Source organism: Loktanella sp. DJP18 (genome assembly GCF_049310965.1).
Classification (GTDB): domain Bacteria; phylum Pseudomonadota; class Alphaproteobacteria; order Rhodobacterales; family Rhodobacteraceae; genus Loktanella.
Map to the genome: position 1 here is coordinate 56,286 of NZ_JBMERN010000002.1, position 56,458 is coordinate 112,743.

Genomic DNA, 56,458 nt, shown 5'->3' on the forward strand with positions numbered 1-56,458 from the left:
CTTTATGAACGGCTTCAGCGCAAGGGGCATGACCGGCAGGACGTCCACCGCCTTGCGGCGCGCGACCGCCACGTCTTTGCCGCGCTGATGCTGGCGCATGGCCACGCGGACGGCATGGTGACAGGGGCGACGCGCAAATCGGCGCATGTGCTGGAACTGATCAACCACGTCTTCGATGCTGGCCCGCACGACGGGGCCGTGGGTGTTACCGCCGTTCTGAACCGGGGCCGCATCGTGCTGATCGCCGATACGCTGGTGCATGAATGGCCCGATCAGAACGATCTGGCCGATATTGCCGAACGTGGTGCCGCCGTCGCCCGCGATCTGGGACTCGAACCGCGCGTTGCCTTCCTGTCCTTTTCCACATTCGGCTATCCGGTGTCAGAGCGGGCCGAGAAGATGCACGTGGCGCCGACCGTCCTCGACGCACGCGGCGTCGATTTCGAATACGAAGGCGAGATGACCGTGGACGTCGCCCTCAACCCCGCCGCGCAGGCGCATTATCCGTTCAGCCGTCTGACCGGACCGGCGAACGTGCTGGTCGTGCCCGCACGCCATTCGGCCAGCATCAGCGTCAAGCTGTTGCAGGAAATGGCCGGTGCCACGGTGATCGGGCCGATCCTGACCGGCATCGACAAGCCGATCCAGATCTGTTCGACCGTCAGCACGGTGAACGACATCCTCAACATGGCGGTCATCGCCGCCTGCAAGGTCGGATAAGATGGCAATCTGGAACCTCGGATCGATCAACGCCGATTTCGTCTATGCGGTGCCACATATTCCCGGCCCGGGCGAAACCCTTTCATCGACAAAACGAGAGATCTTTCTGGGCGGCAAGGGGACCAACATGTCCGTCGCGGCCGCCCGCGCCGCAGCGACCGTGCATCACATCGGTGCCGTGGGTGATGACGGCGAATGGGCTGTGGACCGGCTGATGGAATACGGCGTCGACACGCGCTTCATCGCGCGGGTGGACGAGGATACGGCGCAAGCCGTCATTACCGTGGATCCGCAGGGCGAGAACATGATCATCCTCTTTCCCGGTGCGAACAACGCGATCCCGCAGGCCATCCTGCAAGAGGCGATGGCTGAGGCGCAGACCGGAGACTGGCTGCTGATCCAGAACGAGACGAACCTGCAACGCACCGCCGCGACGCTAGGCAAGAAGATGGGGCTGAAAGTGGCCTATGCCGCGGCCCCCTTTGATGCCAACCGGGTGCAGGCCGTGCTGCCCCACCTCGATCTGCTGTTCCTGAACGCGGTCGAGGCGGATCAGCTTGAAAAGGCGACGGGCCAGCGGCCCGAGGCGCTGGGCGTACAAGACGTGATCGTGACGCTGGGTGGCGATGGGGCCGACTGGTTCGGCCCCGAAGGCCGCCGCCACTTCGACGCGATCCCGGTGACGCCTGTGGACACGACGGGTGCTGGCGATACCTTTACCGGCTACGTCCTGGCAGGCCTCGACCGGGGGCATCCGATGGCACAGGCGATCAATCTGGCAATGCGGGCCGCGGCACTGATGGTCACGCGCCACGGCACCGCCGATGTGATCCCCGACCTGAAGGATCTGAAAGATTTCAGACCCTGAGCCGGATCATTTCAGGAAAGGCGCGTTCGCACCCCAGATCTGCTGGACCCGTGCATCACGACCGCACCCCTCGCGGTAGAAGTCGTAGGCTTCGCTTTGCCGCTTTGGTCCGCCGCGCGTCAGGATCAACTTGTCACCCTTGTAGTAATCCTGATGATAGGCCTCTGCGGTATAAAAGTCGCTGGCCTGCACGATGGGCGTGACAAGCTGGCGGCCCAGTTCCTGCTGTGCGTCCGCCTTGGCCGCCGTCGCCGCATCGGCCTGCGCCTGCGTGGCCACGAAGATCGCGGTGCGGTAGCTGTCGCCCCTGTCGCAGAACTGGCCATTCGGATCGGTCGGATCGATGCTGCGGAAAAACAGGTCCATCACCTCGCGGTAGCTGATGACATTATTGTCGAAGGGGATCATCACCGCCTCATAGTGGCCGGTATTCCCGCGCGTGACCTGATTGTAGGTCGGATTCGCCGTGGTGCCGCCGGTATAGCCGGATATCACATCGCCCACGCCCTCGACGCCTTCAAAGTCGGCCTCTACACACCAGAAGCAGCCTCCCGCGACGATGGCGGTTTCCTGTGCCGCCTGTGCGCCCAGTGGCGTCAAAGCGAAGATGGTGCCAGCGGCCATGCCCAGGGTGTTGACCCTGAGGCCTTGAAAAACATTCTTCATGTCGGTTCCTCCTGTTGTGGCCAACCTGCATCCCCTAAGATTGGCGAAGCAAGCAATCCGCCACCCAGGTCACGCGGGTTTGACTAGCGCGATTGATCTGCAACAGGAAACGCCATGCCCGCCGACGTTACGACCCACCAAGCCGCCGAAGATGCCCGCAACGACGCGATCCTGATCTGGGTCGACGGCACTTTGAAGCCCAAGGCAGAGGCAACGGTCAGTGTCTATGACAGCGGTTTCCTGCTGGGCGATGGTGTATGGGAGGGGTTGCGTCTGTATGACGGCCACTGGGCTTTTCTTGACGACCACATGGACCGCCTGTTCGAGGCTGCGAAGGCGATCGACCTCGACATCGGGCTTGACCGCGCCGGGGTGATCGCCGCGCTGCGTGCAACGCAGCAAGCGAACGGCATGACCACCGACGCCCATGCGCGGCTGATGGTGACGCGCGGTGTCAAGGTGCGCCCGTTCCAGCACCCCTCGCTGTCGCAGTCCGGGCCGACGATGGTCATCATCATGGAACATTCAACGCCCTCGATCCCGCGCCCGATCACGCTGGCGACCGTTCCGCACCTGCGCGGCCTGCCGATGACACAGGACCCGAAGCTGAACTCTCATTCCAAGCTGAACTGCATCCTGGCCTGCATCGCCGCGCAAAAGGCCGGCGCGGACGAGGCGTTGATGCTGGACGTGCATGGCTTCGTGAACACGACCAACGCCTGCAACTTCTTCATCGTGCGCAAGGGCGCTGTCTGGACCAGCACGGGTGACTACTGCATGAACGGGATCACGCGGCAGAAGGTGATCGACCTGTGCCGGGCAAACGACATTCCGGTTCACGAACGCAATTTCTCGCTCGTCGATACCTACGGCGCGGATGAGGCGTTCCTGACCGGCACCTTCGGTGCACAGACTCCGGTCGGTCACATCGACGGTCGCCAGATCGGCGACGGCCAGTTGGGCCCCGTCACCACGCGCATCCGTGGCCTTTACAAAGACCTGATCGCGACCCGTCCATGAGGATTGCAATGTGGTCAGGGCCGCGGAACCTGTCGACCGCGATGATGTATGCCTTTGGCGCACGCCCGGATTGCGCGGTCTGGGATGAACCGTTCTACGCCCCCTATCTGGCGCAGACCGGGATTGACCACCCGATGCGCGACGCGATCCTTGCCGCGCATGACGCGGACGCGGCCCGCGTCGCCGCCCGCTGCTCCGGCCCGATCCCGGACGGAAAGCCGCATTTCTACATGAAGCATATGCCGCATCAGATGGTGGTGGGGTTCCCGCTGGACTGGGCCGCGGATTGCGTGAACGTCCACCTGATCCGCCATCCCGCCCGCGTCGTCGCCAGCTACGGAGCCAAGCGGAACAGCGCCACGGACACCGATATCGGCTTTGCCGCGCAATCCGCGCTTTACGATCTGATCGGCGGCCTTGTCATCGACAGTGCGGACATCCGCGCCGATCCCGCCGGGATGTTGCGAACTCTGTGTCACGCCATCGGCCTGCCTTTCGACCCCGCCATGTTGTCCTGGCCAAAAGGTGGTCACCCGCAAGATGGCGTCTGGGCCACGCACTGGTATGGCGCAATCCACGCCAGCACCGGGTTTGCCGGACCCGAGGGGCCGTTGCCGGTTCTGCCGGGTGAGGCTGCCGCCCTCGTCAAACGGGCAATGCCGCATTACGATCACCTGTCTGAACAGGCGCTGAAAAAAGATATGACCGCCTGAAACTCTGTGCCGGACTGAACCGTGCCTGTCCCGAACGCAGCTTGAAATTATTCGGGCTGCAGTCTTGTTATGCGTCACCCCGTCATTGGATGAAGCGTAACAATCGGCTGTTAACGAGTATCCTGTTATGCCCCGCCCGCATCATTAATGCAGGCGGGGTTGTTCGTCACTTCATGCGGCGCGCGCGCGAGGCGAGCAATTTAAGCCGCAGCGCGTTCAACTGGATGAAGCCCTGCGCGTCGGTCTGATCGTAGGCACCGGCGTCATCCTCGAATGTGACATGCGCCTCGGAATACAGGCTCTTGTCCGACCAGCGCGCGACGGTGCGGGCGGACCCCTTGTAAAGCTTCACCCGCACGGTGCCGCTGACGTGTTCCTGGCTCTTGTCGATCAGGGCCTGCAGCATTTCGCGCTCTGGCGAGAACCAGAAGCCGTTGTAGATCAGCTCGGCGTAACGCGGCATGATGCTGTCCTTCAGGTGGCCAGATCCGCTGTCGAGCGTGATCTGCTCGATCCCGCGATGCGCCTCCAGCAGGATCGTGCCGCCCGGTGTTTCGTAGATGCCGCGCGATTTCATGCCGACAAATCGGTTTTCCACCAGATCGAGCCGCCCGACGCCGTGCTTGCCACCCAGTTCGTTCAGGTGCGTCAGGATCGTCGCGGGCGACATCGTCTCGCCATTGATCGCTGTCGCGTCACCACGCTCGAAGGTGATCTCGACCATCTCGGCGGTGTCGGGGGCGTCTTCCGGGGCGACCGTGCGCTGATAGACGTAATCGGGCGCTTCCTGCGACGGGTCTTCCAGCACCTTGCCTTCGGATGACGTGTGCAGCAGGTTCGCGTCCACGCTGAACGGTGCCTCGCCGCGCTTGTCCTTGGCGACAGGAATCTGGTTCTTTTCCGCGAATTCAAGCAGCTTCGTCCGGCTGGTCAGGTCCCATTCACGCCAGGGCGCGATCACCTTGATGTCGGGGTTCAGCGCGTAGGCCGCCAGTTCGAACCGCACCTGATCGTTGCCCTTGCCGGTGGCACCGTGGGCGACCGCATCGGCCCCGACTTCGGCCGCGATCTCGACCAGCCGCTTGGAAATCAGCGGCCGCGCGATCGAGGTGCCCAGCAGATAGAGCCCTTCGTAAAGCGCATTGGCGCGGAACATCGGGAACACGAAGTCGCGCACGAATTCCTCGCGCACGTCCTCGACGTAGATCGCGGATGCCCCCATCATCTCGGCCTTCTTGCGGGCGGGCTCCAGTTCCTCGCCCTGACCCAGATCGGCGGTAAAGGTCACGACCTCGCAACCGTATTCCGTCTGCAGCCATTTCAGGATGATCGAGGTGTCCAGACCGCCCGAATAGGCGAGGACGACTTTCTTGGGGGCGGTCATGGATGCTGGCCTTTGTGTCAATGTGCGTTGATCCCGCGCGATACTGGTTTTCCGCAAAGGGGGCAAGGATTTGCCTGCGGCCTGACCCGCAGGACCGTTTATATCGTGCCACGGATCCGAACGGTGCCGTCATGCGCCAAATTCATTAGGACTCTGTCAAGACTTTCATTGAATCCATTTGGAAAATCGGCCGATGTTTCGCATGCGAAACATTAGGTTTCTGATATGTACTTCGCCAGAAAGGCCGCATCGCCGTCGTTCGCCAGCGCATCGCGCGCCACGGTGGGGTCAAGCCATAGCGCCCTGTGGTGCGGCTCGCTCGGCGGGCCAAGACGGCGGACGGGGTGCGCGACATAGACATGGCACAGCTTTTCGGCGTGACGCTTGTATTCCGGCATCCAGGTGAACCGGCGGAAGGCACCCAGACGCCGGGGGCGACTAATGGACCAACCGGTTTCCTCAAACACTTCGCGGTGCAGCGCGCGCAGCGGATGTTCGCCCAGATCAATGCCGCCGCCGGGCAGCTGCAATTCATGATGCGGCTCGCCTTGCCAAGTCATCAGCATGGCGCCGTCGCGCGGCAGGATGGCATAGACCCCCACCCGCAAGCCGTAGCGCTGCCCATTTTGCGGCACCTCGCCATACCGTCTGATCATGGCTCTCCCCTTGGACCCGTGCTTGCGGTGCCTATATGGTGGCGGTATGCCAAATCCGACCCTGTAAGGAAAGCCCATGACCCTTGGCTCTCGTATCGCCTGGGACGACACTGTCCTGCCGTTCCAGCTTGACGCCTCCGACATCCGGGGCCGCGTTGCCCGTCTTGATGGCGTGCTGGAGGATGTGCTGAAGCAGCACGACTATCCGGCAGCCGTCGAAGGACTGGTAGCCGAGATGTGCCTGCTGACCGCGCTGATCGGCCAGACCATGAAGCTGCGCTGGAAGCTGTCCTTGCAGGTGCGCGGATCGGGTGGTGCCGTGCGTCTGCTGGCGACGGATTACTATGGCCCGACCGAAGACGGCCAGCCCGCCCGGATCAGGGCCTATGCGTCCTACGACAAGGATGCACTGGACAGCGGCGCTCCGGCATTCGACCAGATCGGCAAGGGTTACTTCGCGATCCTGATCGACCAGGGCGAGGGCACGCAACCCTATCAGGGCATCACGCCTTTGGCCGGTGGATCGCTGTCGTCCTGCGCCGAGACCTATTTTGCCCAGTCCGAACAGATCCCGACCCGCTTTGCCCTGACCCACGGTCGCAGCACGCTGGCCGGCGAAGGCGAGCACTGGCGCGCCGGTGGCGTGATGTTGCAACACATGCCCAAGGCGTCGCCGCTGATGAACGACGCCGGCGGGTCCGGCGAAGGCGGTCTGCTGGCTGCCGAGGATATCCTCGATGAGGATGAGGGCGAAAACTGGCGCCGCGCGAACATGTTGCTGGATACCGTCGACGCGCTGGAACTGATCGGCCCGACCGTTCAGCCGACGGACCTGCTCGTGCGTCTGTTTCACGAAGAAGAGCCGCGCGTCTACGATCCGCAGCCTGTCACCTTCGGCTGCACCTGTTCTGCCGACAAGGTCAGGCAAAGCCTGTCGATCTATTCGGCCAAGGACATCGGCCACATGACCACGGACGAAGGCATCGTCACCGCCGACTGCCAGTTCTGCGGCGCGCATTACGAATTCCAGCCCGAAACCCTTGGGTTCGAGGCTGAGTCTTCCGATGGCGACGCCTGATCTGGAGGCCAGACTGAAAGAGGCGCTGACCCGGCCGGGTCGGCCCTCGACCGACTTCGATCTGAACCCCGGCGTGTCCGGGCCTGAGGGGCGCATCCTGCGTCCCGCTGGCGTTCTGATCGCCATCTGCCCCAGAACCGAGACTGTTTTCCTGACGCAAAGGTCGGCCGCGTTGAAACATCACCCGGGGCAGGTCGCCTTTCCGGGTGGCAAGCAGGATGCCGGCGATCCGACCCCGGCGGCCGCTGCCCTGCGCGAGGCGGAGGAGGAAATCGGCCTGCCGCGCGAGCAGGTCGCGGTCATCGGTCAGATACCAGAGCATGAGACAGTGACGGGGTTTCTGATGACGCCCGTTCTAGGACTGATTCAGGGAAACTTCACGCCGCGGGCCGAGGCCGGCGAAGTGGCAGAGGTCTTTCAGGTTCCTTTTGCGCATGTGACGAACCCTGCCAGTTTTGTCGTCCAGTCCCGCCGGTGGCAGGGGCGGCAACGGCATTACTACACCATTCCCTTTGGACCGTATTATATCTGGGGCGCGACGGGCCGCATCCTGCGCGCCCTTGCGGATCGGATGCACCCATGAAGATTGCGCCCGACTGGCTGAACGATCCTGCCGCGCAGAAGGTCTGCGCGATGCTGACCAGTGCGGGCCATCAGGCCTGGTTCGTGGGCGGTTGCGTCCGCAATGCGCTGATCGGCGCGCCCGCCAGCGATCTTGACCTGACAACGGATGCGCGGCCGCAAACCGTCTCTGACCTTGGGAAAGCCGCGGGTTTCAAGGTCGTGCCCACGGGAATAGATCACGGCACCGTCACCGTGGTCGTCGATGGAGCGCCGTTCGAGGTCACGACCTTTCGCCGCGACGTGGACACCGACGGACGTCACGCCACCGTGGCCTTTGCCGACACCCCAGAGGAAGATGCGCGGCGGCGCGACTTCACGATGAACGCGCTTTATGCGGCCCCCGACGGCACCCTGCTCGATCCGCTGGGCGGTATCCCCGACGCGCTGGCCGGGCATATCCGGTTCATCGGAGATGCCGGCCAGCGCATCCGTGAGGACTATCTGCGCATCCTGCGATTCTTCCGCTTCTTTGCCTGGTATGGCGATCCGGCACTTGGCATCGATGCCGATGGGCTTGCAGCCTGTGCGGACCATGTCGACGGGATTGACGCTTTGTCGGCCGAACGCATCGGGCAAGAGATGCGCAAGTTGCTGTCGGCACCCGATCCTGCGCGCGCAATTGCCAGCATGGCGGCGAGCGGAGCGCTGCTGCGCGTATTGCCGGGGGCCGGTCCCGACGCACTGACAGTATTGATCCATATTGAGGAAGAAGCCAGATCAGAGCCTGATTTTATCCGTCGTCTGGCAGCCCTGGGCGGCGATCTGGCGCGGTTGCGGCTGACAAATGCAGAAATGTCCCGCCACGCGATCCTGCGCGACATGGACCCCGGCACAGGAGAGGTTGCCTATCGCCACGGTGCTGCCATCGCCATCGACCGGGCGATGGTGCTGGCCGCATCGCTGTCGCAACCGATCAGCGCCGCCGATCTGGCCGCCGCGCGGCTGGGAGATGGGCAGGTCTTGCCTGTGAAAGCCGCGGATTTCATGCCGCGTCTGCAGGGGCCGGCGCTGGGCGCGGCCCTCAAACAGGCCGAGGCGCGCTGGATCGCGTCGGGTTTCACGCTGACACGGGATGAACTGCTGCGTTAGGGTTTCCCTTTCGGACCGCTGGGCCTACATCTGTTGTCCGAGAGACAGAGGCATCCCGTGTTTAGATATTTCGAGCGCCTTGTCGATCCCTATACGCCGTATGAGGAGACCGACACACCGCCCACGCGGCTATGGCCGTTCCTGTGGGACTACACCAAGCCGTTCCACCGCATCTTTGCGGTCACGGCAGGGCTGTCGACGCTTGTCGCCTTCATCGAGGTCGGACTGATCGGCTACCTTGGGCGGCTGGTCGATCTGCTGGACAAGGACCCGCGCGTCTTCTGGGGAGATCACGGGCTGGAGCTGATCGCGATGGCGGTCTTTTTCCTGACGCTGCGGCCGCTGATTCAGACCGCGCACACGGCGCTTCTGAACCAGACGATCAACCCGAACCTGACGGCGCTGTCGCGCTGGCGGGCGCACCGGCAGATCATGCGGCAAAGCGTCGGATGGTTCGAAAACGACTTTGCCGGGCGCATTGCAAACCGCGTGATGCAGACGCCGAACGCCGTGGCTTCGGTGATGAACCAGTTCTTCGAGGCCGTCGCCTTTGCCGCCGCCTATCTGATCGGGGCCTTTCTGCTGCTGGCGGATGCGGACCTGCGGCTGGTGCTGCCGCTGCTTGCGTGGTTCATCCCCTACCTGATCCTGCTGCGCTGGGTGATCCGGCGGATCAAGCCTGCGTCGCAGGCATCGTCGGACACGCGCAGCATCGTGACGGGGCGGATCGTGGACGGCTACACCAACATCCACTCGGTCAAGATGTTCGCCCATTCGGACGCAGAGCTGACCTATGCGAAGGATGCAATCGAAGGGTCGCGGACGACGCTGATGCGCGAAATGCGGCTTTATACAATCATGGACCTGACGCTGGTGTTCCTGAACGGCGTGCTCGTCGTGGGAGTCGTCGGTTGGGCGCTGTCGCTGTGGTTGGGCGAGCTGGCGACGGTCGGCGTCGTCGCATCGGCCGCCGCACTGGTGCTGCGTCTGAACGGCATGAGCGGCTGGATCATGTGGGCCGTCAGTCAGTTGTTTCAGGAACTTGGCGTCGTGGCCGAAGGGCTGGAGACGATCGGCCAGCCCGTGACCCTGAATGATGCAAAGGGTGCGCGCCCCTTGGCCGTAACGGTGGGACAGATCGAGGTGGATCGCCTGACACACCACTATGGCAAGGCGCGTGGCGGTCTGGACCGGATCGACCTGACGATTCCTGCGGGGCAGAAGGTCGGTCTGGTTGGGGCATCCGGTGCCGGGAAATCGACCCTGATCAAACTGCTTTTGCGGTTCTACGATGCCGAAGGCGGCGTAATCCGCATCGACGGGCAGGACATCGCCGGGGTGACGCAGGATTCGCTGCGGCATGCCATCGGGATGGTGCAGCAGGACTCTGCTTTGCTGCATCGGTCGGTGCGCGAGAACATCCTTTACGGTGCGCCCGACGCGAGCGAAGCGGCGATGATCGCGGCCGCCCGACAGGCCGAGGCGCATGATTTCATCCTGACGCTGGAGGATGCCGAGGGCCGCAAGGGGTATGACGCGCGGGTCGGTGAACGTGGCGTGAAACTGTCGGGCGGACAGCGTCAGCGGATCGCGCTGGCGCGGGTGATCCTGAAGGACGCCCCGATCCTGATGCTGGACGAGGCGACGAGCGCGCTGGATTCCGAAGTCGAGGCGGCGATTCAGGACACGTTGGAAACGATGATGGAAGGCAGGCGGTGATCGCCATCGCGCACCGCCTGTCCACCATCGCGCGCATGGACCGGATCGTCGTGATGGACGAGGGGCGCATCGTAGAGGACGGCACACATGACGCCCTGCTGGCATTGAATGGCCGCTACGCCCGATTCTGGGCACGGCAATCGGGTGGTTTTCTGGGGGAAGATGCATGAAGTTCGCTGACTGGATCGACCCCTTTGCCCGCGCATCGGGTCCGCCGCCCGGCACGCTGGTTGCGTTCCTGCGCTGGGCGCTGCGCGGCAGCTTTGGCGCGATGGGGGCCGGGGCGGTCATCAGCACGATTGCGGGCGTGCTCGAGGTGCTGGCGGCGCTGATCCTTGGCCGAGTTATCGACTCGGCTCTGGCCAGCGATGCCAGTGTCTATTTCGGCGAAAATGCGTGGTTGCTGTTCGGTGTTGCGGCATTCTTCATCGGGGTGCGACCGCTCGTGCTGGGTCTGTCCGGCATGATGCAAAGCGTCGTGGTGGCACCTGCGGTCTACAACCTCGTGCTGTCGCGCCTGCACCGGCACACGCTGGGACAGGCCGTCACGTTCTTTGATAACGACTTTGCCGGGCGCATCAGCCAGAAGCAGATGCAGGCGGCGCGGGCGACCACTGATCTGGGCGTCGATACGATCAACACGGTGTTCTTCGCACTCGCCTCCGTGCTGGGGTCGATCATCCTGCTGACGGATATCGACGCCTGGGGTGCGGTCGTCCTGACCTTGTGGATGTTGGCCTATATCGGGCTGATCCGCGCCTTCATGCCGCGCATCCGCGCAACGTCGAAGCAGCGTGCGGGCAGCCGCGCGATGGTGACGGGACAGGTCGTTGACACGATCACCAATATCAAGACGGTCAAGCTTTTCGCCCACGCCGACCACGAGGACCGCGCCGCCACCGATGCCATGGAAAAGTTCCGCGAGGATTCGCTGGGCTTTGGCTGGGTCAGTGCCGGTTTCCGGTTCTGGCTGATGACGCTGGCTGGCATCCTGCCGGTCCTGCTGGTCGGCATGACGCTGTTGCTGTGGCAACGGGGGGCGGCTTCGGCGGGTGACATCGCGATTGCCGGCACCATCGGACTGCGGCTGGCGCAGATGACCGGCTGGGTCAGTTTCACGCTGATGGGCATGTATTCCAATGTGGGCGAGATCGAGGATGCGGTGCGCACCCTGTCCAAGCCGCACGCCCTGCCGGATGCCGATGATGCGGTCGATCTGGACCTGAGCGCCGGGCGCATCACGCTGGCCGACGTGACCTTTACCTACGGCGGCGGCGAAGGCGGTCTGCGGAACGTGTCACTGGACATCGCGAGCGGTGAAAAGCTGGGCATCGTCGGCGGGTCGGGTGCGGGCAAATCCACGCTCGTGGCGCTGCTGTTGCGGCTCTATGACCCTGAAAAAGGTTCTGTCTGCATCGATGGGCAGGACCTGCGACAGGTGCGGCAGGAAAGCCTGCGACGCAAGATCGGGATGGTCACGCAGGAAACCGCGATGTTCAACCGATCCGCCCGCGACAACATCCTCTATGGCGCGCCAGACGCGACCGAGGATCAGATCAAGGGTGCCGCGGCCCGTGCGGAGGCAGAGGCGTTCATCGCGAACATTCGCGACCATGCCGGGCGCAGGGGCTATGACGCGCATCTGGGCGAACGCGGGGTCAAGCTGTCCGGTGGGCAGCGGCAGCGGATCGCCATTGCCCGCGCGATTCTGAAGGACGCGCCGATCCTGATCCTTGACGAGGCGACAAGTGCGCTGGACTCCGAGGTCGAGGCCAGCATCCAGGATGCGCTTGACGCGGTGATGGAAGGCAAGACCGTCATCGCCATCGCGCACCGCCTGTCCACCCTGCGCCAGATGGACCGGATCATCGTGTTGGACGCAGGCCGCATCGTCGAAGAAGGCACGCACGACGCGCTGCTGGCGCAGGAAGGGCTTTACGCCCGCTATTGGAACAGGCAATCGGGGGGCTTCATCAGCGTAGAGGACGCAGCGTGAGCCTGACGATCGAGAGTCTGACCCATCTGGGTGCCGGTCGCGGCGACGACGGGACGCTGGTGCCGCGCACGTTGCCCGGTGAAGAAATCGCATTGCGGCCCGACGGGACGGCCCAGATCCTCGTGCCATCGGCGCAGCGAGTCAGCCCGCCTTGCCGCCATTTCAAGACCTGCGGCGGTTGCGCCTTGCAACACGCGACCGACGATTTCGTGGCAACGTGGAAGCAGACGGTGGTCGAACGCGCTTTGCATGCACACGGGCTGGAGCCTGTATTTCGGCCCATTCACACCTCGCCCGCGCAATCGCGGCGGCGGGCAAAGTTTGCCGGTCGGCGCACGAAGTCGGGTGCGATGGTCGGGTTCCATGCGCGGGCCTCGGACGTGTTGGTTGCGGTCCCGGAGTGCCAGCTGGTCACGCCCGCGTTGCTGGCGGGCCTGCCGATGCTTGAAGCCCTGACGGTCATCGCGGCCTCGCGCCGCGGAGAGGTTGCGCTGACCGTGACGGACAGTGCGGCAGGGCTGGACGTGCTGGTGCAGACGGATCAGCCGTTGACCGACCAGCTGCGCATCGACCTCGCGGAATTTGCGCAGACGCACGGTCTGGCGCGGCTGACATGGGTCGATGAAACCGTCGTGACGCTGCGCGATCCGGTGCAGGTCTTTGGACCCGCCACGGTGACACCGCCGCCCGGTGCCTTCTTGCAGGCGACTGCGGACGGTGAGGCTGCGCTGCGCGAGGCGGTTTCCGAGATCGTGGGCGACGCCGCGCGGGTCGTCGACCTGTTCGCGGGGTGTGGCACATTCAGCCTGCCCTTGTCGCGTCGATCAGAGGTGCTGGCGGTCGAGGGCGAGGCTGCGATGGTTGCGGCGCTCGACAAGGGATGGCGGGCGGTGCAAGGTGCCAAGCGCGTCACCGGCCTGACTCGCGACCTTTTTCGCCGGCCGCTGGAACCGGACGAGTTGAAGCCCTTTGACGCCACCGTGATCGACCCGCCACGCGCCGGCGCCGCAGCGCAGGTTGCGACGCTTGCGAACAGCGGGATCGCGCGGATCGCGATGGTGTCCTGCAATCCGGTGACCTTCGCGCGGGACCTTGCGACGCTGGTTGCCGCCGGATTTGTGGTGGATTGGGTTCAGGTCGTCGACCAGTTTCGCTGGTCGCCCCACGTCGAGATGGTCGCATCGCTCACGCGGGCGTGACCGCAGACCCGAACCCAAGGCTTTGCCGGGCAACCATCGTCGTGTATCGAATCCCAGCAGGTCGGCAGTAGACCGACGGGAATCTTGGCGGGCAGGCACAATGTTGAATCGACGTTTCATGATGATGGGCGCGCTTGGCGCGCTGTTGACGGCCTGCGGGGCTACACCCAGCAAGTTCCGCACGTACGATGGCCCGCCCGTGACGCGGGTGCAGGTGTTCAAGGGTCAGCGCAAGTTGCAGCTTCTCAGTGGGAACAACCTGCTGAAACAATACGACATGGAAATGGGGTTCGCGCCCGAAGGGCACAAGTTCATCCAGAACGACGGGCGCACGCCGGAAGGGGCCTATCGCATCGACCGGCGCAATCCGAACAGCCGTTATCACCTGTCGCTTGGAATTTCCTATCCCGATCTGGAAGACATCGCGCGTGCCAAGGCGATGGGCAGGTCGCCCGGCGGCGATATCTTCATCCACGGCACGCCCACGAATTTCCGCGTTGCGAAGGATTGGACGTGGGGTTGCATTGCCGTGACCAACGACGAGATCGAGGAGATCTATGCGATGGTGAAGGACGGCACGCCGATCTTCATCTACCGCTGAAGATTATTGCAGCGGCGGCAGGGGGCTGGTGTCGAAGCTGGCAACCTGCGGTGCCTGCGCAACAGGCCCTGTGCCGATCGTCATGACCCACCACAGCTTGCCAGCGGGTTCCTGAAACCAGGCCAGACCCATCTTGCGTGCAGCAGGATCAAGCACGACGCGGCGGGTGTCGGGCTGCTTCATCCAGGCGGCCAGCGTTTCAAGCTCTGTCTCGAAGGATTCAGAGATGTTCTCGCCCAGAATTCGACCCTGAAAGCCGACACGCCGGGCCCGATCCAGTGTCGACGAACCGTCTGACCCGAACAGCCAGGGGCGGTTCTGGACGCTCATGTCGCGGGCATGGGTGGCACCAGCGGCATTCAGCAGCGGATCGAGTTCAACGGGCGGGACACCGGCGGCAGCGCGCAGGGTGTTGACGCTGTCCAGCATGCGGAACTGGATGTTGTCCGTATCGTCCGGCCCGATGCGATAAACCTGCGGCAGGGGGAGGCCGTCGGGGCCGATACGACCCGCGGGGGCGCGGGCGCAGGCCGCAAGGGCAAGGGCCGCAAGCCCGATCATCACGTTCCGTCTGCGCATGGTGCGTCCTTTTATGCTTTGCGACCTCTTAGCGGCAAGCGCGCGCTACTTCAAACGGGACGTGTGCCTTTTGGCGGTGAAGTGATTACCGCAGTGGCGCGTCCGTCGGTTTCGATCCCAGCGCACCCGACAGCAAGAAGCTGACCAGCACCAGCGGCAGGCCGATGCCAAAGGTCCAGCGCAGGCCCGCGTGTTCTGCGACGAACCCGAGGAGCGGCGGTCCGAGCAGGAAGATCACGAAAGAGAATTGTGCGAGGGCCGCGACGTTGATTGCGGCGGGCCGGTCGCTGCGCTGTGCGGCGGCCGACATCGCCAAGGGAAAGATCGCGGCCGTACCCGCGCCGATCAGCGCGAACCCGATCAGGGCCACGGCCGCAGTGGGCGCGAAGAACACGACGACCACGCCCAGCGCCATGCCGCCCTGCATGACCCGCGCGACGAAGTCTGGTGCATGGCGGTCGACGATGCGGTCGGCAAAGTAGCGCGTGATCGCCTGGCTGAGTGCGGTCGTGGCCACGGCGAGGCCACCGAGGAATGGCACCGTGTCGAAGACGGAGCTCATGTAGATCGCGGACCAGTCGATGCTGGCACCTTCCAGCAGCATGGCCGAGAGCGACACGCCGACCAGCACCATGATGCCAAGCGTCGGTTTGGCGATGGCGGGGCCGGAGTCCGCGGTTTCCGTGCCGCGTTTGGGGGCGGGCTGGAAATCGCCCAGCAGCAACCACACGGCGGCGCAGATCAGCGGCACGATCAGCGCAAGGTGCATCCCGGGCGACACACCAAGCTGTGCCATCGCTGCCCCGAAGATGCCGGCCCCGAAGAAACCGAAGCTCCAGAAGGCGTGGGCACGGTTCATCACGCGACGGCCCAGCACGGCCTCGACGCGGTCCGCCTCGACGTTCACGATGACCTCTGTGGCACCCATCGTCAGGCCGGCGGGGATCAGCAGCAGGAACAGCGCAAGCGGTCCCGGGGCGTGAACCGCGATGGCAAAGCAGAGGGCCATGGCGGGCAGCAGCGTGAACAGCGCGCGGCGGTGACCGAAACGGGTGATGATGGGGGCTGCCACAGTCAGGGCGATCAGGGTGCCGGTCGGCGTGCCGATCAGCGCCAGTCCCAGCGCACCTTCTTCGATTCCCATCGCCTGCTTGATGTCGGGCAGACGCGGAAAAAGATTGCCCAGCGCAAAACTGTAGATCCCGAAAGACGCAAAGACGCGCTGATGTGGGGCAAGGCGGACGGAGAGGGGCATGAGAGCGCTTTCGGAAATGATCGCGCGCACATAATCACGGGTTCAGCGCGGGGCCAATGGGCCGGTTTCGCCCTGAAAGGGCGAAGCCTTCGGCGAGAGTTTATCTGGCCAGATGAATGCGGATGATCGTGCGTCGTGGTTCAGGCCTTGAGCCAGCCCGCCAGGTTCTGGTCGATGATGCCGCACAGCGCGTCGATGTGGGCGGGATCGTCGTTCAGGCAGGGGATGTAGGTGAACTTCTGGCCGCCTGCGTGTTCAAACGATTCGCGGATTTCCTCGTTGATCTCTTCCAGCGTCTCGATGCAGTCGGCTGAAAACGCAGGGGCACAGACGGCGATGCGCCTGATGCCTTCCTCTTCGGCCAGACGGGCAACTTCCTTGACCGTGTAGGGCTTCAGCCATTCCTCGGGCCCGAAACGGGACTGAAAGGTCGTGCGGATCTGGGTCTTGTCCCAGCCCAGTCGTTCGCGCAGCAGCCGCGTCGTCTTCTGGCACTGGCAGTGGTAAGGATCGCCCTCGCGCAGATAACGCTCCGGGACGCCGTGGTAGGAACAGACCAGGACCTCGGGTTTTTCGGCCGCGGCGGCATAGGCTCGTTCGATCGACTGCGCGAGGGCGTCGATGTAAGCGGGGTCCTCGAAGTAGGGGTCCACGATACGGGCGGTGGGCTGCCATTTTTCCTGCATCAGGGCCTGAAAGAACTTGTCGTTTGCGGTGGCCGATGTGGCACCGGCGTAGTGGGGATAGAGGGGGAAAAAGAGGATTTTCGTGCAGCCGTCCTCGACCATTTCGCGGACCTTGGATTTCGTGGATGGGTTGCCGTAGCGCATGCAGAAATCGACACGGACGTCGTCGCCATGGCGGGCCTGCATCTGTGCCTTGATTGCAGCGGTTTGCGACTTGGTGATCGTCAACAGGGGGCTTTCGTTCGCGTCTTCGTTCCAGATCGATTTGTAGTTGGCACCGGACGTAAAGGGACGCTTCGACAGGATCACCAACTGCAACAGCGGCTGCCACACCCAGGCAGAATAATCCACGACGCGCTTGTCCGACAGGAACTCGGACAGGTAGCGTCGCATCGACCAGTAATCGTAGCCGTCAGGCGTCCCGAGGTTGGCGACGAGGATGCCGACGCGAGCCGGCTTGATCGCGGGATGATCCGGGGCCGCGTGCACGGGGCAGGTGGCGGGGCGTTCGGTCGGCTTCTGGTCGAACATGTCCATCTTCTTTCCTGTCCCGTCGTCAAGGGCGTCAGATAACGGGAATTCGCCACAGGTCAATCACCATGCGGTTTAAGCGGTGTTTCCGCCGTGCCCAATGCGTCAGCCAGTCGCGCCGTGGCGGAACCGGGGCGTAGCGGTTGCGGCTGGGTGTCAGCAGGCGCCCAGCCGGTCAGGGTCACCACCTCGAACGTGGCGATGATGCGACCGTCGATGGCGAAATAGGTCGCATAAAGGGCGGCGGCCGTGTCGAAGACGGCGCGGCGGGTCGGGCGACGCAGGCGGTTCGCGAGCGCGTTGCCCTCGCCCATCGCGCGCAGATCGCGCATCAGGGCATGGGCGTCGGCATAGGTCACGCGGATCGTGTCGCTATCCGCGACCGGCAGGGCAAAGCCTGCGCGCTGCAAAAGCCCGCCTAGGTCGCGGATTTCGCCCATGGGCGCGATGCGCGGCGACAGGCCGCCGGTCACGCGCGATTCGGCCTCGGCCAGGCAGGTGCGCAGTTCGTGCAGGGTCTGGCCACCGAACAGCGTGCCGACGAACAGCCCGTCGGGCATCAGCGCGCGGCGCGACTGGACAAGCTGGCCGACAAGGTCGTTCGCCCAGTGCAGGGACAGGTCATGGATCAGCAGGTCGTGGGCGGCCACTTGGACCGGCAGCGTCTCGGCATCGGTGATCGAGGCGGCGTCCGGCAGGATGCTGGCCCAGATATCGGGCGTGGGCGTCACGATCAGTGGCGTTGTAAACGACCTGTTAACCTCTTGCAGTCTTTCATGGACATCGGCGGCAACGCGGTCGCGCAGGAACAGGTCGCGTGCTCGGGCGCGATTGCGGGACAGGGCAACGGTGTCGGTCAGGGTCTGCATGGGGGTCATCTAGGGGTTGGCGATGAAGATGCAAAGCGTGATCCGGGCGATCTATCCGCCGCAATGCGTCGCCTGCGAGGCGCAGACGGCAGACGATCATGGCCTGTGCGGTGCCTGCTGGCGCGACACGCAGTTCATTCACGGGTTGACCTGCGACGCTTGCGGCACGCCGTTGATGGGCTCTGGCAGTGGCCCGTTGCACTGCGACGACTGCATGACCATTGCGCGGCCCTGGGATCAGGGGCGGGCGGCGCTGGTCTATGACGGAATCGGGCGGCAGTTGGTGTTGAACCTCAAGCATGGCGACCGCACCGACCTTGCCGTCCCGGCGGCGAAGTGGATGCTTCATGCGGGGCGGCAGATCGTGCGACCCAACATGATCGTCGTACCCGTGCCGCTGCATTGGTCGCGGCTGATCGCGCGCCGCTACAATCAGGCGGCGCTGTTGTCGCGTCTGGTGGCGCGGGGGCTGGGGGCCGCGCATGTGCCGGATGCCCTGCGCCGCGTGAAACGCACGACGAAGATGGAGGCGGTGGGGCGCGAAGCCCGCTTTGCCGCGTTGCAGGGGGCGATGACGCATCACACCGGACGGGCGCATCTGCTGGCGGGGCGCGACGTGCTGATCGTGGACGATGTGATGACATCCGGCGCGACGCTGGCGGCCGCGACAGAGGCGGTGCGGGCCGCAGGCGCACAGCGGGTCTGCGTCCTGACACTGGCGCGGGTGGTGAAGGAGACTTAAGTAAGAGGAAAGCCAAGGAGCCTGCCCATGAACACCGTCGAGATCTACACCACGCCCACCTGCGGCTACTGCCATGCGGCCAAGCGGCTGCTGTCGTCGAAGGGGGTCAGCTTCACCGAAATCTCGGTCATCCAGCATCCGGAAAAGCGGGTCGAGATGACCCAACGTTCTGGCGGGGGGCGCACGGTGCCGCAGATCTTCATCGGGCAGACTCATGTCGGCGGATGCGACGATCTGTTTGCGCTGGAAAAGGCAGGCAAGCTGGACACGATGCTGAAGGCATGAGGGCGGCTCTGGTCCAATTGACCGCCAGCGACGATCCGGCGGCGAACCTGACCGTGACTCGCGATTTCGTGGCCGCCGCTGCGGCGCAGGGGGCCACACTGATCTGCACGCCCGAGGTCACGAATTGCGTCAGTCAGGACCGGGCGCGGCAACGCGAGGTTCTGCAATCAGAGGCCGACGATCCGACGCTGGCCGCCCTGCGCGACGATGCGGCGCGGCTGGGGGTCCGGATCGCGATAGGATCGCTCGCGGTCAAGACGGACGATGCGGACGGGCGCTTTGCCAACCGTAGTTACCTGATCGGGCCGGATGGCGCGATTGCCGCACGATACGACAAGATCCACATGTTCGACGTCACGGTGTCCGACACCGAAAGTTATCGCGAATCCGCAGGCTATCGGCCGGGGGGCCGCGCCGTGCTGGCACGGACGCCGGATGCGGCGCTGGGCCTGACGGTCTGTTACGACCTGCGGTTCCCGCATCTGTACCGCGACCTTGCGCAAGCGGGCGCAGCGGTTCTGCTGGTGCCGTCGGCATTTTCGCCCGTCACCGGGGCGGCGCATTGGGAAACCCTTTTGCGCGCGCGCGCGATCGAGACGGGGTGCTTCGTGCTTGCGGCAGCGCAGACGGGCACGCACCTGACCACGTCAGGCAAGGCCCGGCAAACCTGGGGGCACAGCGTCGCCGTGGCCCCTTGGGGAGAGGTGTTGGCGGATGCGGGCACGGTGCCCGGTGTCACCGTGGTTGATCTGGATTTGACTTTGGTGGCACAGTCGCGGGGGCGCGTGCCGTCGCTGACCCACGACCGCCCCTATGAAAGTCCCCGATGACCGATCAGACCCAACACCTTGCCGTGACGCTGTTCAGCGAGCTGTTGGCGGTCGATCAGCTGGCCCGGGCGAGCATGGCGCGGGTGTTGCCAAAGGGAATGGAGCTTTCGCATTTTTCGGTGCTGAACCACCTCGCGCATAGCGGGGCGGAACGCACGCCCGCACAGCTTGCACAGACGTTTCACCTGACGCGCGGGGCCATGACGAACACGCTGTCGAAACTGGAATGGGCGGGGTGGGTGCATGTCCGGCCCGACTGGGACGACGCGCGGCGCAAGCTGGTCGCGATCAGCCCGGCCGGGATGGCCGCGCGCAATGCCGCGATTGCCGCGATCAGCCCGCTGGTGAGCGAGGTCGTGGCCAAGGTCGGTGAAGAGAAGGTGCGCGCGACGCTGCCTGTCCTGCGCGAGTTGCGGGCGAAGCTCTCTGATCCGACCTGAAGGCCGGAGCGCGCCGCGCGGGAGTTTATTTGGCCAGATGAAGACGGATCGGTTCACGCGGGTTTCGTCGCGGCGGTGACGTAATTGACCGACAGGTCGTCGGGCGAGGTGGACCAGGTGAACGCGAGGAAGTTGAAGACGTAGCCGGTGCGGTCCACCGGGGTCAGACCGGCCTTGCGCAGAAGCTCGAAGAGTTCCTCGGGGGTGATGAACTTGTTCCAGTCATGGGTGCCCTTGGGCAGCCAGCGCATGACCCATTCCGCGCCGACGATGGCCATCGCAAAGGATTTCGGATTGCGGTTGATCGTGCTGCACAGGTGCAGTCCGCCGGGTTTCAGCAACTGCTGGCAGGCGGTCAGATAGCCTTGCGGGTCGGCCACGTGTTCGACGACCTCCATGTTCAGGACAACGTCGAATTGCTCGCCTGTCGAAGCCAGCGCCTCTGCGGTGCCGACGCGGTAGTCGATGGACAGGCCGGACTGTTCGGCGTGGATCTGCGCCACCGGAATATTCCGGGGGGCGGCGTCGACGCCAACGACTTCGGCCCCAAGACGCGCCATCGGTTCGCAGAGCAAGCCGCCGCCGCAGCCGATGTCGAGGATGCGCAGCCCGGCAAAGGGCCTGTCGGACGACAAATCGCGATTGAATTCCGCAGCCACCTGCCGGGTGATGTAGTCGAGCCGGACGGGATTCATCATGTGCAGCGGCTTGAACTTTCCGGTCTCGTCCCACCACTCCTCTGCCATCGCCTCGAACTTGGCGACTTCTGACGCGTCGATGGTGTTGGTGGTCATCGGACCCTCCGGCAATGTGATGTGGGCATGGTTTTGCCCGTTGCGACCCTATATAGGTGTTGCATGGAAAACGTCCCGAGCCAAAAGAGCGCAGCCGCGTATTTGTATCCGCCCAGCGATCCCTTCGATCAGCGGGTGCTGGACGTGGGCGATGGGCACAGGGTCTATGTCGAACAGTGTGGCAATCCGGTGGGAATCCCCGTCGTGGTGCTGCACGGCGGTCCCGGCGGCGGGTGCAGTCCGGCGATGCGGCGGTATTTCAATCCCGACAAGTATCGCGTCATTCTGTTCGACCAGCGTGGCTGCGGACGGTCGCGGCCCCACGCGTCGGTCCTGTCGAACACGACATGGCATCTGGTCGCGGATATCGAGCTGATCCGCGAGACGCTTGGCATCGACCGCTGGATCGTCTTTGGCGGAAGCTGGGGCGCAACGCTGGCGCTGATCTATGCGCAGTCACACCCGGACCGCGTGGCCGCGCTGGCGCTGCGCGGCGTGTTCCTGATGACGCAGGGCGAACTTGACTGGTTCTATGGTGGCGGGGCCGGGCGGTTCTGGCCCGACCTGTGGGACCGCTTTGTGCGGATGGTGCCCGAGGGCGAGCGTGACAACCTGATCGCGGCCTACCACAAGCGGCTGTTTTCCGGCGACATGATGGAAGAGACGAAGTTCGCCCGCGCCTGGGCACAGTGGGAAAACGCGCTGGCGTCGATGGACAGCGACGGCGTGACGGGCGAAAGCCCGGCCGACTATGCCCGCGCCTTTGCCCGATTGGAGAATCATTACTTTCACCACAGCGGCTGGCTGGACGCGGATCGCCAGATACTGGCGCGGACCGATCGGCTGGCGCGGATTCCCGGTGTCATCGTGCAGGGGCGTTACGACATGATCTGCCCGCCCCTGTCGGCATGGACATTGGCGCGGCAATGGCCTGCGGGCAAACTGACGCTGGTGGGGCGCGCGGGCCATGCCCTGTCGGAACCTGGCATCAGCGCGGAACTTGTGCGCACGATGGATCGGTTCGCGGCGGAACGGGACCGCCTGGGTCTGTAGAATTGCGGCCTTGCGGTTTGCGCGGCACTGGCCTATATGCCTTCTCAACAGCGGCGTGCTGGCCTCCACCCCCAGCGCCCAACCGGAATTGTAACGGGCCGCGCGCCCGTTTTTTTGTGCTTGGAGGAATCCATGAACGACCTGATCGCCAAGGCGGCCATCGACCGCAGGATCGCAGAGATCGTGACCCCCGTCATCGAGGACATGGGGTTCGAGGTCGTGCGGATCCGCTTGATGACCGGCAAGGAATCGACCCTGCAGATCATGGCCCAGAAGCCCGACTGCACGATCGAGGTTGACGATTGCGGCCAGATCAGCACCGCCGTCAGTGCCGTACTGGACGTGGAGGACCCCATTCTGGACAACTACACGCTAGAGGTCAGCAGCCCCGGCATCGACCGGCCGCTGACCCGGCTGAAGGATTTCGAGCAGTGGCAGGGGTTCGAAGCAAAGCTGGAAACCGATCAACTGATCGACGGACGCCGCCGGTTCAAAGGTGAACTTGCCGGTGTCGAGGACGACGAGGTGCTGATCACCATCGCCGCCGGCGACCACGGCAAGGACGAGGTCACCATCGGTCTGAAATTCGACTGGCTGTCCGACGCCAAGCTGGTGCTGACGGACGATCTGATCCGCGACGTGCTGCGCGGACGCAAGGACGCGGGCCAGATCGACGAGGCCCAATTCGACGAGATTGAAACCATCATTGATGGGGATGAGGAGAACACCTGATGGCCATTACTTCCGCAAACCAGCTGGAGCTGTTGCAGACCGCCGAGGCGGTCGCGCGCGAAAAGAACATCGATCCCGGCCTCGTGGTCGAGGCGATGGAGGAATCGCTCGCGCGGGCTGCGAAGTCGCGTTACGGCGCTGAAATGGACATCCGCGTCAACATCGACCGCAAGACCGGGCGTGCGACCTTTACCCGCGTGCGGACTGTCGTGGACGAGGAAGACTACGAGAATTACCAGTCGCAGTTTACGCTGGAGACGGCGAAGGACTGGATGGAGAACCCGCAAATCGGCGACACGCTGGTCGAGGAAGTGCCCCCCGTCGAACTGGGCCGCATTGCCGCGCAGTCCGCCAAGCAGGTCATCCTGCAAAAGGTCCGCGAAGCGGAGCGTGACAAGCAATACGAAGATTTCAAGGATCGCGCCGGCACGATCATCAACGCGCTGGTCAAGCGCGAGGAATACGGCAACGTCATCGTGGACGTGGGCTCTGGCGAGGCGATCCTGCGTCGCAACGAGAAGATCGGCCGCGAAGCCTATCGTCCCGGCGACCGCATCCGCTGCTACATCAAGGACGTGCGCCGCGAACAGCGCGGGCCGCAGATCTTCCTGTCGCGGACGGCGCCGGAGTTCATGGCCGAGCTGTTCAAGATGGAAGTGCCCGAGATCTACGAAGGCATCATCGAGATCAAGGCCGTTGCCCGCGACCCCGGTTCGCGTGCCAAGATCGCCGTCATTTCCTATGACAGCAGCATCGACCCGGTCGGTGCCTGCGTCGGTATGCGGGGTTCCCGCGTGCAGGCCGTCGTGAACGAGCTGCAGGGCGAGAAGATCGACATCATTCCGTGGAACGAGGACATGCCGACGTTCCTTGTGAACGCGCTGCAACCGGCCGAAGTCTCGAAGGTCGTGCTGGATGAAGAAGCCGGCAAGATCGAGGTCGTGGTGCCCGAGGAGCAGTTGTCGCTGGCCATCGGCCGTCGCGGTCAGAACGTGCGGCTGGCATCGCAGTTGACCGGCCTGGATATCGACATCCTGACCGAGGAAGAGGAATCCAAGCGTCGTCAGGCCGAGTTCGAGCTGCGCACGAAACTGTTCATGGACACACTGGACCTGGACGAATTCTTTGCGCAACTGCTGGTGTCCGAAGGGTTCACCAACCTGGAAGAAGTCGCCTATGTCGAATTGGAAGAGCTTCTGGTGATCGAAGGCGTGGACGACTCCACCGCCGCCGAATTGCAGGCGCGCGCCCGCGACTACCTTGAGGCGCAGAACGCCAAGGCACTGGCACGCGCCCGTGAGCTTGGCGTCGAGGACAGCCTTGTGGGATTCGAAGGCCTGACCCCGCAGATGGTCGAGGCGCTGGCCGAGGACGGCGTCAAGACGCTGGAAGACTTCGCGACCTGTGCCGACTGGGAACTGGCTGGCGGCTGGACGGTTGTGGACGGTCAACGTCACAAGGACGAAGGCGTGCTGGAAAAGTTCGAGGTCAGCCTCGAAGAGGCACAAAACCTCGTGATGACCGCCCGCGTGATGCTGGGCTGGGTCGATCCGGCAGACCTTGTCAGCGACGCGGACGACACCGATATGGAAGAGGAGGCAGAGGCGTAAGCGCCTCTGACTTGACCCGATGACCCGTGGCGGATTGAAGAAGAACCCAGAGGACGGCCCGGAACGGCGGTGCATCGTCACCGGCGAGACGCAGCCGAAGTCCGGGTTGATCCGCTTCGTGGTCGGACCGGACAACCTTGTCGTGCCTGACATCTTGGGCAAGCTGCCCGGACGTGGTATGTATGTGGCATCCACCCGGGATGCACTGGACAAGGCCAGGAAGGGCCAGTTCAGCCGGTCGGCAAAGGCACCGGTCACCGTGGCCGATGGATTGACGGAAGAAGTCGAACGGCAACTGGTCCGGCGCACGCTGGACCTGATCGCGATGGCCCGCAAGGCGGGACTGGCGGTCTGCGGGTTCGAGAAGGTCAAGGGATGGCTTGCGGGCGGTGCCAACGTGCGCGTCCTGCTGCAGGCCGGAGATGGGTCAGAGCGCGGCAAGGCCAAGCTTTGGACGCCCGAAGGGGCAAGATATTACAGTTGCCTGAGCGCGACTGAATTGGGTTTGGCATTCGGGCGGCAAAGTGTGATACATGGCGCGCTCGCGACTGGTGGACTCAGTGACCGTGTTGTAGAGGAAGCCGCAAGACTGCGCGGCATCCGCGAGATTGACGACGGCAATATGGCTGTCGGGAAGGATACATAGCTAGATGAGCGATACTGACGGCAAGAAACCACTGGGCCTTGGCGGGTCGCGTCCGAGCAACGTGAAGCAAAGCTTCTCTCATGGCCGGACCAAGAACGTCGTTGTGGAAACCAAGCGCAAGCGCGTGGTGGTTCCCAAGCCCGGAACGCCGGCACCCAAGACCGGAGTCGCCGCGGGATTGCCTGCGGGCGGCGATCCGTCAAAGCGGCCTGCGGGCATCTCTGACGTCGAACTGGCGCGCCGGATGAAGGCGCTTGCGCTGGCCAAGTCGCGCGAAGTCGAGGAAGCCGCCAAGCGCGACTCCGAAGAGAAGGTGCGCGCTGAAGAGCGTGAGCGCCGCCGTGCCGACATCGAGGCCAAGGAGGCCGAGGATCGCGAGCGCGAAGAGCGCGCGAAGGCCAAGTCCGAAGAGGAAGATGCGAAACGCCGTGCCGTCGAAGACGCGAAGAATGCGCCGGCTGCCGTGATCGACGCCCCACCGGGCGTGACCGAGGTGGATCGTCCCACGTCTTCCGCCCCGCGCAAGGCGACGGAACGCGACCGCGAGGCGCAGACGCGCGACACGACAAAGCCGTCCCGCCAGGACGATGCCCGTCGCGGTGGCAAGCTGACGCTGAACGACGCGCTGACCGGCCGCGAAGGCGGTCGCCAGCGGTCGATGGCGCAGATGAAGCGCAAGCAAGACCGTGCCCGCCAGAAGGCGATGGGCGGTCAGGTCGAGCGTGAAAAGGTCGTGCGCGATGTGCAGCTGCCCGAGGCGATCACCGTCGGCGAACTGGCGAACCGCATGGCCGAACGGACATCGGACGTCGTGAAGGAACTGATGAAGATGGGCATGATGGTCACGCAGACCGAAACCATCGACGCTGACACCGCAGAACTGCTGATCGAGGGATTCGGCCACAAGGTCGTGCGCGTCTCGGACTCGGACGTCGAGCAGGTCATCGACCTTGTCGAGGACAAGACATCCGACCTCAAGCCGCGCGCACCGATCATCACGATCATGGGCCACGTCGACCACGGCAAGACGTCGTTGCTGGACGCGATCCGCAAGACGCGTGTCGTCGCCGGCGAGGCGGGCGGCATCACCCAGCACATCGGGGCCTATCAGGTCGTGACCGACAAGGGTCAGACGCTGTCGTTCCTCGATACGCCGGGCCACGCCGCATTCACGTCGATGCGGTCGCGCGGTGCACAGGTGACGGACATCGTGGTGCTGGTCGTGGCGGCGGACGATGCCGTCATGCCGCAGACCATCGAGGCGATCAACCACGCGAAGGCCGCCAAGGTCCCGATGATCGTGGCGATCAACAAGATGGACAAGCCCTCGGCCAATCCGGACAAGGTCCGGACCGATCTGCTGCAGCACGAGGTCATCGTCGAGAAGATGTCCGGCGATGTGCAGGACGTCGAAGTGTCTGCCGCGACCGGCATGGGCCTTGATAACCTGCTGGAAGCCATCGCGCTTCAGGCGGAAATCCTGGAATTGCGGGCCAACCCCGACCGCGCCGCTTCCGGTGCCGTGATCGAGGCGCAGCTTGACGTGGGTCGTGGTCCCGTCGCGACGGTTCTGGTCCAGAACGGCACTCTGCGTCAGGGCGACATCTTTGTCGTCGGCGAACAGTGGGGCAAGGTCCGGGCGTTGATCGACGACAAGGGCGACCGCGTGAAAGAAGCCGGTCCGTCCGTCCCCGTCGAGGTCTTGGGTCTGAACGGCACACCAGAGGCCGGCGACGTGCTGAACGTCGTCGACACCGAGGCGCAGGCCCGCGAGATCGCCGATTACCGCATGAAGGCCGCCAAGGACAAGCGCGCCGCCATCGGGGCCGCGACGACGCTGGAACAGCTGATGGCGAACGCCAAGGCGAACCAGAGCGTCAGCGAGCTGCCCATCGTGGTGAAGGCCGACGTGCAAGGCTCTGCCGAAGCGATCGTGCAGGCGATGGAGAAGATCGGCAACGACGAGGTGCGCGTCCGCGTGCTGCACTCGGGTGTCGGTGCCATCACCGAGACGGATATCGGTCTGGCTGAAGCCTCGGGCGCGCCGGTCATCGGTTTCAACGTGCGGGCCAATGCGACGGCGCGCAACGTGGCCAACCAGAAAGGCGTGGAAATCCGGTACTACTCGGTGATCTATGCCCTCGTGGACGACATCAAGTCGGCGGCCTCTGGCCTGCTGTCCAACGAGATCCGCGAAAAGTTCATCGGCTATGCCAACATCAAGGAAGTCTTCAAGGTCTCCAACGTGGGCAATGTCGCGGGCTGTCTGGTCACGGAAGGCGTGGCGCGGCGATCCGCTGGCGTGCGTCTGTTGCGTGACAACGTGGTCATCCACGAAGGCACGCTGAAGACGCTGAAGCGGTTCAAGGACGAAGTGTCGGAAGTGCAGTCCGGTCAGGAATGCGGCATGGCGTTCGAGAACTACGAGGATATCCGCCCCGGTGACGTGATCGAAATCTTCGAGCGCGAATCGGTGGAACGGTCGCTGTAAGGCCGGACCCACGGCATTGCAAAAGGCCCGTCAGCACTGCTGGCGGGCCTTTTTCTTTGAGTTTATTTGGCCAGATGAATGGGATGGACGGTGCTTCGGACTGCCATCGCGCCGGGAAGATGCCGCTCAGAGCCAGTCGCGCAGGATCGGGATGAGGGGGATGTCGGCAGGCGGCATCGGGTATTGCGTCAGGTCGTTCGCGCGCACCCATTTGAGTGTCTGCCCCTCGCGCCCCTGCGGCGTGCCTTTCCACTTGCGGCAGGCATAAAGCGGCATCAGCAGGTGAAAGTCGTCATAGGTGTGGCTGGCGAAGGTCAGCGGGGCCAGGCAGGATGCCCAGGTGTCGATGCCGAGCTCTTCCTGCAATTCGCGAATCAGGGCCTGTTCGGGCGTCTCGCCCGTGTCGACCTTGCCGCCGGGAAATTCCCACAGGCCCGCCAGGGATTTACCCTCGGGCCGCTGGGCCAACAGGACACGCCCGTCCACATCGATCAGCGCGACGGCCGAGACGAGCAGGATCTTCACGACCGATAGTCGGCGTTGATCGTGATGTATTGATGGGTCAGGTCGCAGGTCCAGACGGTGCTGGTGCCGTCTCCCAGGCCAAGATCGACGTTGATGTCGATCTCCTGACCCTTCATGTAAGCGGCGCATTTATCTTCGGAATACTCCGGCGCACGCCAGCCGTCGCGGGCCAGCACCAGATCGCCGAGCTTGATCGTCAGCGTGTCGCGGTCGGCCTGCGCGCCGGACTTGCCGACGGCCATGACGATGCGTCCCCAGTTGGGGTCTTCGCCTGCGATGGCGGTCTTGACCAGCGGACTGTTCGCCGTCGCCATTGCGACAAGGCGGGCGTCGGCGTCCGACACGGCACCGGTCACGTTGATCGTCACGAACTTCGTGGCACCTTCGCCGTCGCGGACGACCTGATGGGACAGGTCCAGCATGACGGCGTGCAGCGCATCCTCGAACGCGGTGTTGCCGGTGACATCGACGCCAGAGGTGCCGGTGGCAGCCAGCATCAGGCTGTCGGAGGTCGAGGTGTCGCTGTCCACCGTGATGTTGTTGAACGTCCTGTTGGTCAGGCGTGCCAACATGTCCTGCAGCGGTTGGAATGCGATTTTCGCATCGGTGAAGATGTAGACCAGCATCGTCGCCATGTCGGGGGCGATCATGCCGGACCCCTTGGCGATCCCGGCAATCTTCACGGGTTTGCCGCCGATGGTGACGGTCTGGGTGGCACCTTTCGGGAAGGTGTCCGTGGTCATGATGGCGCGGGCAGCATCGGCCATTGTGGTGGCGGCCTGTGCGGCCTTCAGCTCTTCGATCTTTGCCACGATACGATCGTGCGGCAACGGTTCGCCGATCACGCCGGTCGATGCGGTGAAGACCCGCGCGGGGTCGATACCGGTTGCCGCAGCGACGGCGTTGCAGATCGCGTCAACCGATCCGGTGCCGGCCTTGCCGGTGAAGGCGTTGGAATTGCCGGAGTTCACGAGGATCGCCGCAGCGCCGTCACCGACCCCCAGCTTGGTCTGACAGTCGAGGACGGGAGCAGAGCGCGTGGCGGACCGGGTGAAGACACCGGTGATCGTGCTGCCGGGTGCCAGAAGCGCCAACATCACGTCGGTCCGGTTCTTGTATTTCACCCCCGCTTGCGCAGCCGCGAATGTGACGCCGTCAATGACCGGCAGGTCTGGAAAGGCAGCTGGCGCGAGCGGAGAGACGGTCATGGATCAGTTCTCCAGCAGGCCGAGGTTTGTCAGCACGGCCGGATCGAAGGCATCGGGTTCCGGCAGGGTGATGTCGGCCGCGGCTCGCAGTTCCTCGATCTTCGACAGGATGACCTGTTCCTGCAGGTTGCTGACGATTTCGCCCTGCACTTCTTCCAGCGGCGGCACGGCCTTTTCGCGGGTCTCGTTCAGCCTGATGACATGCCAGCCGAATTGGGTCTGCACCGGGTCAGAGATGCCACCGGCCTCCATGCCGCCGACGGCCTGTTCGAATTCGGCGACCATCTGACCGGGACCGAACCAGCCCAGTTCCCCGCCCGCGGGGCCAGAGGGGCCGGTCGAGACCTCTTGTGCGACTGCGGAAAAATCTTCGCCGCCGTCGATGCGCTCTTGTGCGGCAATCGCTTCTTCTTCGGTCTCGACCAGCAGGTGGCTGGCGTTCCATTCGGTGACCGGCTCTGCCGCTGCATTGGCCGACAGTTCGTCATAGGCGGCTTGGATGGCCTCATCGGTGACGGCGGTTTCGGTCAGGCCGGCAATGACTTCGCCGGCGCGCAGGGACCGCGCCTCGTTCGCCAGGGCCCAGTCGACGCGCGCGGGCGCATCGGTCAGACTGTCGGCCAGAAGCTGCTGCTGCACGATCTGATCCAGCACGCCCTGAAAGATCACGTCGGCCGGAAACTGGTCGTACTGCTGGGGCAACTGCGCGCGGGCGATCATCATCTGGCCCAGTGTGATATCGGTGCCGTTCACGGTGGCGACGACGGCGGCAGGGTCGCCCGTCGGGGCGGGCGCTTCTGCTGCCGGTGCTTCCGTGGCTGGTGCTTCGGTGGCGGGGGCCTCTGTCGTCGGTGCGATCGCGGCCGGTGCTTCGGTGGCGGGAGCCTCGGTGGTGGTGTCCTGTGCCTGTGCGGCTGTGGTCAGGGTCAGCGCCATAGCGGCGGTGCCCAGTAAATAGGTCATACGGTTCATGGATTGGGTCCTTGCACTCTGCCCCTGACAGGGGCGCAACGTTGACAGTTTTCAGCCCGCCCCTTACATCGCTGTCAAGCCTTGAGGGGGCTGGTCTTGGGCCCTGTTTAGGGGCCTTGGCGCAAGCCGACAAGCGACCTCCTCTCAATTCGGTATCACAGAGGCGGCAAGAGCCCGCTTGGAGAGAACATGCTGGGTCTGTCATCCATCGCGAAGAAGGTCTTCGGGACCAATAACGACCGCAAGGTCAAGGCCGTGCGTCCCATGATCGAAAAGATCAACGCGCTGGAGCCCGAGTTCACCGCCCTGAGCGACGACCAGATCAAGGAACGCACACAGGCCCTCGCCGAACGGGCAAAGGGTGGCGAAAGCTTGGATGCGCTACTGCCCGAAGCCTTTGCCAACTGCCGCGAGGCGGCGCGCCGTGCCTTGGGTCTGCGAGCCTTCGACACGCAGTTGATGGGCGGCATTTTTCTTCACCAAGGTAACATTGCCGAGATGAAGACGGGCGAAGGCAAGACCCTTGTGGCGACCTTTCCCGCCTATCTGAACGCGCTGTCCGGCAAGGGCGTGCATATCGTCACCGTCAACGACTATCTTGCCCGCCGCGACGCCGACTGGATGTCCAAGGTCTATACCGCGCTGGGTCTGACCACCGGTGTCGTGGTGCCGCAGCAGCCGGAAGCGGAAAAGAAGGCCGCCTATCAGTGCGACGTGACCTATGCGACGAACAACGAGCTTGGCTTCGATTATTTGCGCGACAACATGAGGTCGGAGCTGTCGCAGATGAATCAGCGCGCCCACAATTACGCGATCGTCGACGAGGTTGACTCCATTCTGATCGACGAGGCGCGGACGCCGCTGATCATCTCTGGGCCGGCGCAGGATCGCAGCCAGATGTACCGCGACATCGATACCATCGTGCCCGGTATCGTCGCCGAGCACTACACGCTGGATGAAAAGCAGCGCACTGTCGTGTTCACCGACGAAGGCAATGATTACCTTGAGGATGCGCTGTCGCGCGCCGGTCTGCTGCCCGAGGGTCAGACGCTCTATGATCCGGAAAGTGCCTCGCTGGTGCATCACACCAGTCAGGCCCTGAAGGCGCACAAGCTGTTCGCCAAGGACAAGGACTACATCGTGCGCGACGATGAAGTCGTGCTGATCGACGAGTTCACGGGGCGCATGATGTCCGGCCGCCGCCTGTCGGACGGCCTGCATCAGGCAATCGAGGCCAAGGAGGGCGTGTCCATCCGGCCCGAGAACGTGACCCTGGCGTCAGTCACGTTCCAGAATTATTTCCGCCTTTACGACAAGCTGGGCGGCATGACCGGCACGGCCCTGACCGAGGCGGAAGAGTTCAAGGAAATCTATGGTCTTGGTGTGGTCGAGGTGCCGACCAACCGGCCCATCCAGCGCCGCGACGAGCACGATCAGGTCTATCGCACAGCGCGCGAGAAATTCGAAGGCGTCGTGAAGGAAATCAAGGACGCTCATGGCAAGGGGCAGCCGATCCTTGTCGGCACCACCAGCATCGAGAAGTCGGAGTTCCTGTCGAACCTTCTGAAGGGCGAAGGGATTGTCCACAACGTCCTGAACGCACGCCAGCACGAGCAGGAGGCGCAGATCGTCGCCGATGCCGGCAAGTTCGGCGCCGTGACCATCGCCACCAACATGGCCGGTCGCGGCACCGACATCCAGCTTGGCGGTAACGTGGAATTAAAGGTGATCGAAGCGCTGGACGCCGATCCCGAGGCAAACCCCGATGAGATCCGCCAGCGGATCGAGGCGGAACATGCGGACGAAAAGCAGAAGGTGCTGGATGCCGGCGGCCTATTCGTGCTGGCCACCGAACGCCACGAATCCCGTCGGATCGACAACCAGCTGCGCGGCCGCTCCGGTCGGCAGGGCGACCCAGGCCGGTCGTCCTTCTTTCTGTCGCTCGACGATGACCTGATGCGCATCTTCGGGTCCGAACGGCTGGACAAGGTCCTGTCGACGCTGGGCATGAAGGAAGGCGAGGCAATCGTGCATCCGTGGGTGAACAAGTCGCTGGAGCGCGCGCAGGCCAAGGTCGAAGGGCGCAACTTTGACATCCGCAAGCAATTGCTGAAGTTCGACGACGTGATGAACGAACAGCGCAAGGTCATCTTTTCCCAGCGCCGCGAGATCATGGAGGCGACCGACCTGTCCGAAATCGCCGGCGACATGCGTCATCAGGTGATCGAGGATCTGGTCGACCAGCACATGCCTCCGCGCAGCTACGCCGACCAGTGGAATGTCGAAGGACTTTATGCCGACGTGATCCAGCATATCGGCGTCGATGTGCCGGTCATTGACTGGGCACAGGAAGAGGGCGTCGACGCAGAGGTGATGCGAGAGCGGCTGGACGCCGCCTCTGACGAACACATGGCCAAGAAGGAAACGGCCTTTGGCGTCGAGGCGATCCGCAATATCGAGAAGCAGGTCCTGCTGCAGACGATCGACGCGAAGTGGCGCGACCACCTCGTCACGCTGGAACACCTGCGGTCTGTCGTCGGGTTCCGGGGCTATGCACAGCGCGATCCGCTGAATGAATACAAGACCGAGGGCTTTCAGCTGTTCGAGCGTCTGCTGGACGGCCTGCGGCTGGACGTGACGCAGAAGCTGGGACAGATCCAGCCGATGACGCCCGAACAGCAACAGCAGATGATCGCGCAGTTGCGCCAGCAACAGGCGGCAGCGGTCCCTGCGGCGGCCCCCGAACCGGTGGTTGAACGTGCAACCTCGGCGCAAAGTCCCGGCGATGCCTCTGCCCGGACCGGCTTTGTCGAGGATGATCCCAGCACATGGGGCAACCCGGCCCGGAACGATGCCTGTCCGTGCGGGTCCGGCAAGAAGTTCAAGCACTGCCACGGCGCCCTGTGATTTCTTGCGGCATGGTGCGGACCGGACAGGCGGTCCCACCCCTGCCACATTCACGTCATGTTAATACCTTGTCCCGGTCCTGCCCGAGCCACGGCTGCGGTCCACATCCGTCTTGAGGCCCGCCCGGGTCAGGAGATGGAATATGAAGGCCGCAACCCGCAAGGCAGTGACTGCCGGAAGCACGTTCTGCGTCGCTCTCGGCATCGGATTTGTGATGCAATACGGCGATGCGCTTGCATCGCGTCTTGGTGTCGATGAACCGATCGGCGGCCCGGCCGACCGTTTCGCCGACGTGAAACCCATCGTGAATACGGGTGACATCGTTGCCGTTCCGTCGTTCATGACGCTCCACACGCCAGCGGACTCGGTGGAACTGGCTGCGATCCCGCGGGAAATGGTCGTGCCGGTGATGCAGATGCCGGGTCTGTCCTTCGACGCCCCGGACACAGCACCGACCGCAGTCAGGACCGACGCATTGACGACGACGCCGATGCTGGCCGCCCCAAAGGCCGACCTTTGCAGTCCGGTGATGACAGCCACCGCCCAGCCGATGGCGATGGTTCGCCTGACGCTTGCGGATGCGTGCCAACTGTCGGCACCGGTCACGATTCACCATCAGGGCATGATGTTCAGCGCCATGACCGACGCTGACGGCCTGCTGACCGTCGACGTGCCGGCGCTGGCCCGCGACGCGCTGTTCATGGCCGACTTCAAGGCCGGGTCAGGTGCCGAGGCTTCGGTGCAGGTGCCTGATCTCTCGGACTTCGACAGAGCCGTCCTGCAATGGCAGGGCGACGACGGCATGCAACTGCATGCGCTGGAATTCGGCGCGGGCTATGACGATGCGGGTCACATCTGGGCGGCATCGGTCGGCAAGGTCGATCTGGCGGCGGCCGGCACCGGTGGTGTGCTGACATCGCTTGGCGATGGCACCGTCAGCAATGCGCTGCGGGCCGAGGTCTATACCTATCCCACCGGTCGGTCGGCGCGTGACGGCCAGATCGTCCTGAACGTCGAGGCCGAGATCACCAGCGGAAATTGCGGTCGCGACGTGGCAGCCCAAAGCATCCAGATCGGGCCGTATCATCCGGCTGACGCCGTCGACCTGACGATGACGATGCCGGGTTGTGATGCGATTGGAGAATTTCTTGTGTTGAATAATATGTTCGCGGACCTGACACTCGCGGCGAAATGACGCCAGACCGAAGATCCCGCCGTTCATCAATTTCGCGCAGTGCGGCAGGGAGACTTGCCGCACTGTTGCTGTGTGCAAGTCCCGTCACGGCACAGGAGGTGACGATCACCTCTGCTCAGGGCAATCTGACACTGACCGGACGCATCGCCGGCTTCGACGGCACCTATCTCGACATCGAATCGCCATACGGGCCACTGTCGGTCATCTACGCCGACGTCACATGCGACGGGGCGGCCTGCCCGGACCCCTTGACCTGGATTCCGCACCTGCGCCTGTCGGGCGAACCGCGCCTTGCCAGCCTGCTGCTGCCTGCGCTGTTCGAGGGCTACGCCCGAGAGGCCGGACTGACGCTGGCGCAATCAGACGCGGGCGATGGAGAGCTATCGTTGCTGATGTCGGACGCGACGCAGGTGACGGTGCTTAGGATCAGCCTGCGCAGCAGCAAAAGCGCCGAGGCATTTGCCGATCTTCTGACATACGACGCCGATGTGGCGCTGACCTTCCGCGAACCGCTGCCCGCCGAACGGACACGGGCGGCCGAGGTCGGGATCACGCTGCCCGGTCCGGCGGGTGGCAGCATTGTCCTCGGAGGAGAGGCGCTGGTTCCCATCGTATCGCCGCTGAACCCGATGCGGACGGCCGACCCTGCCAAGCTGATCGGAGCCTTCACCGGTCGGATCACCGACTGGACCGATATGGGGCAATCAGCCGCGCCAATGACGCTGCACCTCGGACCGGACGGTGACGGACAGGCGGATGCGTTTCTTGCAATGTTGCCGGGCACCCCCTCTGCCCGAATCATCCGCCATGCCGATGCAGAGGCGCTGGCGAGTGCAGTGGCCGCCGACCCGGCCGCACTCGGCATCACGGCCCTCAATGCCGCGGGTGTCGCGCAGGCGGTCGGCTTGCGCGATGCCTGCGGACTGACGGCAGCCCCGGTGCTGCGCGGGATCAAGACCCATGACTATCCGCTGACGACGCCGGCTTTCGCCTTTATCCGGTCCGAGCGCCAGCCGGCGATCGTTGGTGAGTTCCTCGCCTGGCTGCGCAGTCCGTCGGCGCAACTTATCGTCCGGCGGGCCGGCTTGGCGGACCAGGGCGTCGTGCCGATCACGCTGGACGATCAGGGCGAGAGGTTCGCCCATGCCATCACAATCGCGGGGCGCGATACGTCGCTGCGCGATCTGCAGGGCATGGTCGCGATGATGCACGCCCGTGTCCGGGTGTCGCTGACGTTCCGGTTTGCCAATGGCTCCACCACGCTCGATGCCGCGTCGGCGGCGAACTTGCGGCTCTTGGCTCACGACATTCGCAACGGGGTCTATGCCGGAAGAGAAGTCTTGCTGATCGGTTTCAGCGATGGTGAGGGGCCGGCCATGGAAAACCGCGACCTCTCCGTCGCCCGTGCGTTGGCGATCGAGAGCGCCTTGCTGACGTTGCTGGGCGACCTGCCCGACGATGTGCGCATCGGCACGACCGGGTTCGGAGAGGCACTGCCGATAGGATGCGACGACACGCCCTGGGGTCGGCAGATGAACCGCCGGGTCGAGGTCTGGGTCGGCGACTAAAGCAGCCCCTCGGCCCGGAACGACAATTCGCGCGACTTGCCGATGATGAGGTGATCGTGGACGGCGATCCCGAGCGCGCGCGCCGCCGCCTCGATCTGCGCTGTCATGGTGATATCGGCCTGCGACGGCGTCGGATCCCCGGAGGGGTGGTTGTGAACCAGGATCAGCGACGCGGCCTTCAACTCCAGCCCGCGCTTGACGACCTCGCGCGGATAGACGGGCACATGGTCGATGGTGCCACGCGCCTGCTCTTCGTCAGCGATCAGCGTGTTCTTGGTGTCGAGGTAGAGGATGCGGAACTGCTCCGTCTCTCGGTGCGCCATGACCGTGTGACAGTAGTCCAGCAGTGCGTCCCAACTGCTGACCACATGACGGGCCATGACCTTGCTGCGCGCCATGCGATGCGCCGCCGCCTCCACGATCTTGAGTTCGGTGATGACGGCGTCACCGACGCCCCTGACCTGTTTCAGGGCCGATACGGTCGCCGAGACGACACGGTTGAAGTCGCCGAAGTGGTCGATCAGATCGCGCGCCAGCGGTTTGACGTCCTGACGGGGGATGGCGCGAAACAGCACCAGTTCCAGCAGTTCGTAATCCGGCAAGGCACCAGCCCCACCCGAAAGGAACCTGTCGCGCAACCGCTGACGATGATCCTTGATATAGGACGGCAGCCGTCCCGTCATTATCGGCGACTCCGACGCCTCGTCCGGGGCGGGAGTGAAAAGGGGCAGGGCTTCCTGAAAGGCGTCGGTCATGATCACAATCATGGACCACAGATGATGAAAAAAGGATTAAATCGCGTCCACGCTTGTAGCGCTGGATAGAACCTCTAGGTGAGAGACGTAACCAGAGGGACCGTTTCGTGACGAACGCACTGCACTATTTCACCTGGTCCTTTGCTGTGACTGTTCTGGGCTTGATCCTCGCGACCGTTCTCGGATTTACCCTGCATGGCGGCGTGCCCGGTGCCTTGCAATTTCTGATGATCGGCAGCGTGCTTGCCGTGTTGGAAATCAGCCTGTCCTTCGACAATGCCATCGTGAACGCCAATACGCTGAAGAGGATGTCGGAGGTCTGGCAGCGGCGGTTCCTGACCTGGGGCATCTTGATCGCCGTCTTCGGGATGCGGTTGGTCTTTCCCCTGCTGATCGTCGTCGTGGCGGCCGGAATCGGCCCGTGGGAGGCACTGCACCTGTCCGTGACCGAACCCGAGCGTTATGCCGAGATCATCGAAGGCGCGCACGTGTCCATTGTGGGATTTGGCGGCGCTTTTCTGATGATGGTGGGGCTGCGGTTCTTCTTTGACGAGGACAAGGAAGTGCACTGGATTGCGCCGATCGAACGGTTCGTCGTTCGCTTTTCGGGCATTCGCGGGATCGAGATGGCGGTGGTCCTGTCCGCCATGCTGGTCGTCGCAATGCTGCTGCCCGCGGAAGAGCTTGGCACCTTCCTTTTTGCCGGCGTGCTGGGGCTGCTCACGTATCTTGCAGTCGATGTCATTGGCTACCTGCTCGATTCCACCGATCAGGTCATCGACGGCGTCGCCAAGGCCGGGCTTGGGGCATTCCTTTATCTGGAAGTACTGGATGCGTCGTTCAGCTTTGACGGGGTCATCGGGGCCTTCGCGCTGACGCAGGATCTGCTGTTGATCGCGATCGGTCTGGGAATCGGGGCCATGTATGTCCGGTCCATGACGATCATGCTGGTCGAAAAAGGCACCTTGGCCGAGTTCCGTTACCTGGAACACGGGGCGTTCTGGTCGATCCTCGTCCTGTCTTTCATCATGTTCGCCCAGACGATGATCGAAGTGCCGGAATACGTCACGGGCCTGCTGGGGGCGAGCTTTATCGGTGCGTCGCTCTGGTCCTCGTTGAAGGTTCGCAAATTGATAAGGTCCCCGGCCTGACCGGGGACCCTCATTAGGCTTCCTGTCGATGTCCGTGCGATGTCTCCACATGACCGACAGACACAGCCCTAGCCCTTCATCGAATCCCAGAAACCCTTGACCGACTTGAAGAAGCTCGACCCCTGCGGGTTGTTCTCCTTTGACAGCGTCCCGAATTCCTTGAGGATTTCGCGCTGGCGCGAGGTCAGGTTCACCGGAGTCTCGACCTGAAGTTCGATGAACATGTCACCGGCTGGGCCGCCGCGCAGGGCAGGCATCCCCTTGCCGCGCAGGCGCATCTGGCGGCCCGACTGGCTGCCTTCGGGGATCTTCACACGGGACCGACCGCCGTCGATAGTCGGCACCTCGATCTCTCCTCCCAGTGCTGCGTCAGCGATGCTGACAGGCACCCGGCAGAACAGGTTCGACGCTTCGCGTTCGAACAGCGAATGATCCGCGACCTCGATGAAGATATAGAGATCGCCTGCCGGTCCGCCGCGCATCCCGGCCTCGCCCTCACCGGCGAGCCTGATGCGCGTGCCGGTTTCGACACCGGCGGGGATGTTGACCGAAAGCGACTTCTCTTTCTCGACCCGCCCGGCCCCATGGCAGACGTGGCAAGGGTTCTTGATCGTCTGGCCGACGCCGTTACAGGTCGGGCAGGTGCGTTCGACGGTAAAGAAGCCCTGCTGCGCGCGCACCTTGCCCATGCCCGAACAGGTCGGGCAGGTCACGGGTTCGGACCCGTCGTCGGCCCCCGTGCCCTTGCAGTTGCCGCACTGCACGGCGGTCGGCACATTGATGGTCTTGGCCAGGCCGGTAAAGGCGTCTTCCAGCTTGACCCGCAGGTTATAGCGCAGGTCGTTGCCGCGCGCTGCACGGGGTCGCCCGGCACCGCCGCGCTGCCCGCCCATGAAATCGCCGAACAGATCGTCGAAGACGTCCGAGAACGCGGATGCAAAATCGGGGTTGCCCTGTGGGCCACCCGGCCGACGACCGCCACCGCCGCCACCCATGCCGCCATCGAACGCTGCATGACCGAAGCGATCATAGGCCGCCTTCTTGTCGGCATCCTTCAGCACTTCATAGGCCTCGTTGGCCTCCTTGAACTGCTCTTCGGCCTTGGGGTTGTCAGAATTGCGGTCGGGGTGAAGTTCCTTCGCCTTCTGGCGATAGGCCTTCTTGATCTCGTCCGCTGCGGCACCTTTCTTGAGGCCCAGCGTTTCGTAATAGTCGCGTTTTGCCATTGTCACGGTTCCCCCTTGGGAATGGAAAAAGACCGGCCCGGTTGAAGGGGCCGGTCCATCCCGTCAGGCGGATGCCTTACTTGTTGCGCTTGTCGTCGTCGAGGTCCTCGAAGTCGGCATCGAGGATGTCATCCTCGTCAGCACCCTTCGGTTCGCGATCGCCGCCGTCTTCCGCATCCTGACTCGCCTTGTAGATCGCCTCGCCCAGTTTCATCGCGGACTCCGTGACGTTCTGGATGCCCGACTTGATCTTGTCGACGTTGTCGTTCTCAAGCTCGTCCTTCAGCGCGGCAATGGCCAGTTCGATCGCCTCGATGGTGGTCGGGTCGACCTTGGACGCGTGCTCTTCCATCGACTTTTCGGTCGAGTGGATCAGGCTTTCGGCCTGATTGCGGGCCTCGACCAGGGCGCGGCGCTGCTTGTCGGCGTCGGCATTCGCCTCGGCGTCCTTGACCATCGCCTCGATGTCCTCGTCCGACAGACCGCCAGAGGCCTGGATCGTGATGTTCTGTTCCTTGCCGGTGCCCTTGTCCTTGGCCCCGACGGACACGATGCCGTTGGCGTCGATGTCGAACGTCACCTCGATCTGCGGCATGCCGCGCAGCGCCGGCGGGATGCCTTCCAGATTGAACTGGCCCAGCATCTTGTTGTCGGCGGCCATCTCCCGCTCACCCTGGAAGACGCGCAGGGTCACGGCGTTCTGGTTGTCCTCGGCGGTCGAGAACGTCTGCGACTTCTTCGTCGGGATCGTCGTGTTGCGGTCGATCAGGCGGGTAAACACACCGCCCAGCGTCTCGATCCCCAGCGACAGGGGGGTCACGTCCAGCAGCACGACATCCTTGACGTCGCCTTGGAGCACACCGGCCTGGATGGCCGCACCCAGCGCCACGACCTCATCGGGATTCACGCCCTGATGCGGTTCCTTGCCGAAGAACTTCGACACTTCTTCCTTGACCTTGGGCATGCGGGTCATGCCGCCGACAAGGACGACTTCGTCGATGTCGCCGACCGAAAGGCCGGCATCCTTCAGCGCGGCCTGGCACGGCTTGATCGAAGCCTTGATCAGATCGCCGACCAGGCTTTCCAGCTTGGCGCGGGTCAGTTTCATGACCATGTGCAGCGGCTGGCCGTTGGAGCCCATCGAGATGAACGGCTGGTTGATCTCGGTCGAGGAGGAGGAAGACAGCTCGATCTTGGCCTTTTCGGCAGCTTCCTTCAGACGCTGAAGCGCCATCTTGTCCTTGGTCAGATCGACCTGGTTTTCCTTTTTGAACTCGTCAGCCAGATAGTTGACGATGCGCATGTCGAAGTCTTCGCCACCGAGGAAGGTGTCGCCGTTGGTGGACTTCACCTCGAACAGGCCGTCGTCGATTTCCAGGATCGTGACGTCGAAGGTACCGCCGCCAAGGTCATAGACCGCGATCGTCTTGGTGTCCTTCTTGTCGAGGCCGTAGGCCAGTGCGGCCGCCGTCGGTTCGTTGATGATGCGCAGCACTTCCAGACCGGCGATCTTGCCGGCGTCCTTGGTCGCCTGACGCTGGGCGTCGTTGAAGTAGGCGGGCACGGTGATGACGGCCTGCGTGACCTCTTCGCCCAGATACGATTCAGCGGTTTCCTTCATCTTGCCGAGGATGAAGGCGGAAATCTGGGACGGGGAATACCGTTCGCCACGGGATTCGACCCATGCGTCGCCGTTTCCGCCGTTCACGACGGTATAGGGCATGTTCTTCTTGTCCTTTGCCAGAAGCGGATCGTCGAAACGACGGCCGATCAGACGCTTGACGGCAAAGATGGTGTTTTCCGGGTTGGTGACGGCCTGACGCTTGGCAGGCTGGCCGACAAGGCGCTCGTCTTCCGTGAAGGCGACGATCGACGGCGTGGTGCGGGCACCTTCGCTGTTTTCGATCACGCGGGGTTTGCTGCCATCCATGATGGCGATGCAGGAGTTGGTCGTACCGAGGTCGATGCCGATGACTTTGGCCATTTTCAGATCCCTTATACTTCAGGCGATGTGAGAGGCGCAGACCCGTTGCGGCACCTGCGCCCGTTTTCATTGGAGCAAGGCAGGCATGTCCTGCCCCGGCTGTCTGGCGTATATAGGGAGGGGGTTTGGCACCTGCAACAGGCCGCGGCAGGCCAGATCCGCGATTTTTAGCGATCTAATGCGCGTCCAGGGTGCAGCAGCCCGTCTGTACCGTGTTGCCGTCCGGAGCCTGGTTGAACAGCATCGCCTGCCAGCCGAAGGAACGGTCGCTCATGCCGTCGGAACAGGCCCCGCGCATGACGATCAGGTTGCGGGTCAGCGTCGGGCCTTCGTCGAATATCGCAAGGTAGCCTTGCGGGGCGGTGGCCTCTGTCGTCAGGGTCAGGTCGCGGCGGCCTTCCGGCGTCAGGTATTCGTCGCCGCCGGGCAACAGGGCAAGGGTCCAGAACGGTTCAGTGCCGCTGCAGACAAACGGGCGAGGCATGCCATCGGCGGCATTGTGACCGCTGCGGGCCAGAAAACGCATGGCGACCCAGCCATTTCCCTCGCCCGTGCCGACGCGGCCCCATTTACCGTCGGTCGACACCTCCAGCACTTCGATATTTAGGTCTTGCGGCCCGAAGCTGCCGATGATCGGGCTGGCTGCGGTCGCGTCGGACCTGATATTCAGCACATCGTCGGCAGCGACGCCTGTGACGGTGAACGCATCCGGAAAATCCTGCGCCGCGACGCTGCCCGCCCAAAGCATCAGGACAAGCAGCAGGCGCATCACCGGGCCGCGTTCCAGCTGACAGAGGCGTGGCGGCGGGCATAGAATTCGCCAAGCAGACCGATCATCAAAAGCGCGAGTGCCACGTAAACCGGATAGGTCGGAGAGCTGAAATGCGGTGTGTAATTCAGGAACACGTCGCCGCGCATCTGATCGATGCAGTGAAACAGCGGGTTCCAGTTGAAGATGGCCAGCATGGATGCGGGCAGCGTATTCGCGAGAAACATCTTGCCCGACGCGATCATGTTGATCCGGCCATAGATCGAACTGCCGATGCGTGTCACCTCGGGGGCCCAGGGTTTGATTCCCAGAAAGATCATCCCGACCGCCACCCCCGAGAACCAGGCGATCATGAACATCTCCATCGCGCCGATGGGATTGTCGATGACGACGGGTTTGTAGGCGACATGGTAGATGAACAGGATCACGACGATGGACAGGAATTGCAGGTAAAGCGATGACAGCGCAGCCGCGCAGATCGATATCGCGGTCGACATCGGGGCGTGCTGCATCATCGCGGACGCTGGCCCTTCGGATGACACGATCGACGTCATGGCCTTGGTGTGGGCCATGTAAAGAAAGATTCCGGTCATGATGTAGAGCAGGTAGTCACCCCGCACCGCCGCACCGCGTAATCCCAGCAGGGCGAACATGGCATAGAAGGACACGATCATCAGCACGGTCTGAAAGATGTTCAGGATGAGGCCGACCAATGCGTTGCGGTGGTTCTTGCGAATGTCGCGTACGGCGCTGTAATAGATCAGCTCTGCCATGCCGAGCACGGTGCGCGTGCGTGATTTGGGGGTCTGCACCTGGAACATTCGTCGCTGCCTTATCCTGCCTTGACGCGATGATATCACGGCTTGTCATGCCATGAAATTCTTGCCGTTCGCTTTACGCCGCAGCATAAGGTCGAAAGGGGCGGAATTTCAATCAATTCACGGTATGGCCCGCAATGACGGAGAGAATGTGACAATGGACTTCAAGAATCTGATGGATGTCATGCGCCGGCTGTCGCTCGAAGCGGGTGACCGCATCATGGAAATCTACGATTCCCCCGACTTCGACGTGCGGTCCAAAAGCGACAACAGCCCCGTCACCGCGGCCGACGAAGCCGCCGACGCGATCATCAGCGCAGGACTGCGCGCGGCCTTCCCCGACGTGGCGCTGGTGACAGAGGAGCAGGCGGCCTCTCACAAGGTGCAGGCGACCACGTTTCTGATCGTCGATCCGTTGGATGGCACCAAGGAATTCATCAAGCGACGCGGTGACTTCACGGTGAACATCGCCTATGTCGTGGACGGCGCACCGATCCGCGGTGTCGTCTACGCGCCCGCCAAGGGCCGGCTGTTCTATACCGACGCCGACGGCCAGTCGGTCGAGGAAACCGGGCCCTTCGCCAAGGACGCCGTGGGCGAGGTGGAACCGATTTCGGTCATGCAGAACCCGGACAACAATGCGCTGATGGTCGTTGCGTCCAAATCGCACCGCGACCAGGCGACGGACGACTACATCGACCTTTATCTGGTCAAGGACATGAAAAGCGCGGGTTCCTCGCTGAAATTCTGCCTGATCGCGACAGGAGAGGCGGACCTCTATCCCCGGCTTGGCCGCACGATGGAATGGGACACCGCCGCCGGGCATGCGGTCCTGACGGGAGCGGGCGGCCATGTCGTGCGCTTTGATACCCACGCGCCGCTGACCTACGGCAAGGACGGTTACGCCAACCCGTTCTTCGTCGCCCATGCTCCCGGTGTCACGTTGCAAAAGTCCTGATGGCCGTCCTCATCGTCATTCCGGCGCGCTATGCCTCGACCCGCTATCCGGGCAAGCCGCTTGTCGCGCTGCGCGGTGCGGGCGGCGAGGCGAAGACATTGATCCGCCGTAGCTGGGACGCGGCGATGCAGGTGGACGGTGTGGACCGCGTCGTTATCGCCACCGACGACGACCGCATCCGCGAGGCGGCCGAAGCGTTCGGCGCAGAGGTGGTGATGACGCCAGAGGCCTGTGCCAACGGCACCGAACGCTGCGCCGCCGCCATCGACGCGCTGGGCGAGACGTTCGAGATCGTCGTCAACCTTCAGGGCGACGCGCCGCTGACGCCCGCCTGGTTCATATCCGACCTTGTCGCCGGTCTTCGCGCGCGTCCCGATGTGGATGCCGCAACGCCTGTTCTGCGCACCGAAGGACGTGCCTTGCGCGGCTTCCTGGAAGACCGCCGCGCGGGGCGTGTCGGCGGCACGACCGCTGTCTTCGGGGCGCGGATGAACGCGCTCTACTTCTCGAAAGAGGTCATTCCTTATACGGGCAAGACCTATGCCGACGATGCCGAGACGCCGGTCTTTCACCACGTCGGTGTCTATGCCTACCGTCCCGATGCGCTGCGGACCTATGGCACCTGGCCTGTCGGCCCGCTCGAGACACTTGAGGGGTTGGAGCAGTTGCGGTTTCTGGAGCAGGGGCAGCCGGTCCTGTGCGTCGAAGTGGACGCCAAGGGCCGCCAGTTCTGGGAATTGAACAACCCCGAAGACGTGGCCCGCATCGAGGTGATGTTGAAGGACATGGGGTCCGCGTGATGCAGGCCGCCAGCGTCATCGTTGTCAGCAACGGACGCCCGGAGGCCTTGCGACGCTGCCTTCTGGGGCTGTTACAGATCGACCATCCGGCCTGCGAAATCATCGTGGTCGCGGATGCCCTGTCGCGACCGGCCATTGCCGCCAGCGGTCTGGCGGACGTCATCAAGACCGTTGCATGTGACCGGCCAAACATCTCGGCCGCGCGAAATGCGGGTCTGGCCGTGGCGGCAGGCGATATCGTCGCCTTCATCGACGATGACGCCGTGCCGGAACCGACTTGGCTGTCGCACCTGACGGCACCCTTTGCGGATGCGGCGGTCCAGGCGTCAGGCGGGTTCGTGCGGGCGCGCAATGGGATCACGTTCCAGTGGCGGGCGCGGCTGGCCTTTGGCGATGCCACCACGACGGGGATCGAGGTCGATGATCGGCAACCGACCCTGATGGCCGCAGGACCGGGCCGCGCGGTCAAGACCGAAGGCACCAACATGGCGATCCGCCGCGACACGCTGGCAGCACTCGGCGGTTTTGACGAGGCGTTCGCCTTCTACCTCGATGAAACGGACGTGAACCTGCGGCTGGCGGCGCAGTCCGCGACGACGGCGATCGTGCCGTTGGCGCAGGTCCATCACGGCTTTGCCCCCAGCCCCCGGCGGCGGGCCGACCGCGTGCCGCGCGATCTGTTTGAAATCGGCGCGAGCCTTGCGGTCTTTCTGCGCAAGCACGGACCTGCGGTGCAGCCGACACCGCATGTGCCGCGCGCCGACCAACGCCGGCGGCTTCTTGCACATATGGTTGCGGGGCGGCTGATGCCCGGCGATGTCGGGCGGTTGCTGCGGACCTTCGACGCCGGTTGGCGCGATGGCATGACAAGGCGATTGGCGCAGCATCCCCCTTTGACGGAAGAGCCTGTCGCATTCCTTCCGTTTCCGACCCGCGTAAGCCCGCACCGGATGATCGGCGCGCGGTTCTGGCAGCGCGCCAGGGCCGAAGCTCAGGCAGCGCAGGTCGTGGCCGATGGCGGCGTCGCCACGCTGCTGGTTCTGTCGCCGACAAGTCTGTTTCACCACTGTCAGTTCACGCCCGCCGGCGTCTGGGATCAGACCGGCGGCCAGTTCGGCAAATCCGATCGAACCGATCCGCCATTCCGGCTTTGGCGTGCCGCCGCGCGTCGTGACCGCGAATATGCGCGGATCATGGCGGTCCGGGTGCCGCAAGGGCACGATTTGGCCATATCGTCCGAAAACAACTGACCTGCGTCTTGGTTTGTTCGCAAACGTGGCGTAGGAGACCACTGACAACGGGACGATCCGTAGCGAGAGCAAGAGGCTTACATGCGCAGCAAGGTGACGAAGGCCGTCTTTCCAGTGGCTGGTCTGGGAACACGGTTCCTGCCTGCGACAAAATCGGTTCCAAAAGAGATCATGACATTGGTGGATCGCCCGCTGATCCAATACGCGATCGACGAGGCGCGGGCGGCCGGTATCACGGAATTCATTTTCGTCACGGCGCGCGGCAAATCCGCGCTGGAAGACTATTTCGATCTCGCCCCCGATCTGGAACATACCCTGCGCAAGGCCGGAAAGGACGATCTGCTGGAGGTGCTGAAAAGCACCAACATGGACAGCGGTGCCATCGCCTACATCCGCCAGCACAAGGCGATGGGGCTGGGCCACGCGGTCTGGTGCGCCCGTCGCCTGATCGGAAACGAACCCTTTGCCGTCATGCTGCCCGACGACGTAATCGCGGGTGAAAAGCCCTGCCTGCAGCAGATGGTCGAAGCCTACGAGGAAACCGGCGGTGCGATGGTTGCTGCGATGGAAGTCGCACCCGACCGCACCTCTTCCTACGGCGTGCTGGATATCGAATCCACGACCGGCCCCATCGTCAAGGCCAAGGGCATGGTCGAGAAACCTGCCGCTGGCACGGCACCGTCGAACCTTGCGGTGATTGGGCGCTATATCCTGACGCCAAAGGTGCTGCAAAACCTCAACAAAATCGACCGCGGCGCCGGTGGCGAGGTGCAGTTGACCGACGCCATCGCGATGGAGATCGAACAGGGCCGCGACGTGTTCGGCTACAAGTTCGAGGGGCAGCGCTATGACTGCGGGTCCAAGGCTGGTTATCTTCAGGCGACTGTCGCCTTCGCGCTCGATCACCCAGAGCTGCGCAGCGAATTTCAGGCCTATCTGACGGACCTGCTGGCACAACGTCACGCCGCGCAATAGGGCTGCATGCCACCGGCGCGCCTTCTTGATGTCAGCCGCCTTGCGTCCCGCGCAGGGCAGGTCGCGACGGGGGTCGAGCTGGCCTATCTGCGGGCGCTGACTGCCGACGGAGCGACGCCGGTGTTCGGCCTGTGCCGGACGGCGCTGGGCTTTGTCCTGCTGGACCGGTTCGGGCTGCTGGCCTTGGGGCAAGCCTTTTCCACGCGGGATTTTCCAAAGCCCGATATCCTGTCACGCCTGAACCGCAGGCTGTCGGGCCCGGCCCGTCTGGGGCAAAGTTTCGTGCGTCGGCAAGCGGTTGCGCGATCAACGCGGGGTCGGTTGAAACGACTGCTGCGGCGGATGCCTGCGGGGTTCACCTATCTGAATGTCGGGCACAGCAACCTGACAGCGCCGATCTGTCGCGCGGTCAAGGCGCAGCCGGACGCCAGGATCGCGGTGCTGATCCACGACACCATCCCGCTGGACTGGCCGGACATGCAGCGGCCCGGGACGGTTGCGCAGTTCAAGGCCAGGCTGGCGGTTGCGCGCAAGTTCGCGGACCGGATCATCTGCACATCGGATGCCTGCGCCAGCGACGTCCGGCGAACCATGGCGGGGACCGTGCCTCCCATCGTCGTGGCGCACCTTGGCGTCGATATGCCGCGCCCGGCAGAGGAGGAGGTTCTCATCGGCCTCATGCCGCTGCGACCCTACTTCGTGATGCTTGGCACGATTGAGCCGCGCAAGAACCATGCCCTCTTGCTGGACATCTGGGAAAATTGGGGTCCGGGCGCGCCCGAGCTTCTGATCTGCGGCGGTCGGGGTTGGGGCAATGCGGACGTCTTTGCCCGGCTCGACGCCGGTGTGCCGCATGTGAAAGAAGTGGCGAACCTGACGGATCGCGCCATCGCGGCGCTGCTGTCGGGGTCCAAAGGCCTGCTGTTTCCGTCGTTTGCCGAAGGTTTCGGCCTGCCCCCGCTGGAGGCGGCCGCGCTGGGCGTGCCGGTCATCTGTGCCGATCTGGCCGCATGTCGCGAATTACTTGGAGACTGGGCCGTTTACGTGAACGCGCAAGACCGGTATTCATGGACAAAAGAAATAACGAGGCTGATGCAGACGACACCGCAGGACCGCGAGGGCAGCCTTGTTCCGCCCGACTGGTCCGCACATTTTAGAACTGCGTTAGCGGGTTTCTGATATGCGGAGTGCAGACTGGACGGCAGGAAAAAGGGACATCGGTGGGCATTTGGCGGTCTTACCGGCTTCGGGTGCAGCGGCAGCGCTGGCTTGTGCGCGCGTTTCGCAAGCGTCGCGAACTGAAGGCCGTCGCCAATCGCACCGGCCAGATCAAGCCCGATGACATCCTCGTCTTTTCGACCTTTCGCAACGAAGACGTCCGCCTGCCGCATTTCCTTCAGTATTATTGTGGGCTTGGCGTCAACCATTTCATCATGGTCGACAACGAAAGCACCGATGGCGGTCCTGCCTTTCTGAAGGAACAGCCTGACGTCACGCTGTTTCGGGCGCGTGGCAGCTACAAGAGTGCGCGGTTCGGTGTCGACTGGCTGAACTGGCTACAGCGCAAGTATGCCCACGGGCACTGGGTGCTGGTCGTCGACCCGGACGAACTGCTGGTCTATCCGTTCTGCGACACGCGCCCGTTGCGTGCGCTGACCGACTGGCTGGACGCGTCGTCGATCAAGTCGTTCGGCGCGATGCTGCTGGACATGTATCCCAAGGGGCGGGTGGACGACACGCCCTACCGGCGCGGCAGCGATCCGCTGCGGATCGCGGAATGGTTCGACAGCGGCAACTATGTCATCAACCGCAACCCCAACTTCGGCAACCTGTGGATTCAGGGCGGCCCGCGCGCGCGCACCTTCTTTCCCACCGAACCCGACCGCGCGCCTGCGCTGAACAAGGTGCCGCTGGTCAAGTGGGACAAGCGCTATGCCTATGTCAGCAGCACGCACATGCTGCTGCCGCGCGGCCGGAACCTGGTCTACGACGAATGGGGCGGCGAAAAGGCCAGCGGCGTGCTGCTGCACACGAAATTCCTGTCCACCTTCACCGACAAGGCGCGCGAAGAGATGGAACGCGGCCAGCACTATGCCAACAGTCACGAATACCGCGCCTATGCCGCGACCGGCGACGCGAACCCGGACCTGTGGTGCAAGTGGTCGGAACGCTACATCAACTGGCGGCAGTTGGAGATTCTTGGGATCATGTCCAAGGGGAACTGGGCGTGACCGTCGGCGTCGTCATGCTGGTTCACACGGCCTTTGACCGGGCAGAGCAATTGGCCCGGCATTGGGTGGCTGGCGGCTGCCCTGTCGTGATTCACGTCGACAAGACAGTGAACGATGCCAGTTACGACAGCTTTGCCGTCGCCCTGTCTGATCTGGATCAGGTGAAATTCAGCAAGCGGCAGCGATGCGAATGGGGGACATGGGGAATTGTAGCGGGTACACAGTCCGCGTGCGAGCTGATGCTGAAGTCGTTCCCGCAAGTGCGGCATGTCTTTCTGGCCTCCGGGTCGTGCATGCCGCTGCGCCCGGTGAGAGAGTTGCGCCGCTACCTCGACAGCCGCCCGCGGACCGACTTCATCGAAAGTGCCACCACGGCCGACGTGCCCTGGACGGTCGGCGGGCTCGATCAGGAACGCTTTACCCTGCGGTTTCCGTTCTCGTGGCGCAGGAACCGCTACCTGTTTGACCGCTATGTCGCGCTGCAACGTCTGGTGCGGTTCCGTCGCAGGATCCCCGACGGCCTCGTTCCGCACATGGGATCGCAGTGGTGGTGCCTGACGCGGCAGACGCTGTCCGCCATCCTTCAGGACCCGGACCGCCCCGCCTACGACAAGTATTTCGCAAAGGTGTGGATTCCGGATGAAAGCTATTTCCAGACTCTGGTGCGGGTCTATTCGACCAGCATCGAAAGCCGGTCACTGACCCTGTCGAAGTTCGACTTTCAAGGCAAACCGCACATCTTTTATGACGATCACCTGCAACTGCTGCGGCGGTCGGACTGCTTTGTCGCGCGCAAGGTCTGGCCGCGGGCGGACCGGCTGTATCAGGCGTTCCTGCTCGAGGATGCGGCGACGATGAAGGGGGCAGAGCCCAACCCCGGCAAGATCGACCGCATCTTTGCCAAGGCGGTGGATCGGCGCACGAAGGGGCGGCCCGGGCTTTACATGCAAAGCCGCTGGCCGAACGAGGACTGGGAAAACGGCATCACCTGCGCGCCCTATTCGGTGTTCGGCGGCTTTGCCGAGTTGTTCGAGAATTTCGAGCCCTGGCTGGCGAAGATTACCGGCGCGCAGGTGCATGGCCATCTGTATGCGCCGGACCGGGTGCAGTTCGACGGGCGGCAGCAGTTCTTCAACGGGGCGATGTCCGACCATGCCGGCATCCGCGACCACAACCCGCAGATGTTCCTGACGAACCTGATCTGGAACACCCGTGGCGAACGACAGGCGTTTCAGTTCGGACCCTCGGACACGCAAAAGATCAGCTGGATGATCGCCAAGGACCCGAATGCGCAGGTCAGCGTGATCTCGGGCTGCTGGGCGGTGCCACTGTTCCAGTCAAACCGCAACTTCGCCGATCTGCGGCACGAGGCGGCGCATTTGCAGCGGATCGAGAACGAACATCTGGCCGCCCTGCGGTCGCGCTGGGCCAAGGCGCGCGTGCGCATCTGGACGATGGCGGATTTCATCGAATCCCCGATGGAAGCGTTGCAGGTGATCGTGGATGAGATGACGGGCAAGACGACGCGTCGCCTGACGGAAGCGCCGCGTATGTATGACCTGACCGGTTTCGGGCAATTCCTGCAGAACCTCAAGAACCAGGGAATGCACCCCTACTTGATGGGCGACTTCCCGGTCGAGACCGCCCCCCTCAATCAGGCCCCGAAACCGCGCAAACCCTATCTGGTGAAGTGATTTGTCAAAATTCGACTACTTCATCGTCTTCGCGGAAATGCGGACTGGTTCCAATTTCCTTGAAGCGAACCTGAACATATTCGACGGTATCGCTTGCCTGGGCGAGGTGTTCAACCCGCACTTCATCGGCTACCCCAACAGCGCCGACGTGTTGGGCGTGACCATCAACCAGCGCGAAACCGATCCGCAGGGTCTGATCGACCGCGTGAAAGCGGCAGAGGGGGTGAACGGCTTTCGATTTTTCAACGACCACGATTCCCGCGTGCTGGACATTGCGCTGACGGACCCGCGCTGTGCCAAGATCGTGCTGACGCGCAATCCGGTGGACAGTTTCGTCAGCTGGAAGATCGCGAAATCCACCGGCCAGTGGAAATTGACGAATGTCACCCAGCAGAAGACCCAGCAAGTGCCGTTCGACGCGGACGAATTCGAAGCGCATCTGGTCGCGCTTCAGGCGTTTCAGGTCCGCATCCTGAATACCCTGCAACGCAGTGGACAGACGGCGTTCCACGTCGCCTACGAGGATTTGCAGGACGTCGAGGTGATGAACGGGCTTGTCCGCTGGCTGGGTGTCGACAGCCAGATCACGTCCCTGAACAAGAAGCTGAAAAAGCAGAACCCCGATCCGATGGCCGACAAGGTCGCCAACTTTGCGCAGATGGAACAGGCGCTTGCGCGCATGGACCGGTTCAACCTGTCGCGCACCCCCAATTTCGAACCGCGCCGGGGTCCGATGATTCCGACCTATGTCGCAGCCGCCGACAGCCCGCTGCTGTTCATGCCACTGAAATCCGGGCCGAACGGCGTGGTGCAGGGCTGGCTGGCGGCGCTGGACGGCAAGAGCGTCGAGGCGCTGGAAACCGGGTTCAGCCAGAAGACCCTGCGGGATTGGCTGTGCGCCCATCCCGGCCACCGCAAGTTCACCGTCGTGCGGCATCCGGTCGTGTGGGCGCATACGGCGTTCTGCGACAGGATCGTGTCCAACGGTCCCGGCAGTTTTGCCGAAATTCGCGCGACCCTGCGCAAGGTCCACGGCGTCGAAGTGCCAGACGGTGGCCCGGTGCCGGAAACGGATGTCGTCTACAACATGCAGGCCCACCGTCGGGCGTTCCTCGCCTTTCTGAAGTTCCTGAAGAACAACCTGTCCGCGCAGACCGCTGTACGCACGGATGCCGCTTGGGCCTCGCAGGTGTCATTGCTGCAGGGCATGGCGGATTTCGGGTTGGCGGATGTCATCGTGCGTGAACAAACGATGCGCGGCGACCTTGCGCGACTGGCGGCGCAGATCGGTTGCACTACGATGCCGGCGTTGCCAGACAATGCTGACCCCTTCGCGGCCCGTCTGGCTGCGATCCATGACGATGTGGTGGAAGGTGCTGCGCGCGACGCCTACGGCCGCGATTACGAAGGGTTCGGCTTCGGTCCGTTCCGCTAGGCGGCCTGAGTCGCCTCTGTTTCGGTCAGGATCGTGTACAGGGTTGCCGGATCGCTGTTCGCCCGCAGTTTGGCACAGATGTCAGGGTTGCGCATCGTCCGCGACACGAGGGCCAGGGCCCGCAGGTGTTCCACCCCGGCCTCCTCTGGCGCGATCAGTGCGAAAACCAGATCGACCGGCTGGCGATCCACGGAATCGAAATTCAACGGCTTTTCAAGCCGCAGGAAGATGCCCCGCACCTGGTCCGCGTCGGCCAGTCGCGCGTGGGGCAAGGCAATGCCATGTCCCACGCCGGTCGGACCCAGCCCTTCGCGTTCCACCAACGCTTCGATCACGTCGGCAGAGGTCATGCGATAGGACTGTTCTGCCAGCGCGCCCAGATCATGGAACAGACGCTTCTTGCTCGTGCAACCGCCCAGCACCTTGACGGCGCTTTGCTGCAGGATGTCGGCCAGTTGCATCACATCGTTCCTCAGTCCGGATTTGGCTGTTCAGCCCGCCTCGTGCGGATCGATCCAGCCGATGTTTCCATCGTCGCGCTTGTAGACCACGTTGATGCGGCCTTGCTTTTCGTTGCGGAACACCATGACCTGACTGTGGGACAGCTCCATCTGCATGACGGCTTCGCTGACAGAGATGGAGGGGATCTTCGCCTCGCTCTCGGCCACGATGACCGGTGCATCACTGGTCTGCTCGTCCTCGTCGTTGTCATCCGCCGTTGCAGCGAGGATATACGACCCACCGCCCGAGACTTCAACCGGGTCGGGCCGGTCGCGGTGGTGATCCTTCAGGCGACGCTTGTAGCGACGCAACTGCTTGTCCATCTTCTGGCAACAGGCATCGAAGGCCGCGTAGATTTCGGAGTCGCGACCCGAGGCCTGGACGGTCAGGCCGGTGGACAGGTGGACCACGGATTCCGCCACATGCTCATGCCCGGACTTCGAGAAGACGACATAAGCCTCGGTCGGGCGACCGGCATATTTCGCCAGCGTCTCACCCAGTTCGGATTCGACGTGCGTCTGAAGTGCCGCGCCGATGTCGATCTGTTTTCCGCTGATCTGATACCGCATGATCTCTCCTCTTCTGATGTTATTCAAACACGCAAGGATCAAGGCCGCTGGCGGCCCGAAGTTCCCTTTGCACATGCTGGACAGGATGCTGCTTTCGAGGTTTCCGAAAGCTTAAGGTTTCCGACCGGCGCGGACGCCTTGGTGGAAGGGCGATGGAAAGGCTCTAGCATCATCACGAACATTCAGCGCCATAACGGGTCTGTCTGTCAATGCGGCTCAATTCACGCGGAAGCCTTCGCCAAGGTAGACGCGCTGCACGTTGGCGTCGCGCACGACCTCTTCTGTCGTCCCGCTCATCAGGACCTTGCCGTCATGCAGAATATAGGCGCGGTCCACGATCTGAAGTGTTTCCTGGACGTTGTGATCGGTGATCAGCACACCGATGCCACGGTTCTTGAGGTCGGCAACAAGGTGCCGGATTTCAGCGACTGCGATGGGATCGACACCGGCAAAGGGTTCGTCCAGCAGCACATATTTCGGCCCGGCTGCCAGGCAGCGGGCGATTTCGGCGCGGCGACGCTCTCCGCCGGACAGCGCGACGGCGGGTGCGCGGCGCAGGTGTTCGATCGAGAATTCAGCCAGAAGCTGTTCCAGCCGGTCGCGGCGACGCTTCTTGTCGGGCATGGCGATTTCCAGAACGGCCTTGATGTTGTCCTCGACCGTCAGGCCGCGAAAGATCGACATTTCCTGCGGTAGATATCCGATGCCGCGATTGGCGCGGCGATACATGGGCATGGTCGTCACGTCTTCGCCATCGACCGTCACCTGACCGCCTTCCAGCGTGATCAGGCCGGCGATCAGGTAAAAGCACGTCGTCTTGCCAGACCCGTTCGGACCCAGCAGCGCGACGACCTCGCCCCGCCCCAGATGCAGACTGACGTCGCGGATGACGGGACGCTTGCGATAGCTTTTGCGCAGGTTGGTGACGCGCAGGCCGGTCATGTCGTCTGGCGTCACGTCGCGCGGCATCAGTTGTTGCCGTCCTGCTGGAACACGGTCCGCACGCGCCCCGACATCTGTGCCGTGCCAGAGGTCAAATCCAGCACCATGCTGTCGGCGGACAACGCGCTTTGTCCCTGCGTCAGAAGCACCTCGCCGGTCAGGGTCAGCTGACCGCCTGCAAGGTCGTAGTCGGCCTCTTGCGCTTCTGCCGCCTCGGTCGCGGTTGCGAAAGTGACGCCACCGCTGGCCTGCAACCGCGTGATGTCGCCGGTGTCGGCCCCGTAGGTTACACGCACCTCGGGTGCGGACAGCCGCAGGTCGCCTTGGCCAATGACCACATTGCCGGTGAACACCGCGGACCCGGTGTCCTGATCGACGTTCAGGCTGTCGGCGGTGACCTCGACAGGTGCGTCCGGGTCGGCGTTGACGCCGCCAAGGTCGATGTTCGTCTGGGCCACGGCAGGCAGGGCAAGCATCAGAAGGCCGATGAGGGGAAGGGTGCGGATCACGTCAGTCGTCCTTTGGTGCGGCAGTTGACGGCGTGTATAGCAGTTTAACGCCATTGGTGAAATTCATCTGCTGACCCGTATCGCCGGTTCCCGCCTGAAAGGTCACTTGACCGGCCTGCAACTGACCGAACGGCGCCTGCACCTCGAGTGCGCCGTCGGATGTGACGGTGCCTGTCGCGAGGTCGGCTTGCAGCCCCTTCGTCTCCATCACGTAGCCCGACGAGGTTTCCAAACGCGCGAGCCCGCTGAGTTGCGCTGTCTGCGCGACCGTATCCACCATGCCGGACCCTGCCGTCACGCGCAGCGTGGTGCCGTCTGTGGCGTCCAGAGACAGGCGCGGGCGGTCGATGGTGACCTGCGAGCCACCGTCAGTGTCAGGACGGGCGGCCTCTGCGCTGATCTGAAGAGTGTCGCCGGTGCTGGTCAGCCCGGAAAAGCGAGGGGCCGCAATGCGCTGTTCAGCAGCGGCCGCATCGATGTCGGCGAACGGAATCTCATTCGTCGTGCCGGTGTTGCGCGCGAACAGGAACAGCGTCGACAGCAGCATCAGCGCCGCCAGCGGCAACAGGATCTTGAGCCAGCCGACAAGTTGGGAATGAAAGTTCGTGGTCGTTGCCATGCGTCACACCACGCCCGCGCGCAGGCAATCATGGATGTGCAGGATGCCCGCGACCTTTTCGTCGGGACCCGTGGCGAACAGGCAGGTGATCTTGCGGTCGTTCATGATCGCCACGGCGCGTTCGGCCAGCGCGCCGGTCTGCACGACGGTCGGGTTGCGGGTCATCACCTCGGCCGCCGTGTGATCCAGCAGACCCTTCATGTGGCGTCGCAGGTCGCCGTCGGTGATGACGCCGGCCAGCGTGCCGTCGTCACCGATGATCCCGGCCACGCCAAAGCCCTTTTGCGATATCGTCAGCAGCACGTCGCCCATCGGGGCATCGGCAGCCACAAGTGGCAGTTCCAGTCCGGTGTGCATCAGGTCCGCGACCTTGGCCAGCCGTGCGCCCAGCTTGCCCCCCGGATGCACGTCGCGAAAGTTTTCGGGCGTGAACTTGCGATGCTCCATCAGGGCGATGGCCAGCGCGTCGCCCAGCGCCAGCGTCATGGTGGTCGAAACCGTCGGCACCACGCCGGTGCCGCACGCTTCGCCCAGTTGCGGCAAGACGAGGGCGATGTCCGACTGTTGCAACAATGTGCTGTCGGCGCGACTTGCCACGCCGATCAGCGGGATGCCGAAGCGGCGGGTGTAGGCGACCATGTCCGCCAGTTCCGGCGTCTCGCCCGAATTGGACAGGATGATCACGACGTCGCCGGGTGTCAGCATGCCAAGGTCGCCGTGGCTCGCCTCGGCCGGGTGGACGAAGTGCGAGGGGGTGCCGGTGCTGGCAAAGGTCGCAGCGATCTTGCGCGCGATGTGGCCGGATTTGCCCATGCCGGAGACGATGACCCGGCCCCGGGTCTGCAACAACAGACCGACGGCAGCGGAAAAGCTGCCGTCGAGTGTATCGGCCAATGCCGTCAGTGCGGTAGCTTCGGCCAGAATCACGCGGCGCCCGGCGTCACTGAAGATGCGATCCTGTTCCATCAGTGCGCGAACACGTCGGGATCGGCCCACCCGGCAAGGTCCAGTTGCGCGCGGG

The 56,458-nt window shown here is 63.6% G+C and carries 54 protein-coding genes and 1 pseudogene (2 of these 55 only partly in view); 32 read left to right on the forward strand and 23 right to left on the reverse strand.

The window, feature by feature from the left end:
* Together ACOI1H_RS00880 and ACOI1H_RS00885 are read left to right on the forward strand one after the other, a co-directional pair.
* A protein-coding gene (locus ACOI1H_RS00880; RefSeq protein ID WP_422434826.1) for an NADP-dependent malic enzyme crosses the window boundary here: on the forward strand, positions 1-720 show its 3' end. The gene continues 1,536 nt to the left of window position 1, outside the view; the window shows 720 of its 2,256 coding nt (coding positions 1,537-2,256); its start codon lies off the left edge, out of view; the stop codon is at positions 718-720.
* 1 nt (position 721) lies between these two features.
* Positions 722-1,588, forward strand: a complete 867-nt coding sequence (locus tag ACOI1H_RS00885) for a ribokinase (protein ID WP_422434827.1) — start codon at positions 722-724, stop codon at positions 1,586-1,588.
* A gap of 6 nt (positions 1,589-1,594) precedes the next feature.
* Here ACOI1H_RS00885 and msrA read toward each other — a convergent pair whose 3' ends face one another.
* On the reverse strand, positions 1,595-2,254 hold the full coding sequence (gene msrA, locus ACOI1H_RS00890) for a peptide-methionine (S)-S-oxide reductase MsrA (protein ID WP_422434828.1): 660 nt from the start codon (positions 2,252-2,254) through the stop codon (positions 1,595-1,597).
* A 114-nt stretch (positions 2,255-2,368) separates the two neighbouring features.
* On the opposite strand from msrA, the gene ACOI1H_RS00895 reads away from it, so the two are divergent.
* A complete protein-coding gene (locus ACOI1H_RS00895; protein WP_422434829.1) occupies positions 2,369-3,274 on the forward strand; it encodes a D-amino acid aminotransferase in 906 nt (301 codons plus the stop codon).
* A gap of 8 nt (positions 3,275-3,282) precedes the next feature.
* Positions 3,283-3,987 (forward strand): HAD family hydrolase, encoded by a 705-nt coding sequence (locus ACOI1H_RS00900; protein ID WP_422434830.1) that lies wholly within the window; start codon positions 3,283-3,285, stop codon positions 3,985-3,987.
* A gap of 166 nt (positions 3,988-4,153) precedes the next feature.
* On the opposite strand, the gene ACOI1H_RS00905 is transcribed toward ACOI1H_RS00900, so the two are convergent.
* Positions 4,154-5,371 carry an argininosuccinate synthase gene (locus ACOI1H_RS00905; RefSeq protein WP_422434831.1) on the reverse strand — a complete coding sequence of 406 codons (1,218 nt, stop codon included), beginning with the start codon at positions 5,369-5,371 and terminating at the stop codon, positions 4,154-4,156.
* Between the two features lie 212 nt (positions 5,372-5,583).
* Positions 5,584-6,027, reverse strand: a complete 444-nt coding sequence (locus tag ACOI1H_RS00910) for an NUDIX domain-containing protein (protein ID WP_422434832.1) — start codon at positions 6,025-6,027, stop codon at positions 5,584-5,586.
* Between the two features lie 76 nt (positions 6,028-6,103).
* Between ACOI1H_RS00910 and ACOI1H_RS00915 the strand changes: the two genes are divergently transcribed.
* The 7 genes and pseudogenes from ACOI1H_RS00915 (at position 6,104) to ACOI1H_RS00945 (ending at position 14,333) form a co-directional block, all read left to right on the forward strand.
* Complete coding sequence (locus tag ACOI1H_RS00915; RefSeq protein ID WP_422434833.1) at positions 6,104-7,105, forward strand: Hsp33 family molecular chaperone HslO; 1,002 nt, start codon at positions 6,104-6,106, stop codon at positions 7,103-7,105.
* Positions 7,092-7,688 (forward strand): CoA pyrophosphatase, encoded by a 597-nt coding sequence (locus ACOI1H_RS00920; protein ID WP_422434834.1) that lies wholly within the window; start codon positions 7,092-7,094, stop codon positions 7,686-7,688. Before ACOI1H_RS00915 ends, ACOI1H_RS00920 begins: the two co-directional genes overlap by 14 nt.
* On the forward strand, positions 7,685-8,818 hold the full coding sequence (locus ACOI1H_RS00925; RefSeq protein WP_422434835.1) for a CCA tRNA nucleotidyltransferase: 1,134 nt from the start codon (positions 7,685-7,687) through the stop codon (positions 8,816-8,818). Before ACOI1H_RS00920 ends, ACOI1H_RS00925 begins: the two co-directional genes overlap by 4 nt.
* Positions 8,819-8,875: 57 nt before the next feature.
* Positions 8,876-10,707, forward strand: a pseudogene (locus ACOI1H_RS00930) (ABC transporter ATP-binding protein).
* Positions 10,704-12,533, forward strand: a complete 1,830-nt coding sequence (locus ACOI1H_RS00935) for an ABC transporter ATP-binding protein (protein ID WP_422434836.1) — start codon at positions 10,704-10,706, stop codon at positions 12,531-12,533. The pseudogene ACOI1H_RS00930 and the gene ACOI1H_RS00935 overlap by 4 nt, the downstream one beginning before the upstream one ends.
* Positions 12,530-13,732, forward strand: coding sequence for a class I SAM-dependent RNA methyltransferase (locus ACOI1H_RS00940; RefSeq protein ID WP_422434837.1), 1,203 nt, complete (start codon positions 12,530-12,532; stop codon positions 13,730-13,732). Before ACOI1H_RS00935 ends, ACOI1H_RS00940 begins: the two co-directional genes overlap by 4 nt.
* Before the next feature lie 100 nt (positions 13,733-13,832).
* The gene (locus ACOI1H_RS00945) at positions 13,833-14,333 is read left to right on the forward strand and encodes a L,D-transpeptidase family protein (RefSeq protein ID WP_422434838.1); all 501 of its coding nucleotides are present in this window, start codon (positions 13,833-13,835) and stop codon (positions 14,331-14,333) included.
* A gap of 3 nt (positions 14,334-14,336) precedes the next feature.
* Here ACOI1H_RS00945 and ACOI1H_RS00950 read toward each other — a convergent pair whose 3' ends face one another.
* The 4 genes from ACOI1H_RS00950 to ACOI1H_RS00965 all read right to left on the reverse strand — a co-directional run bounded on the left by ACOI1H_RS00950 (position 14,337) and on the right by ACOI1H_RS00965 (position 18,262).
* Positions 14,337-14,912, reverse strand: coding sequence for a CAP domain-containing protein (locus tag ACOI1H_RS00950; RefSeq protein WP_422434839.1), 576 nt, complete (start codon positions 14,910-14,912; stop codon positions 14,337-14,339).
* A gap of 85 nt (positions 14,913-14,997) precedes the next feature.
* A complete protein-coding gene (locus tag ACOI1H_RS00955) occupies positions 14,998-16,167 on the reverse strand; it encodes an MFS transporter (protein ID WP_422434840.1) in 1,170 nt (389 codons plus the stop codon).
* Positions 16,168-16,307: 140 nt separating this feature from the next.
* Complete coding sequence (gene hemH, locus ACOI1H_RS00960) at positions 16,308-17,390, reverse strand: ferrochelatase (RefSeq protein ID WP_422434841.1); 1,083 nt, start codon at positions 17,388-17,390, stop codon at positions 16,308-16,310.
* 53 nt (positions 17,391-17,443) lie between these two features.
* A complete protein-coding gene (locus ACOI1H_RS00965; RefSeq protein WP_422434842.1) occupies positions 17,444-18,262 on the reverse strand; it encodes an SAM-dependent methyltransferase in 819 nt (272 codons plus the stop codon).
* A 13-nt stretch (positions 18,263-18,275) separates the two neighbouring features.
* Between ACOI1H_RS00965 and ACOI1H_RS00970 the strand changes: the two genes are divergently transcribed.
* From ACOI1H_RS00970 to ACOI1H_RS00985, 4 genes are read left to right on the forward strand one after another with little or no spacing between them, the layout of a single operon-like run.
* The gene (locus ACOI1H_RS00970) at positions 18,276-18,995 is read left to right on the forward strand and encodes a ComF family protein (RefSeq protein ID WP_422434843.1); all 720 of its coding nucleotides are present in this window, start codon (positions 18,276-18,278) and stop codon (positions 18,993-18,995) included.
* A 27-nt stretch (positions 18,996-19,022) separates the two neighbouring features.
* On the forward strand, positions 19,023-19,280 hold the full coding sequence (gene grxC / locus ACOI1H_RS00975; RefSeq protein ID WP_422434844.1) for a glutaredoxin 3: 258 nt from the start codon (positions 19,023-19,025) through the stop codon (positions 19,278-19,280).
* Complete coding sequence (locus tag ACOI1H_RS00980; protein ID WP_422434845.1) at positions 19,277-20,110, forward strand: carbon-nitrogen hydrolase family protein; 834 nt, start codon at positions 19,277-19,279, stop codon at positions 20,108-20,110. The genes grxC and ACOI1H_RS00980 overlap by 4 nt, the downstream gene beginning before the upstream one ends.
* Positions 20,107-20,550, forward strand: a complete 444-nt coding sequence (locus tag ACOI1H_RS00985) for a MarR family winged helix-turn-helix transcriptional regulator (RefSeq protein ID WP_422434846.1) — start codon at positions 20,107-20,109, stop codon at positions 20,548-20,550. Before ACOI1H_RS00980 ends, ACOI1H_RS00985 begins: the two co-directional genes overlap by 4 nt.
* Before the next feature lie 53 nt (positions 20,551-20,603).
* On the opposite strand, the gene ubiG is transcribed toward ACOI1H_RS00985, so the two are convergent.
* Complete coding sequence (gene ubiG, locus ACOI1H_RS00990; protein WP_422434847.1) at positions 20,604-21,344, reverse strand: bifunctional 2-polyprenyl-6-hydroxyphenol methylase/3-demethylubiquinol 3-O-methyltransferase UbiG; 741 nt, start codon at positions 21,342-21,344, stop codon at positions 20,604-20,606.
* A gap of 63 nt (positions 21,345-21,407) precedes the next feature.
* On the opposite strand from ubiG, the gene pip reads away from it, so the two are divergent.
* From pip to infB, 5 genes are all read left to right on the forward strand, one after another.
* A complete protein-coding gene (gene pip / locus ACOI1H_RS00995; RefSeq protein ID WP_422434848.1) occupies positions 21,408-22,397 on the forward strand; it encodes a prolyl aminopeptidase in 990 nt (329 codons plus the stop codon).
* Between the two features lie 132 nt (positions 22,398-22,529).
* Positions 22,530-23,129 (forward strand): ribosome maturation factor RimP, encoded by a 600-nt coding sequence (rimP, locus tag ACOI1H_RS01000; RefSeq protein WP_422434849.1) that lies wholly within the window; start codon positions 22,530-22,532, stop codon positions 23,127-23,129.
* The gene (gene nusA, locus ACOI1H_RS01005) at positions 23,129-24,739 is read left to right on the forward strand and encodes a transcription termination factor NusA (RefSeq protein WP_422434850.1); all 1,611 of its coding nucleotides are present in this window, start codon (positions 23,129-23,131) and stop codon (positions 24,737-24,739) included. Before rimP ends, nusA begins: the two co-directional genes overlap by 1 nt.
* Before the next feature lie 19 nt (positions 24,740-24,758).
* Positions 24,759-25,385, forward strand: coding sequence for an RNA-binding protein (locus tag ACOI1H_RS01010; protein WP_422434851.1), 627 nt, complete (start codon positions 24,759-24,761; stop codon positions 25,383-25,385).
* A gap of 4 nt (positions 25,386-25,389) precedes the next feature.
* A complete protein-coding gene (gene infB / locus ACOI1H_RS01015; protein ID WP_422434852.1) occupies positions 25,390-27,876 on the forward strand; it encodes a translation initiation factor IF-2 in 2,487 nt (828 codons plus the stop codon).
* Positions 27,877-28,002: 126 nt separating this feature from the next.
* On the opposite strand, the gene mutT is transcribed toward infB, so the two are convergent.
* The 3 genes from mutT to ACOI1H_RS01030 are packed head-to-tail and all read right to left on the reverse strand — an operon-like array spanning position 28,003 to position 30,581.
* The gene (mutT, locus tag ACOI1H_RS01020) at positions 28,003-28,401 is read right to left on the reverse strand and encodes an 8-oxo-dGTP diphosphatase MutT (RefSeq protein WP_422434853.1); all 399 of its coding nucleotides are present in this window, start codon (positions 28,399-28,401) and stop codon (positions 28,003-28,005) included.
* Positions 28,398-29,609, reverse strand: coding sequence for a bifunctional glutamate N-acetyltransferase/amino-acid acetyltransferase ArgJ (gene argJ, locus ACOI1H_RS01025; protein WP_422434854.1), 1,212 nt, complete (start codon positions 29,607-29,609; stop codon positions 28,398-28,400). Before argJ ends, mutT begins: the two co-directional genes overlap by 4 nt.
* A 3-nt stretch (positions 29,610-29,612) precedes the next feature.
* The gene (locus tag ACOI1H_RS01030) at positions 29,613-30,581 is read right to left on the reverse strand and encodes a peptidylprolyl isomerase (RefSeq protein ID WP_422434855.1); all 969 of its coding nucleotides are present in this window, start codon (positions 30,579-30,581) and stop codon (positions 29,613-29,615) included.
* 189 nt (positions 30,582-30,770) lie between these two features.
* On the opposite strand from ACOI1H_RS01030, the gene secA reads away from it, so the two are divergent.
* From secA to ACOI1H_RS01045, 3 genes are all read left to right on the forward strand, one after another.
* Entirely contained in the window at positions 30,771-33,488 is a 2,718-nt protein-coding gene (secA, locus tag ACOI1H_RS01035) for a preprotein translocase subunit SecA (protein WP_422434856.1), read from the forward strand.
* Positions 33,489-33,630: 142 nt separating this feature from the next.
* Positions 33,631-34,683, forward strand: a complete 1,053-nt coding sequence (locus tag ACOI1H_RS01040; protein ID WP_422434857.1) for a hypothetical protein — start codon at positions 33,631-33,633, stop codon at positions 34,681-34,683.
* Between the two features lie 65 nt (positions 34,684-34,748).
* Positions 34,749-36,251: an OmpA family protein gene (locus ACOI1H_RS01045; protein WP_422434858.1), complete on the forward strand. Its 1,503-nt coding sequence runs from the start codon at positions 34,749-34,751 to the stop codon at positions 36,249-36,251.
* Here the strand turns inward: ACOI1H_RS01045 and radC are convergent.
* Positions 36,248-37,006 carry a RadC family protein gene (gene radC, locus ACOI1H_RS01050; protein ID WP_422434859.1) on the reverse strand — a complete coding sequence of 253 codons (759 nt, stop codon included), beginning with the start codon at positions 37,004-37,006 and terminating at the stop codon, positions 36,248-36,250. The two genes, ACOI1H_RS01045 and radC, sit on opposite strands and share 4 nt — an antisense overlap.
* A gap of 107 nt (positions 37,007-37,113) precedes the next feature.
* Here radC and ACOI1H_RS01055 point away from each other — a divergent pair, with 107 nt between their 5' ends.
* Positions 37,114-38,157 carry a DUF475 domain-containing protein gene (locus ACOI1H_RS01055; RefSeq protein ID WP_422434860.1) on the forward strand — a complete coding sequence of 348 codons (1,044 nt, stop codon included), beginning with the start codon at positions 37,114-37,116 and terminating at the stop codon, positions 38,155-38,157.
* 68 nt (positions 38,158-38,225) lie between these two features.
* On the opposite strand, the gene dnaJ is transcribed toward ACOI1H_RS01055, so the two are convergent.
* From dnaJ to ACOI1H_RS01075, 4 genes are all read right to left on the reverse strand, one after another.
* Entirely contained in the window at positions 38,226-39,383 is a 1,158-nt protein-coding gene (dnaJ, locus tag ACOI1H_RS01060) for a molecular chaperone DnaJ (protein ID WP_422434861.1), read from the reverse strand.
* 76 nt (positions 39,384-39,459) lie between these two features.
* Positions 39,460-41,367, reverse strand: a complete 1,908-nt coding sequence (dnaK, locus tag ACOI1H_RS01065) for a molecular chaperone DnaK (RefSeq protein WP_422434862.1) — start codon at positions 41,365-41,367, stop codon at positions 39,460-39,462.
* A 175-nt stretch (positions 41,368-41,542) separates the two neighbouring features.
* Positions 41,543-42,136 carry a hypothetical protein gene (locus ACOI1H_RS01070; protein ID WP_422434863.1) on the reverse strand — a complete coding sequence of 198 codons (594 nt, stop codon included), beginning with the start codon at positions 42,134-42,136 and terminating at the stop codon, positions 41,543-41,545.
* Positions 42,136-42,957, reverse strand: a complete 822-nt coding sequence (locus tag ACOI1H_RS01075) for an ABC transporter permease (RefSeq protein ID WP_422434864.1) — start codon at positions 42,955-42,957, stop codon at positions 42,136-42,138. Before ACOI1H_RS01075 ends, ACOI1H_RS01070 begins: the two co-directional genes overlap by 1 nt.
* Positions 42,958-43,111: 154 nt before the next feature.
* Here ACOI1H_RS01075 and cysQ point away from each other — a divergent pair, with 154 nt between their 5' ends.
* The 8 genes from cysQ (at position 43,112) to ACOI1H_RS01115 (ending at position 52,297) form a co-directional block, all read left to right on the forward strand.
* Complete coding sequence (gene cysQ / locus ACOI1H_RS01080; protein ID WP_422434865.1) at positions 43,112-43,912, forward strand: 3'(2'),5'-bisphosphate nucleotidase CysQ; 801 nt, start codon at positions 43,112-43,114, stop codon at positions 43,910-43,912.
* Positions 43,912-44,712 carry a 3-deoxy-manno-octulosonate cytidylyltransferase gene (locus ACOI1H_RS01085; protein ID WP_422434866.1) on the forward strand — a complete coding sequence of 267 codons (801 nt, stop codon included), beginning with the start codon at positions 43,912-43,914 and terminating at the stop codon, positions 44,710-44,712. The genes cysQ and ACOI1H_RS01085 overlap by 1 nt, the downstream gene beginning before the upstream one ends.
* On the forward strand, positions 44,712-45,962 hold the full coding sequence (locus tag ACOI1H_RS01090) for a glycosyltransferase family 2 protein (protein ID WP_422434886.1): 1,251 nt from the start codon (positions 44,712-44,714) through the stop codon (positions 45,960-45,962). Before ACOI1H_RS01085 ends, ACOI1H_RS01090 begins: the two co-directional genes overlap by 1 nt.
* A gap of 81 nt (positions 45,963-46,043) precedes the next feature.
* On the forward strand, positions 46,044-46,937 hold the full coding sequence (galU, locus tag ACOI1H_RS01095; protein WP_422434867.1) for a UTP--glucose-1-phosphate uridylyltransferase GalU: 894 nt from the start codon (positions 46,044-46,046) through the stop codon (positions 46,935-46,937).
* 6 nt (positions 46,938-46,943) lie between these two features.
* Positions 46,944-48,116 carry a glycosyltransferase family 4 protein gene (locus ACOI1H_RS01100; RefSeq protein WP_422434868.1) on the forward strand — a complete coding sequence of 391 codons (1,173 nt, stop codon included), beginning with the start codon at positions 46,944-46,946 and terminating at the stop codon, positions 48,114-48,116.
* Positions 48,117-48,157: 41 nt separating this feature from the next.
* The gene (locus ACOI1H_RS01105) at positions 48,158-49,168 is read left to right on the forward strand and encodes a glycosyltransferase family 2 protein (RefSeq protein ID WP_422434869.1); all 1,011 of its coding nucleotides are present in this window, start codon (positions 48,158-48,160) and stop codon (positions 49,166-49,168) included.
* On the forward strand, positions 49,165-50,862 hold the full coding sequence (locus tag ACOI1H_RS01110) for a beta-1,6-N-acetylglucosaminyltransferase (protein ID WP_422434870.1): 1,698 nt from the start codon (positions 49,165-49,167) through the stop codon (positions 50,860-50,862). Before ACOI1H_RS01105 ends, ACOI1H_RS01110 begins: the two co-directional genes overlap by 4 nt.
* A gap of 1 nt (position 50,863) precedes the next feature.
* Positions 50,864-52,297 carry a nodulation protein NodH gene (locus tag ACOI1H_RS01115; RefSeq protein WP_422434871.1) on the forward strand — a complete coding sequence of 478 codons (1,434 nt, stop codon included), beginning with the start codon at positions 50,864-50,866 and terminating at the stop codon, positions 52,295-52,297.
* Here ACOI1H_RS01115 and ACOI1H_RS01120 read toward each other — a convergent pair.
* The 7 genes from ACOI1H_RS01120 to ACOI1H_RS01150 all read right to left on the reverse strand — a co-directional run.
* Positions 52,294-52,758 carry a PTS sugar transporter subunit IIA gene (locus ACOI1H_RS01120; RefSeq protein ID WP_422434872.1) on the reverse strand — a complete coding sequence of 155 codons (465 nt, stop codon included), beginning with the start codon at positions 52,756-52,758 and terminating at the stop codon, positions 52,294-52,296. The genes ACOI1H_RS01115 and ACOI1H_RS01120 overlap by 4 nt on opposite strands.
* 30 nt (positions 52,759-52,788) lie before the next feature.
* Entirely contained in the window at positions 52,789-53,367 is a 579-nt protein-coding gene (gene hpf / locus ACOI1H_RS01125; protein WP_422434873.1) for a ribosome hibernation-promoting factor, HPF/YfiA family, read from the reverse strand.
* A 216-nt stretch (positions 53,368-53,583) separates the two neighbouring features.
* Complete coding sequence (lptB, locus tag ACOI1H_RS01130; RefSeq protein ID WP_422434874.1) at positions 53,584-54,336, reverse strand: LPS export ABC transporter ATP-binding protein; 753 nt, start codon at positions 54,334-54,336, stop codon at positions 53,584-53,586.
* Positions 54,336-54,785, reverse strand: coding sequence for a lipopolysaccharide transport periplasmic protein LptA (lptA, locus tag ACOI1H_RS01135; protein WP_422434887.1), 450 nt, complete (start codon positions 54,783-54,785; stop codon positions 54,336-54,338). The genes lptB and lptA overlap by 1 nt, the downstream gene beginning before the upstream one ends.
* 34 nt (positions 54,786-54,819) lie before the next feature.
* Positions 54,820-55,437, reverse strand: a complete 618-nt coding sequence (locus ACOI1H_RS01140; protein WP_422434875.1) for a hypothetical protein — start codon at positions 55,435-55,437, stop codon at positions 54,820-54,822.
* Between the two features lie 3 nt (positions 55,438-55,440).
* Positions 55,441-56,403, reverse strand: a complete 963-nt coding sequence (locus ACOI1H_RS01145; protein WP_422434876.1) for a KpsF/GutQ family sugar-phosphate isomerase — start codon at positions 56,401-56,403, stop codon at positions 55,441-55,443.
* Positions 56,403-56,458, reverse strand: partial view of a ribonuclease D gene (locus ACOI1H_RS01150; protein ID WP_422434877.1) — the 3' portion only. It continues 556 nt past the right edge of the window; 56 of the gene's 612 nt are visible here — the last part of the coding sequence; the start codon falls outside the window, past its right edge — the gene reads right to left on this strand; its stop codon occupies positions 56,403-56,405. Before ACOI1H_RS01150 ends, ACOI1H_RS01145 begins: the two co-directional genes overlap by 1 nt.

Excerpts from the sequence above, each read along its gene's own strand:
- ACOI1H_RS00885 (WP_422434827.1), top strand. The coding sequence starts at position 722 with ATGGCAATCTGGAACCTCGGATCGATCAACGCCGATTTCGTCTATGCG.
- msrA (WP_422434828.1), bottom strand. The coding sequence starts at position 2,254 with ATGAAGAATGTTTTTCAAGGCCTCAGGGTCAACACCCTGGGCATGGCC.
- ACOI1H_RS00895 (WP_422434829.1), top strand. The coding sequence starts at position 2,369 with ATGCCCGCCGACGTTACGACCCACCAAGCCGCCGAAGATGCCCGCAAC.
- ACOI1H_RS00900 (WP_422434830.1), top strand. The coding sequence starts at position 3,283 with ATGTGGTCAGGGCCGCGGAACCTGTCGACCGCGATGATGTATGCCTTT.
- ACOI1H_RS00905 (WP_422434831.1), bottom strand. The coding sequence starts at position 5,371 with ATGACCGCCCCCAAGAAAGTCGTCCTCGCCTATTCGGGCGGTCTGGAC.
- ACOI1H_RS00910 (WP_422434832.1), bottom strand. The coding sequence starts at position 6,027 with ATGATCAGACGGTATGGCGAGGTGCCGCAAAATGGGCAGCGCTACGGC.
- ACOI1H_RS00915 (WP_422434833.1), top strand. The coding sequence starts at position 6,104 with ATGACCCTTGGCTCTCGTATCGCCTGGGACGACACTGTCCTGCCGTTC.
- ACOI1H_RS00920 (WP_422434834.1), top strand. The coding sequence starts at position 7,092 with ATGGCGACGCCTGATCTGGAGGCCAGACTGAAAGAGGCGCTGACCCGG.
- ACOI1H_RS00925 (WP_422434835.1), top strand. The coding sequence starts at position 7,685 with ATGAAGATTGCGCCCGACTGGCTGAACGATCCTGCCGCGCAGAAGGTC.
- ACOI1H_RS00935 (WP_422434836.1), top strand. The coding sequence starts at position 10,704 with ATGAAGTTCGCTGACTGGATCGACCCCTTTGCCCGCGCATCGGGTCCG.
- ACOI1H_RS00945 (WP_422434838.1), top strand. The coding sequence starts at position 13,833 with ATGTTGAATCGACGTTTCATGATGATGGGCGCGCTTGGCGCGCTGTTG.
- ACOI1H_RS00950 (WP_422434839.1), bottom strand. The coding sequence starts at position 14,912 with ATGCGCAGACGGAACGTGATGATCGGGCTTGCGGCCCTTGCCCTTGCG.
- ACOI1H_RS00955 (WP_422434840.1), bottom strand. The coding sequence starts at position 16,167 with ATGCCCCTCTCCGTCCGCCTTGCCCCACATCAGCGCGTCTTTGCGTCT.
- hemH (WP_422434841.1), bottom strand. The coding sequence starts at position 17,390 with ATGGACATGTTCGACCAGAAGCCGACCGAACGCCCCGCCACCTGCCCC.
- ACOI1H_RS00965 (WP_422434842.1), bottom strand. The coding sequence starts at position 18,262 with ATGACCCCCATGCAGACCCTGACCGACACCGTTGCCCTGTCCCGCAAT.
- ACOI1H_RS00970 (WP_422434843.1), top strand. The coding sequence starts at position 18,276 with ATGAAGATGCAAAGCGTGATCCGGGCGATCTATCCGCCGCAATGCGTC.
- grxC (WP_422434844.1), top strand. The coding sequence starts at position 19,023 with ATGAACACCGTCGAGATCTACACCACGCCCACCTGCGGCTACTGCCAT.
- ACOI1H_RS00980 (WP_422434845.1), top strand. The coding sequence starts at position 19,277 with ATGAGGGCGGCTCTGGTCCAATTGACCGCCAGCGACGATCCGGCGGCG.
- ACOI1H_RS00985 (WP_422434846.1), top strand. The coding sequence starts at position 20,107 with ATGACCGATCAGACCCAACACCTTGCCGTGACGCTGTTCAGCGAGCTG.
- ubiG (WP_422434847.1), bottom strand. The coding sequence starts at position 21,344 with ATGACCACCAACACCATCGACGCGTCAGAAGTCGCCAAGTTCGAGGCG.
- pip (WP_422434848.1), top strand. The coding sequence starts at position 21,408 with ATGGAAAACGTCCCGAGCCAAAAGAGCGCAGCCGCGTATTTGTATCCG.
- rimP (WP_422434849.1), top strand. The coding sequence starts at position 22,530 with ATGAACGACCTGATCGCCAAGGCGGCCATCGACCGCAGGATCGCAGAG.
- nusA (WP_422434850.1), top strand. The coding sequence starts at position 23,129 with ATGGCCATTACTTCCGCAAACCAGCTGGAGCTGTTGCAGACCGCCGAG.
- ACOI1H_RS01010 (WP_422434851.1), top strand. The coding sequence starts at position 24,759 with ATGACCCGTGGCGGATTGAAGAAGAACCCAGAGGACGGCCCGGAACGG.
- infB (WP_422434852.1), top strand. The coding sequence starts at position 25,390 with ATGAGCGATACTGACGGCAAGAAACCACTGGGCCTTGGCGGGTCGCGT.
- argJ (WP_422434854.1), bottom strand. The coding sequence starts at position 29,609 with ATGACCGTCTCTCCGCTCGCGCCAGCTGCCTTTCCAGACCTGCCGGTC.
- ACOI1H_RS01030 (WP_422434855.1), bottom strand. The coding sequence starts at position 30,581 with ATGAACCGTATGACCTATTTACTGGGCACCGCCGCTATGGCGCTGACC.
- secA (WP_422434856.1), top strand. The coding sequence starts at position 30,771 with ATGCTGGGTCTGTCATCCATCGCGAAGAAGGTCTTCGGGACCAATAAC.
- ACOI1H_RS01040 (WP_422434857.1), top strand. The coding sequence starts at position 33,631 with ATGAAGGCCGCAACCCGCAAGGCAGTGACTGCCGGAAGCACGTTCTGC.
- radC (WP_422434859.1), bottom strand. The coding sequence starts at position 37,006 with ATGACCGACGCCTTTCAGGAAGCCCTGCCCCTTTTCACTCCCGCCCCG.
- dnaJ (WP_422434861.1), bottom strand. The coding sequence starts at position 39,383 with ATGGCAAAACGCGACTATTACGAAACGCTGGGCCTCAAGAAAGGTGCC.
- dnaK (WP_422434862.1), bottom strand. The coding sequence starts at position 41,367 with ATGGCCAAAGTCATCGGCATCGACCTCGGTACGACCAACTCCTGCATC.
- ACOI1H_RS01070 (WP_422434863.1), bottom strand. The coding sequence starts at position 42,136 with ATGCGCCTGCTGCTTGTCCTGATGCTTTGGGCGGGCAGCGTCGCGGCG.
- ACOI1H_RS01075 (WP_422434864.1), bottom strand. The coding sequence starts at position 42,957 with ATGTTCCAGGTGCAGACCCCCAAATCACGCACGCGCACCGTGCTCGGC.
- cysQ (WP_422434865.1), top strand. The coding sequence starts at position 43,112 with ATGGACTTCAAGAATCTGATGGATGTCATGCGCCGGCTGTCGCTCGAA.
- ACOI1H_RS01085 (WP_422434866.1), top strand. The coding sequence starts at position 43,912 with ATGGCCGTCCTCATCGTCATTCCGGCGCGCTATGCCTCGACCCGCTAT.
- ACOI1H_RS01090 (WP_422434886.1), top strand. The coding sequence starts at position 44,712 with ATGCAGGCCGCCAGCGTCATCGTTGTCAGCAACGGACGCCCGGAGGCC.
- galU (WP_422434867.1), top strand. The coding sequence starts at position 46,044 with ATGCGCAGCAAGGTGACGAAGGCCGTCTTTCCAGTGGCTGGTCTGGGA.
- ACOI1H_RS01100 (WP_422434868.1), top strand. The coding sequence starts at position 46,944 with ATGCCACCGGCGCGCCTTCTTGATGTCAGCCGCCTTGCGTCCCGCGCA.
- ACOI1H_RS01120 (WP_422434872.1), bottom strand. The coding sequence starts at position 52,758 with ATGCAACTGGCCGACATCCTGCAGCAAAGCGCCGTCAAGGTGCTGGGC.
- hpf (WP_422434873.1), bottom strand. The coding sequence starts at position 53,367 with ATGCGGTATCAGATCAGCGGAAAACAGATCGACATCGGCGCGGCACTT.
- lptB (WP_422434874.1), bottom strand. The coding sequence starts at position 54,336 with ATGCCGCGCGACGTGACGCCAGACGACATGACCGGCCTGCGCGTCACC.
- lptA (WP_422434887.1), bottom strand. The coding sequence starts at position 54,785 with ATGCTTGCCCTGCCTGCCGTGGCCCAGACGAACATCGACCTTGGCGGC.
- ACOI1H_RS01140 (WP_422434875.1), bottom strand. The coding sequence starts at position 55,437 with ATGGCAACGACCACGAACTTTCATTCCCAACTTGTCGGCTGGCTCAAG.
- ACOI1H_RS01145 (WP_422434876.1), bottom strand. The coding sequence starts at position 56,403 with ATGGAACAGGATCGCATCTTCAGTGACGCCGGGCGCCGCGTGATTCTG.